This is a genomic window from Comamonas avium (assembly GCF_014836675.1).
In the GTDB taxonomy this organism is placed as follows: domain Bacteria; phylum Pseudomonadota; class Gammaproteobacteria; order Burkholderiales; family Burkholderiaceae_C; genus Comamonas; species Comamonas avium.
On record NZ_JACSQK010000004.1, the window covers coordinates 286,421 to 344,091 of the forward strand.

52 protein-coding genes (2 of these 52 running past the window's edge) are annotated in these 57,671 nt (G+C 57.6%); 31 read left to right on the top strand and 21 right to left on the bottom strand.

All coding sequences use genetic code 11. The features are described 5' to 3' along the window. The 5 genes from H9646_RS09085 to H9646_RS09105 form a co-directional block, all read right to left on the bottom strand. Window positions 1-101, bottom strand: the 5' portion of a protein-coding gene (locus H9646_RS09085; RefSeq protein ID WP_191723267.1) for a molybdopterin molybdotransferase MoeA. 1,129 nt of this gene lie to the left of the window's left edge; the window shows 101 of its 1,230 coding nt (coding positions 1-101); its start codon is at window positions 99-101; the stop codon falls past the left edge of the window. Between the two features lie 9 nt (window positions 102-110). Further along, window positions 111-668, bottom strand: coding sequence for a molybdopterin-guanine dinucleotide biosynthesis protein B (gene mobB, locus H9646_RS09090; RefSeq protein ID WP_191723044.1), 558 nt, complete (start codon window positions 666-668; stop codon window positions 111-113). 85 nt (window positions 669-753) lie between these two features. After that, window positions 754-2,178 (bottom strand): threonine synthase, encoded by a 1,425-nt coding sequence (gene thrC, locus H9646_RS09095; RefSeq protein WP_191723045.1) that lies wholly within the window; start codon window positions 2,176-2,178, stop codon window positions 754-756. Window positions 2,179-2,333: 155 nt separating this feature from the next. Then, a complete protein-coding gene (locus H9646_RS09100) occupies window positions 2,334-3,668 on the bottom strand; it encodes a homoserine dehydrogenase (RefSeq protein ID WP_191723046.1) in 1,335 nt (444 codons plus the stop codon). Between the two features lie 73 nt (window positions 3,669-3,741). Beyond that, window positions 3,742-5,034, bottom strand: coding sequence for a pyridoxal phosphate-dependent aminotransferase (locus H9646_RS09105; protein ID WP_191723047.1), 1,293 nt, complete (start codon window positions 5,032-5,034; stop codon window positions 3,742-3,744). 170 nt (window positions 5,035-5,204) lie between these two features. Between H9646_RS09105 and H9646_RS09110 the strand changes: the two genes are divergently transcribed. The 4 genes from H9646_RS09110 to H9646_RS09125 all read left to right on the top strand — a co-directional run bounded on the left by H9646_RS09110 (window position 5,205) and on the right by H9646_RS09125 (window position 8,636). Further along, on the top strand, window positions 5,205-5,573 hold the full coding sequence (locus tag H9646_RS09110) for an Mth938-like domain-containing protein (RefSeq protein WP_191723048.1): 369 nt from the start codon (window positions 5,205-5,207) through the stop codon (window positions 5,571-5,573). Window positions 5,574-5,708: 135 nt separating this feature from the next. Beyond that, window positions 5,709-6,197: a peroxiredoxin gene (locus tag H9646_RS09115; RefSeq protein WP_191723049.1), complete on the top strand. Its 489-nt coding sequence runs from the start codon at window positions 5,709-5,711 to the stop codon at window positions 6,195-6,197. A 171-nt stretch (window positions 6,198-6,368) separates the two neighbouring features. Next, window positions 6,369-8,234, top strand: coding sequence for a PhoH family protein (locus tag H9646_RS09120; RefSeq protein WP_191723050.1), 1,866 nt, complete (start codon window positions 6,369-6,371; stop codon window positions 8,232-8,234). Continuing rightward, a complete protein-coding gene (locus tag H9646_RS09125; protein WP_191723051.1) occupies window positions 8,235-8,636 on the top strand; it encodes a hypothetical protein in 402 nt (133 codons plus the stop codon). A 285-nt stretch (window positions 8,637-8,921) separates the two neighbouring features. Here the strand turns inward: H9646_RS09125 and dnaB are convergent, their stop codons facing one another. The 5 genes from dnaB to rpsF all read right to left on the bottom strand — a co-directional run bounded on the left by dnaB (window position 8,922) and on the right by rpsF (window position 12,021). Then, a complete protein-coding gene (gene dnaB, locus H9646_RS09130; RefSeq protein WP_191723052.1) occupies window positions 8,922-10,343 on the bottom strand; it encodes a replicative DNA helicase in 1,422 nt (473 codons plus the stop codon). 240 nt (window positions 10,344-10,583) lie between these two features. Beyond that, window positions 10,584-11,036 (bottom strand): 50S ribosomal protein L9, encoded by a 453-nt coding sequence (gene rplI, locus H9646_RS09135; protein ID WP_191723053.1) that lies wholly within the window; start codon window positions 11,034-11,036, stop codon window positions 10,584-10,586. A gap of 12 nt (window positions 11,037-11,048) precedes the next feature. Beyond that, the gene (gene rpsR, locus H9646_RS09140) at window positions 11,049-11,330 is read right to left on the bottom strand and encodes a 30S ribosomal protein S18 (protein WP_191723054.1); all 282 of its coding nucleotides are present in this window, start codon (window positions 11,328-11,330) and stop codon (window positions 11,049-11,051) included. An 18-nt stretch (window positions 11,331-11,348) separates the two neighbouring features. Continuing rightward, window positions 11,349-11,639, bottom strand: a complete 291-nt coding sequence (priB, locus tag H9646_RS09145; RefSeq protein WP_191723055.1) for a primosomal replication protein N — start codon at window positions 11,637-11,639, stop codon at window positions 11,349-11,351. 19 nt (window positions 11,640-11,658) lie between these two features. Then, complete coding sequence (gene rpsF / locus H9646_RS09150) at window positions 11,659-12,021, bottom strand: 30S ribosomal protein S6 (RefSeq protein ID WP_191723056.1); 363 nt, start codon at window positions 12,019-12,021, stop codon at window positions 11,659-11,661. Window positions 12,022-12,233: 212 nt separating this feature from the next. Between rpsF and grpE the strand changes: the two genes are divergently transcribed. From grpE to accD, 18 genes are all read left to right on the top strand, one after another. Then, the gene (grpE, locus tag H9646_RS09155; RefSeq protein ID WP_370551199.1) at window positions 12,234-12,770 is read left to right on the top strand and encodes a nucleotide exchange factor GrpE; all 537 of its coding nucleotides are present in this window, start codon (window positions 12,234-12,236) and stop codon (window positions 12,768-12,770) included. 89 nt (window positions 12,771-12,859) lie between these two features. Further along, window positions 12,860-14,812 (top strand): molecular chaperone DnaK, encoded by a 1,953-nt coding sequence (gene dnaK / locus H9646_RS09160; protein WP_191723058.1) that lies wholly within the window; start codon window positions 12,860-12,862, stop codon window positions 14,810-14,812. Window positions 14,813-14,909: 97 nt separating this feature from the next. Beyond that, a complete protein-coding gene (gene dnaJ / locus H9646_RS09165; protein ID WP_191723059.1) occupies window positions 14,910-16,046 on the top strand; it encodes a molecular chaperone DnaJ in 1,137 nt (378 codons plus the stop codon). Between the two features lie 312 nt (window positions 16,047-16,358). Beyond that, window positions 16,359-18,767, top strand: coding sequence for a membrane-bound PQQ-dependent dehydrogenase, glucose/quinate/shikimate family (locus H9646_RS09170; RefSeq protein ID WP_191723060.1), 2,409 nt, complete (start codon window positions 16,359-16,361; stop codon window positions 18,765-18,767). Between the two features lie 168 nt (window positions 18,768-18,935). Further along, window positions 18,936-21,041 carry a TonB-dependent receptor family protein gene (locus H9646_RS09175; RefSeq protein WP_191723061.1) on the top strand — a complete coding sequence of 702 codons (2,106 nt, stop codon included), beginning with the start codon at window positions 18,936-18,938 and terminating at the stop codon, window positions 21,039-21,041. A gap of 293 nt (window positions 21,042-21,334) precedes the next feature. Next, window positions 21,335-22,276 (top strand): LysR family transcriptional regulator, encoded by a 942-nt coding sequence (locus H9646_RS09180; protein WP_191723062.1) that lies wholly within the window; start codon window positions 21,335-21,337, stop codon window positions 22,274-22,276. A gap of 43 nt (window positions 22,277-22,319) precedes the next feature. Beyond that, window positions 22,320-23,741 carry a 3-isopropylmalate dehydratase large subunit gene (gene leuC / locus H9646_RS09185; protein WP_191723063.1) on the top strand — a complete coding sequence of 474 codons (1,422 nt, stop codon included), beginning with the start codon at window positions 22,320-22,322 and terminating at the stop codon, window positions 23,739-23,741. Window positions 23,742-23,774: 33 nt separating this feature from the next. Next, window positions 23,775-23,900, top strand: a complete 126-nt coding sequence (locus tag H9646_RS09190; protein WP_191723064.1) for an entericidin A/B family lipoprotein — start codon at window positions 23,775-23,777, stop codon at window positions 23,898-23,900. A gap of 34 nt (window positions 23,901-23,934) precedes the next feature. After that, entirely contained in the window at window positions 23,935-24,321 is a 387-nt protein-coding gene (locus tag H9646_RS09195) for a VOC family protein (RefSeq protein WP_191723065.1), read from the top strand. Window positions 24,322-24,339: 18 nt separating this feature from the next. After that, the gene (gene leuD, locus H9646_RS09200; RefSeq protein WP_191723066.1) at window positions 24,340-24,996 is read left to right on the top strand and encodes a 3-isopropylmalate dehydratase small subunit; all 657 of its coding nucleotides are present in this window, start codon (window positions 24,340-24,342) and stop codon (window positions 24,994-24,996) included. Between the two features lie 125 nt (window positions 24,997-25,121). Next, a complete protein-coding gene (gene leuB, locus H9646_RS09205) occupies window positions 25,122-26,198 on the top strand; it encodes a 3-isopropylmalate dehydrogenase (protein ID WP_191723067.1) in 1,077 nt (358 codons plus the stop codon). 386 nt (window positions 26,199-26,584) lie between these two features. Next, window positions 26,585-27,697: an aspartate-semialdehyde dehydrogenase gene (asd, locus tag H9646_RS09210; protein ID WP_191723068.1), complete on the top strand. Its 1,113-nt coding sequence runs from the start codon at window positions 26,585-26,587 to the stop codon at window positions 27,695-27,697. A gap of 396 nt (window positions 27,698-28,093) precedes the next feature. Then, entirely contained in the window at window positions 28,094-30,793 is a 2,700-nt protein-coding gene (locus H9646_RS09215) for a FimV/HubP family polar landmark protein (protein WP_191723069.1), read from the top strand. Between the two features lie 49 nt (window positions 30,794-30,842). Continuing rightward, the gene (gene truA, locus H9646_RS09220) at window positions 30,843-31,658 is read left to right on the top strand and encodes a tRNA pseudouridine(38-40) synthase TruA (RefSeq protein WP_191723070.1); all 816 of its coding nucleotides are present in this window, start codon (window positions 30,843-30,845) and stop codon (window positions 31,656-31,658) included. Between the two features lie 23 nt (window positions 31,659-31,681). Continuing rightward, the gene (locus H9646_RS09225) at window positions 31,682-32,401 is read left to right on the top strand and encodes a phosphoribosylanthranilate isomerase (protein ID WP_191723071.1); all 720 of its coding nucleotides are present in this window, start codon (window positions 31,682-31,684) and stop codon (window positions 32,399-32,401) included. A 5-nt stretch (window positions 32,402-32,406) separates the two neighbouring features. Further along, window positions 32,407-33,675, top strand: coding sequence for a tryptophan synthase subunit beta (gene trpB, locus H9646_RS09230; protein WP_191723072.1), 1,269 nt, complete (start codon window positions 32,407-32,409; stop codon window positions 33,673-33,675). After that, on the top strand, window positions 33,672-34,493 hold the full coding sequence (trpA, locus tag H9646_RS09235) for a tryptophan synthase subunit alpha (RefSeq protein WP_191723073.1): 822 nt from the start codon (window positions 33,672-33,674) through the stop codon (window positions 34,491-34,493). The genes trpB and trpA overlap by 4 nt, the downstream gene beginning before the upstream one ends. 61 nt (window positions 34,494-34,554) lie before the next feature. Further along, window positions 34,555-35,436, top strand: a complete 882-nt coding sequence (gene accD / locus H9646_RS09240; protein ID WP_191723074.1) for an acetyl-CoA carboxylase, carboxyltransferase subunit beta — start codon at window positions 34,555-34,557, stop codon at window positions 35,434-35,436. 89 nt (window positions 35,437-35,525) lie between these two features. Here accD and H9646_RS09245 read toward each other — a convergent pair whose 3' ends face one another. Beyond that, a complete protein-coding gene (locus H9646_RS09245; RefSeq protein ID WP_191723075.1) occupies window positions 35,526-36,089 on the bottom strand; it encodes a YggT family protein in 564 nt (187 codons plus the stop codon). A gap of 126 nt (window positions 36,090-36,215) precedes the next feature. On the opposite strand from H9646_RS09245, the gene H9646_RS09250 reads away from it, so the two are divergent. The 9 genes from H9646_RS09250 to H9646_RS09290 all read left to right on the top strand — a co-directional run bounded on the left by H9646_RS09250 (window position 36,216) and on the right by H9646_RS09290 (window position 45,874). Further along, window positions 36,216-36,839: an LON peptidase substrate-binding domain-containing protein gene (locus H9646_RS09250; RefSeq protein WP_191723076.1), complete on the top strand. Its 624-nt coding sequence runs from the start codon at window positions 36,216-36,218 to the stop codon at window positions 36,837-36,839. Between the two features lie 234 nt (window positions 36,840-37,073). Then, window positions 37,074-38,621: a lysine--tRNA ligase gene (gene lysS, locus H9646_RS09255; RefSeq protein WP_191723077.1), complete on the top strand. Its 1,548-nt coding sequence runs from the start codon at window positions 37,074-37,076 to the stop codon at window positions 38,619-38,621. A gap of 115 nt (window positions 38,622-38,736) precedes the next feature. After that, window positions 38,737-39,804 (top strand): GGDEF domain-containing response regulator, encoded by a 1,068-nt coding sequence (locus tag H9646_RS09260; RefSeq protein ID WP_191723078.1) that lies wholly within the window; start codon window positions 38,737-38,739, stop codon window positions 39,802-39,804. A 123-nt stretch (window positions 39,805-39,927) separates the two neighbouring features. Beyond that, on the top strand, window positions 39,928-40,548 hold the full coding sequence (locus H9646_RS09265; protein ID WP_191723268.1) for a mechanosensitive ion channel family protein: 621 nt from the start codon (window positions 39,928-39,930) through the stop codon (window positions 40,546-40,548). A 372-nt stretch (window positions 40,549-40,920) separates the two neighbouring features. Continuing rightward, window positions 40,921-41,406, top strand: coding sequence for a rhodanese-like domain-containing protein (locus H9646_RS09270; protein ID WP_191723079.1), 486 nt, complete (start codon window positions 40,921-40,923; stop codon window positions 41,404-41,406). A 26-nt stretch (window positions 41,407-41,432) separates the two neighbouring features. Beyond that, complete coding sequence (gene epsC, locus H9646_RS09275) at window positions 41,433-42,371, top strand: serine O-acetyltransferase EpsC (RefSeq protein ID WP_191723080.1); 939 nt, start codon at window positions 41,433-41,435, stop codon at window positions 42,369-42,371. 2 nt (window positions 42,372-42,373) lie between these two features. Then, window positions 42,374-42,649 carry a helix-turn-helix domain-containing protein gene (locus H9646_RS09280; protein WP_191723081.1) on the top strand — a complete coding sequence of 92 codons (276 nt, stop codon included), beginning with the start codon at window positions 42,374-42,376 and terminating at the stop codon, window positions 42,647-42,649. 66 nt (window positions 42,650-42,715) lie between these two features. Continuing rightward, window positions 42,716-43,654 (top strand): family 2A encapsulin nanocompartment shell protein, encoded by a 939-nt coding sequence (locus H9646_RS09285; RefSeq protein ID WP_191723082.1) that lies wholly within the window; start codon window positions 42,716-42,718, stop codon window positions 43,652-43,654. 231 nt (window positions 43,655-43,885) lie between these two features. Beyond that, window positions 43,886-45,874 carry a family 2A encapsulin nanocompartment cargo protein cysteine desulfurase gene (locus tag H9646_RS09290; protein WP_404813093.1) on the top strand — a complete coding sequence of 663 codons (1,989 nt, stop codon included), beginning with the start codon at window positions 43,886-43,888 and terminating at the stop codon, window positions 45,872-45,874. Between the two features lie 107 nt (window positions 45,875-45,981). On the opposite strand, the gene purT is transcribed toward H9646_RS09290, so the two are convergent. From purT to acpS, 10 genes are all read right to left on the bottom strand, one after another. Next, on the bottom strand, window positions 45,982-47,199 hold the full coding sequence (gene purT, locus H9646_RS09295; RefSeq protein ID WP_191723084.1) for a formate-dependent phosphoribosylglycinamide formyltransferase: 1,218 nt from the start codon (window positions 47,197-47,199) through the stop codon (window positions 45,982-45,984). A gap of 311 nt (window positions 47,200-47,510) precedes the next feature. Continuing rightward, a complete protein-coding gene (locus H9646_RS09300; protein WP_191723085.1) occupies window positions 47,511-47,840 on the bottom strand; it encodes a DHCW motif cupin fold protein in 330 nt (109 codons plus the stop codon). Between the two features lie 58 nt (window positions 47,841-47,898). Further along, window positions 47,899-48,351 carry a hypothetical protein gene (locus H9646_RS09305; protein ID WP_225214079.1) on the bottom strand — a complete coding sequence of 151 codons (453 nt, stop codon included), beginning with the start codon at window positions 48,349-48,351 and terminating at the stop codon, window positions 47,899-47,901. Between the two features lie 141 nt (window positions 48,352-48,492). Beyond that, window positions 48,493-50,286 carry a methyl-accepting chemotaxis protein gene (locus H9646_RS09310; RefSeq protein ID WP_191723087.1) on the bottom strand — a complete coding sequence of 598 codons (1,794 nt, stop codon included), beginning with the start codon at window positions 50,284-50,286 and terminating at the stop codon, window positions 48,493-48,495. A 202-nt stretch (window positions 50,287-50,488) separates the two neighbouring features. After that, window positions 50,489-51,553: a 6-phosphofructokinase gene (locus H9646_RS09315; protein ID WP_191723088.1), complete on the bottom strand. Its 1,065-nt coding sequence runs from the start codon at window positions 51,551-51,553 to the stop codon at window positions 50,489-50,491. A gap of 184 nt (window positions 51,554-51,737) precedes the next feature. Beyond that, complete coding sequence (locus tag H9646_RS09320) at window positions 51,738-53,105, bottom strand: c-type cytochrome (RefSeq protein ID WP_191723089.1); 1,368 nt, start codon at window positions 53,103-53,105, stop codon at window positions 51,738-51,740. A 13-nt stretch (window positions 53,106-53,118) separates the two neighbouring features. Then, window positions 53,119-54,888 carry a GMC family oxidoreductase gene (locus H9646_RS09325; RefSeq protein ID WP_191723090.1) on the bottom strand — a complete coding sequence of 590 codons (1,770 nt, stop codon included), beginning with the start codon at window positions 54,886-54,888 and terminating at the stop codon, window positions 53,119-53,121. A gap of 3 nt (window positions 54,889-54,891) precedes the next feature. After that, window positions 54,892-55,590, bottom strand: a complete 699-nt coding sequence (locus H9646_RS09330) for a gluconate 2-dehydrogenase subunit 3 family protein (RefSeq protein ID WP_191723091.1) — start codon at window positions 55,588-55,590, stop codon at window positions 54,892-54,894. A 717-nt stretch (window positions 55,591-56,307) separates the two neighbouring features. After that, on the bottom strand, window positions 56,308-57,402 hold the full coding sequence (nagZ, locus tag H9646_RS09335; protein ID WP_191723092.1) for a beta-N-acetylhexosaminidase: 1,095 nt from the start codon (window positions 57,400-57,402) through the stop codon (window positions 56,308-56,310). A gap of 141 nt (window positions 57,403-57,543) precedes the next feature. Then, window positions 57,544-57,671: the end of a holo-ACP synthase gene (gene acpS / locus H9646_RS09340; RefSeq protein WP_191723093.1), read on the bottom strand. 271 nt of this gene lie beyond the right edge of the window; 128 of the gene's 399 nt are visible here — the last part of the coding sequence; the start codon falls outside the window, past its right edge — the gene reads right to left on this strand; the stop codon is at window positions 57,544-57,546.

A 57,671-nucleotide genomic window follows, 5' to 3' on the forward strand; every position in this document is an offset into this window, starting at 1 on the left:
CGCAGCACACGGCCATCCGCATTGAACAGATCTACGTGCTCTACACCCAAGGGCTGGGCCTGGGCCAGCACGTGCTGCAGGGCTTCATCCAAAGAGGTCATCATCAGGTGTTACTCCTCGTGGCCCTGTGGGCCTTGGTATTCAAAACGTGCGGCGTTCGCCAGCATCCAGTGCGCAATCTGCGCGGGCTGATTCAAGTTAAGCAACTGCACATGGGCAGGCAGCGCCTCGGGCAGGCCACCGGCATCGTCAGTGGCCAGTGCTACGACATGGCTGTCTGTCATAAAGCGCAGGGGCCTGGCCGTCTGGCCTGATGCAGGCTGGCGCCAGATTTCTACCTTGGGCAGGTCTTCGTGCTTGAAGCCTTCCACCAGCACCCAGTCCACGCGCGCATCCAGCTCAGACAGCATGGCATGTACATCCAGCTCTTGCTCGCACGCGAACTCGCGCACCAGTGCCAGACGTTTGTCGCACACCAGCAGTACCTCTGAAGCGCCTGCCTGGCGATGGCGCCAGCTGTCTTTGCCCGGAATGTCGATGTCCACATCGTGGTGGGCGTGCTTGACAGTAGACACACGCTGACCCTGCGCGCGCAAAGCGGCAATCAATTGCTCCAGCAACGTGGTCTTACCCGCGCCGGAGTAAGCGACAAAGCCCAAAACCTTCATGCGTTTTACTCTCTTGCAAATAGCAATCGGCGCTTGGTAGACAAGCGCCGATTGCCAATTTCACCCATCAACCAGAGGCGGCGCGTTAGTCGCAGTGCTTTTGAATATAGGCCTTGACCTGCTCTACATCCGATGCCATTACGACCACACGCTTGGGCAAATCTTCAATGCCTTCAAACTTGGCCGGGCGCTCGGGCTGGCGGTTCAGCGCTTCTTCAATCGTGGCCGCAAACTTGATGGGCAAGGCGGTTTCCAGCACGATCATGGGCTCTGCACGCAAGTGCTCGCGCGCCACCTTCACGCCGTCGGCGGTGTGCGTGTCGATCATCTGGCCAAAGCGTTCAAACGTGTCTTTGATGGTTGCCAGACGGTCTGCGTGTGTGCTTTTTCCGCTGACAAAGCCGTACTTGGTGGCCGCGTCCTGAAAGCAGACGTCCGCGCTTAAATCAAACTTGCCTTGCTGGCCCACACCTTGCGTAAACAGCAGCTTGGTGCGCTGGCCATCGCGGCCCACCAGATCAAATACAAAGCGCTCAAAGTTGCTCGCCTTGGAGATGTCCATCGAAGGGCTGGACGTCTCGTAGGTATGGGCTGCGCCACGCACCTGGTAGACGCCTGTGCGGAAGAACTCGTCCAGCACATCATTTTCATTGGTGGCCACCACCAGCTTGGCAATTGGCAGGCCCATCTGGCGCGCCACATGGCCTGCGCAGATATTGCCAAAGTTACCGCTGGGCACGGTAAAGCTCACCTTTTCTTCGTTGCGCGAGGTGGCTTGCAGATAGCCGGCGAAGTAATACACCACCTGGGCCAGCAGCCGCGCCCAGTTGATGGAGTTGACGGTACCAATCTTATACTCGGCCTTGAAAGCGTGGTCGTTGCTCACCGCCTTGACGATGTCCTGGCAGTCATCAAACACGCCTTCAATAGCGATGTTGTGGATGTTTTCATCCTGCAGACTGAACATTTGTGCCTGCTGGAAGGGGCTCATGCGCCCGTTCGGGCTGGTCATGAACACGCGTACACCCTTTTTGCCGCGCATGGCGTATTCCGCCGCGCTGCCGGTGTCACCGCTGGTGGCACCCAGAATGTTCAGTTCTGCGCCACGGCGAGCCAGCTCGTATTCAAACAGGTTGCCCAGCAGTTGCATCGCCATGTCCTTGAAGGCCAGCGTGGGGCCATTGGACAGGGCTTCAATCAGCAAATTACCGTCGAGCGTGCGCACAGGCACGATGGCTTTCGTGCCAAACACTTCTTCGGTGTACGTCTTGGCGCACAGCGCACGCAGATCATCAGCGGGAATATCGTCGATGTACAGCGACAGAATTTCAAACGCCAGCGCAGCGTAGCCTTGAGAGGCCAGAACTTCGCGCAACTGGGTCAGTTTGGCATCGTTGATCTGGGGGTACTCGACAGGCAGGTACAGGCCACCATCAGGGGCCAGTCCTTCGAGCAAGATGTCGCAAAAGCGTTTGCGGTCTGCATGACCACGGGTGGACAAATACAACATAAAAATTCCTTGTCAGTTGCCACAAAGCGCTGCACATGAAACCGGCGCGCTGCAACTCAAAGACACCGCGCAAGGGCTGCCCCACAGCGCTGATGTCGTCCCCCTCGCGCACAGCGAGAGAGGGGTGAAGCGGCAAAGCCGCTCAGGGGGTGCAATCAGTTCAACTCTTCTTTGCGAATCCGCGTGATGGGTGTCAGCACCGTGGACAACGCCTGGATCTCCGCCAGTGCCTTGTCCATATCGCCTTCACGGGTGTCATGCGTCAAGATGATCAGATCCGTCTGGGTTGAGCCCTCACCACCGACTTCATCGGCTTCGCGCTGAATCACAGCATCAATGCTGATACCGGCATTTGCCAGCAGCGTTGTGATTTTGGCCAGTACACCGGCCTCGTCCGCCACGCGGATACGCAGGTAATAGCTGGTCACCACATCGGCCATTGCCAGCACAGGCAGTTCGTGGCCAGCAGCGGCCAAGGTATGGCTCTGGAAAGCCAGTGCAGGCACGCTGTAGGCTGGATCAGCACCGTGCAGGCGGGCAATATCCACCAAGTCCGCAATCACGGCCGAGGCCGTGGGCTCGGAGCCCGCGCCCTTGCCGTAGTACAGCGTGGTGCCCACAGCATCACCATTGACCACCACAGCGTTCATCGCGCCTTCAACATTGGCGATCAGGCGCTTGGCTGGAATCAGCGAAGGGTGAACACGCAGCTCAACCCCCTTGTCGGTGCGCTTGGTGATGCCCAGCAGCTTGATGCGATAGCCCAGTTGCTCGGCGTACTTGATGTCTGCACCAGCCAGCTTGGTGATGCCTTCCACGTAAGCCTTGTCAAACTGCACCGGAATGCCAAAGGCAATGGCGCTCATCAGCGTGACCTTGTGCGCTGCATCGACCCCTTCGATGTCGAAGGTGGGGTCCGCTTCGGCGTAGCCCAGACGCTGTGCTTCCTTGAGCACCACGTCAAAGTCCAGACCCTTGTCACGCATTTCGGACAGGATGAAGTTGGTTGTGCCGTTGATGATGCCAGCCACCCACTGGATGGAATTGGCAGTCAAGCCTTCGCGCAGCGCCTTGATGATCGGAATGCCACCGGCCACAGCCGCTTCGTAGGCCACGATCACACCCTTGTCGGCCGCAGCCTTGAAAATTTCTGTGCCGTGTACGGCCAGCAGCGCCTTGTTGGCCGTTACCACGTGCTTGCCAGCGGCAATTGCTTCCAGCACCAGTGCCTTGGCAATGCCATAGCCACCAATGAGCTCCACTACCACGTCAATTTCAGGGTTGGCAATGACTTCACGGGCGTCGCCCACCACTTTGACAGCATCACCCACGACTTGCTTGGCGCGCGTCGTGTCCAAGTCGGCCACCATGGCAATCTCAATGCCGCGACCCGCACGGCGGCGGATCTCTTCCTGGTTGCGCTGCAGCACGTTGAAAGTGCCACTGCCTACGGTGCCAATGCCCAGAAGGCCTACTTGGATCGGTTTCATAAGTCTCTTACGCTTGTACGTCAAAAAGGGCTGTAGCGCTTATGGAGTCTGCGCTTACAGCTATCAGAAAAATTTAGGCAGCCACTTGCAGTTTGGCTTTGCCTTTGCTTGCCGCTGCTGTTGCACTGACCACCAGCTTGTCGGTGTCGTGACGCTGGCGGTATTTGGCCAAGAAGGCGGCCAGGCGATTGATCGCCTCGCGCAGATCGGCCTCATGCGGCAGGAACACAATGCGAAAGTGGTCTGGATTGGGCCAGTTAAAGCCGGTGCCCTGCACCAGCATGACCTTGGTTTCCTGCAGTACTTCCAGGAAAAACTCCTGGTCGTTCTTGATCGGATAAATCTCAGGGTCCAGCCGCGGGAACATGTACAGCGCGCCCTGTGGCTTCACGCAGCTCACCCCGGGAATCGCGTTGATCAACTCCCACGCCAGGTCACGCTGCACGCGCAGGCGGCCGCCTTCGCACACCAAGTCGTCAATACTCTGGTGACCGCCCAGTGCCGTCTGCACAGCCCACTGACCGGGCACGTTGGCGCACAGACGCATGTTGGAGAGCATGTTCAGGCCCTCGATGTAGTCCTTGGCAGGCTTCTTGTCACCCGAGACCACCATCCAGCCTGCACGGTAGCCGCAGCTGCGGTAGGCCTTGGACAGGGAGTTGAAGGTCAGCGTCAGCACGTCTTGCGACAAGCTGGCCAGCGGGGTGTGCTTGGCGCCGTCATACAAAACCTTGTCATAGACCTCGTCGGCAAAAATCACCAGCCCGTGCTCACGCGCCAGCGCCACAATCTCAAGCAGCAACTCGGTGGAATACAGCGCACCCGTGGGGTTATTGGGGTTGATCACCACAATGCCCTTGGTGCGGGGTGTGATCTTGGCGCGGATATCTGCCATGCTGGGCATCCAGCCATTGGCTTCATCGCACATGTAATGCACAGGAGTGCCGCCCGACAGGCTGGTAGCCGCCGTCCACAGTGGGTAATCGGGTGCAGGCAGCAGCATTTCATCGCCGTTGTCCAGCAAGGCATTGGTGGCCATGCTGATCAGCTCAGAGGCCCCATTGCCCAGGTAAATATCATCCAGCGTCACGCCTTTGATGCCCTGGTGCTGGGTTTCATGCATGACAGCCTTGCGTGCGGCAAAAATACCTTTGCTGTCCGTATAACCGGCCGAGTTGGGCAGGTTGCGAATCATGTCCTGCTGGATTTCTTCTGGCGCATCAAAACCGAACACGGCCAAATTACCAATGTTCAGCTTGATAATTTTGTGCCCGTCTTCTTCCATCTGTTTGGCCGCATCCATGATCGGCCCTCGAATGTCATAACAAACGTTTGCCAGCTTTGCAGATTTTTGGACAGTCTTCATGGAAATATGCCACCTATATGCTTTAACAGCGCCAAGGCACGCCCGCGCCTCGGTGAAACCTATAATTTGACCACACTTCGGGCCCACGCCCTCCCCGCATAATACGGTGCCATGCTGCTGGTATTCAGAGCCATCGCTGCGGGGTAGTTCAAGCACAAGGAACAAGCCCCATGAAACTCCACGCTGATCCCTCTGACGTTCAAATGGTGACCGCTTATGGCCCGGGCTGGATAACGATCAACAAGCAAGAGCACAAAGGCAATCTGCTGGTGGGCTCCACCGGCTTTCTGCGCCCCTGGAACTGTGCCAATTTCGAGTCGCTCACGGCCGAGCACTTTGCAGAGCTTGCGCAGTTGAATGCAGAGCTCATCATCTTTGGCAGCGGCAGCAAATTGCGCTTTGTTCACCCCTCATGGCTGCAGCCCCTGATGCAAAAGCGCATAGGCCTGGAAACCATGGATACCCATGCAGCCTGCCGCACTTACAACGTTTTGGCAGGAGAAGGCCGCATCGTGATAGCCGCACTCATGTTGGAGTAATATCCGCATGGGGGTCGTCAAATTTTACGTTTCAGGGTAAAATCTCAGGTTGCGGTCGGGGGCGTACTTATCCATAAAAGCAATACTCCTACACCCCTCGGCATTCCAACGACTACTCCCGAGAGATAAAAGCGCATGGCGATCGTTGTCAATAAAGCCCTTCCCGAATTTGAAGCCAATGCTACAGGTGGCGTGAAGGTATCCAACACCTCGCATACAGGCCAGATTCTGATCTTGTACTTCTACCCGAAGGACAACACCCCTGGATGCACTACCGAAGCCATGCAGTTCCGTGACAAGTTCAAGGACTTCGAAAAGGCAGGCGCTGTGGTGTTCGGCGTTTCTCGCGACAACATGAACTCGCACAACGACTTCAAGACCAAGCTCGAGTTGCCGTTTGAGCTGATCGCAGACACCGAAGAAAAGATGTGCCACATGTTTGGCGTAGTCAAGAACAAGATCATGTACGGCAAGAAGGTCAAGGGCATTGAGCGCTCAACTTTCCTGGTCGACACCAATGGTCTTTTGGCCCAGGAGTGGCGTGGTCTGAAAGTACCCGGTCACGTGGACGAAGTACTCAAGGCCGTCAAGGGCCTGAAGGCTGCAGCCAAGAAGGCAGCTTAAACCCCACACACTTGGTGCCGCCTCCTTGGCGCGCACCAAGACATGCATAATGGGCCGCATGCCTTTGCGCGTTTTCACCCAGCATTGCAATTCTTATCTCCAAAGCCGCTCGGGCCTGTGCCCAGCGGCTTTGTGTTTTTTACAGCCCTAAAAACAAGGACTGAATCACGTATGCCACTGCCTCCAGCCCCCACCAAGCGTGCTGCACGCGTTGCCAAAGAAGCTTTTGATGTGACCGCCCGCGCCAGCAAGCGCGCCGCCGCAGCCAAGCCACCTGTGATTGAGCTGGACGATGAGCCCGTTGCAATCAGCAGCGCCTCCATGGTCGATACCAGCACCCCAAAAGCCTCACGCAGCAACAAGAAGACAAGCGCTGCACCGTTGGCCAGTGCCGCAACCACGGCAGCAGCCCAAAGTCTGGCCCGTCAACGCGCTGCGGTTCAGGCCAGCGCACCCCAGCCTCTGCCCAAAACCGCACGCCAGCAACCAGCAGCACCCGCTCCTGTTGCGGCTGTCGCAGCAACTCAGTTGCCTGCAGCCACAGCACCTGCAGCGCCTAAACACGCGCGCAAAGCATCTGCCGCCACCACTCCTGCCGCAACACCAACAGCGGCGCCAGTGCGCAGCAGTAAAAAACGCAGCGCCCAGTCGTGCCTGTTTGTGCTGGACACCAATGTGCTGCTGCACGACCCCACCAGCATCTTCCGCTTTCAAGAGCACGACATCTTCCTGCCTATGGTGGTTCTGGAAGAGTTGGATGCTCACAAGCGCGGCATGACCGAAGTGGCCCGCAATGGCCGTCAAGTCAGCCGCACGCTGGATGCCCTGGTTGATGCCCAGCAAGAAGCTGATCTGGCTGCAGGTTTGCGCTTGGATGCCAGTGGACACAAGGGCGCGACGGGTCATTTGTTTTTCCAGACCGTGCCACTGGACTACAAATTGCCCTCCAGCTTGCCGCAAGGCAAGGCTGACAACCAGATTCTGGGCGTGGTGCAGGCGCTGCGCGAAGCCAAGAAAAACCAGCAAGAAGTGATTTTGGTGTCCAAAGACATCAATATGCGCGTCAAGGCGCGCGCTCTGGGTTTGCCTGCCGAGGACTACCGCAACGACAAGACGCTGGACGATGGCGACCTGCTGTACACCGGCAGCCTGGCATTGCCCGCAGATTTTTGGCGCAAGGCCAAGAATGTTGAAAGCTGGCAAGAGGCTGGCCGCAGCTTCTACCGCTTGAGCGGCGCCATCACCAACCAGATGCTGGTGAACCAGTATGTCTATTTTGAAGCGCCCAGCGAGACCAGCCTGCACGCACGTGTTGCCGAAATCCGCGATACCACCGTGGTACTGGAGACGCTGCGCGACTACAGCAGCAGCAAGCACAGCGTGTGGGGGGTGAGTGCACGCAACCGCGAACAGAACTTTGCCCTGAACCTGCTGATGGACCCTGATGTGGACTTTGTCACGCTGACAGGCACCGCCGGCACTGGCAAGACCTTGATGGCCCTGGCTGCCGGTCTGTCTCAGGTACTGGACGAGCGCCGCTACACCGAAATCATCATGACCCGGGCCACCGTCAGTGTGGGCGAAGACATCGGCTTTCTGCCCGGCACGGAAGAAGAGAAGATGGGGCCCTGGATGGGCGCGCTGGATGACAACCTGGAGTTTCTGGCCAAGGGCGACGGCGGCAACCCCGGTGAATGGGGCCGCTCAGCCACCAATGAGCTGATTCGCAGCCGCATCAAAATCAAGAGCATGAACTTCATGCGAGGCCGTACGTTCTTGAACAAGTACGTCATCATCGATGAAGCGCAGAACTTGACACCCAAACAGATGAAGACACTCATCACACGCGCGGGCCCGGGCACCAAGATCATCTGCATGGGCAACCTGGCACAGATCGATACGCCGTATCTGACGGAAGGCAGCTCAGGTTTGACGTTTGCGGTGGACCGCTTCAAGGGCTGGCAGCATGGCGGCCATATCCAGCTGGCACGCGGCGAGCGTTCGCGTCTGGCTGACTTTGCCAGCGAGGTGCTGTAAATGGCGATCAGCTGGGTTACTGCCCTCAAACTGGTGCCCTGGGGGGATGTCATTCAAGCGGCACCCTCAGTGCTCAAGGCCGCCAAGGGCCTGATGAAAAAGAGCCCTGAAGAGGAAGCCGCCTACATTCACGCCACAACGCCTGCACCGAACGCACAAGCCCTGCCGGGCAGCGCCGGTGAGCTGGCGCTGCAGCAGGTAGCACAGCTGGAGGCACGCATCCAGCAGCTGGAGAATGCGCAACGCGCCTCTGCCCTGGTGCTGGAAAAGATGGCCGAGCAGCAGGCGCAAATCGTCAAGACCGTGGGCTTGCTGCGCACGGGTGCCACACGCCTGGCATGGGCCTGCGGCATTCTCAGCGTTTTGGTGGTGGGTTTGCTGATTGCCGTTATTCGCATGTAAATAAAAAAAGAAGCTACCAACGCAAGTGCAGCAACGATTTCAGATACAAAATTATCTGAAATCTATGAACAGCAAGCGTTAGCAGCTCACTTTAAAATCACTAAACAAAAAAGGCCTTGTCATGCAGACAAGGCCTTTTTTCTTTTTCGCACTCAGATCTGTGCGCAGCAAACACCACCGACCTGCCCCCCCACAGGAACACCTTGGCGACTAGACACGAAGCCCACCCCTGGGCAACGGTGCAACAAAGCCCGGCACGGCATATCCACCGCCGCCTGGGCAGTGTTAGTAATCGTCGCCCGCGCCCATGGCCAGGTTTTCAAAGCGTGTCTGGTTCTTCTGGAAGTACAGCTTGACCGAGCCTGTGGGGCCATTACGCTGCTTGCCGATGATGACTTCGGCCACATTGGGCTCTTTGGAGTCTTTGTTGTAGTAGTCGTCGCGATAGATGAACATGATGATGTCGGCATCCTGCTCGATAGCGCCTGATTCGCGCAAGTCGGACATCATGGGTCGCTTGTCGGTGCGCTGCTCCACCGAGCGATTGAGCTGCGACAGTGCAATCACTGGGCACTGCAGCTCCTTGGCCAGCATCTTCAAGCCCCGGGAAATTTCACCCAGTTCGGTGGCACGGTTGTCACCGCCACCGCCGCTGGAGCCACTCATCAACTGCAAGTAGTCGACCACAATCAAGCCTAGCTTGCCGCAGGTGCGCGACAGACGGCGTGCATTGGCCCGCAGCTCTGACGGTGTCAGACCCGGGGTTTCATCAATGTGCAGCGAAATCTGGCTGAGCTTCTCCACAGCTTCGGTCAGGCGGGCCCACTCATCGTGCTCCAGCTTGCCGGTACGCAGGTTCGCCTGATTGACACGCCCGATCGAGCCCACGATACGAACCGCCAGCTGGGCGGCACCCATTTCCATCGAGAAGATGGCGACTGGCAGGCCTTCGTTGAGCGCCACGTGCTCGGCAATATTCACCGCAAACGAGGTCTTGCCCATGGAAGGTCGCGCCGCCAGCACCACCAGGTCACCCGCCTGCAGGCCCGATGTCATGCGATCCAGATCGGCAAAGCCAGTGGGCACGCCCGTCACATCCATGGGGTTGTCAGCCATCTCTTGCACGCGGTCCAGCAAGTCCCCCACCAGGGTGTCCATGCTCTGGAAACCCTGCTTCATGCGCGAGCCTTCTTCGCCAATGGCAAAGATTTTTTGCTCGGCCTCGTCCAGGATGCGCTCCACCGGGCGCCCCTGCGGGTTCAGCGCATTGGTGGCGATTTCATCGCTCACCGTCAGCAGCTTGCGCAAGATGCCCTTCTCGCGCACGATTTCCGCATACCGGCGAATGTTGGTCGCACTGGGTACGTACTGCGCCAGCTGATTCAGGTAAAGAATGCCCCCTACCTCGTCCGCCTTGCCCATGCCCTGCAAATGCTCAAACACCGTGATCACGTCAGCCGGCTTGCTTTCGTTGATCAGCTTGCCAATCGCGGTGTAGATCAACTGGTGTTCGTGGCGATAAAAATCCCGGTCAGTGAGCAAATCCCCCACACGGTCCCAGGCGTTGTTGTCCATCAACAACCCACCCAGCACGCTGGATTCCGACTCCATGGAGTACTGCGGCAAACGCAGATTGGCAACCTGCTGATCTTGCGCAGCGGGCATGCCAAAAACATCATCATCCAACGGAGGCATCACTGAAGACATGGTCGACCTACAAAAAGACAAGCCCATGATCGTAGCGTCGTCGCTGCACGCCGTCATCCATAGATGCACGCAGCCAGCCGCCAGCAAGGGCATCGCAACACAGGCTTGAGGCCTTATGTTGCTTCAATAAAAAGAGCTAAAAGCACAGACTCAAAGAACGATAGAGCCTGTTTTTATGCATAAAACACAAAAGCCGCCCTAAGGCGGCTTTTGGGGTGTCGGAAATTTTCCGAGAAGGGCTTAGGCAGCTTCGCCAGCCACTTCCACAGACACTTCGATCACAACGTCAGTGTGCAGAGCCACTTCCACGGTGGAAGCAGACACAGTCTTGATAGGACCGTTAGGCATGCGCACTTGTGCCTTGGACACTGTGAAGCCTTGAGCCTTCAGAGCTTCAGCGATGTCAGCATTGGTCACGGAACCAAACAGACGGCCATCCACACCAGCTTTTTGCGACAGCTTCAGGGTCAGACCGTTCAGCTTAGCGCCTTCAGCCTGGGCTTCTGCCAACTTGGCAGCAGCAGCCTTTTCCAGTTCAGCACGCTTGGCTTCGAACTCAGCCTTGGCAGTTGCAGTAGCACGACGTGCTTGACCCGAAGGGATCAAGAAGTTACGTGCGTAGCCGTCCTTAACCTTGACGATATCGCCCAGGTTACCCAGGTTCACAACCTTTTCGAGCAGGATAATTTGCATGGTTGTGGCTCCTTAGATCTTGTGCTGGTCGGTGTACGGCAGCATGGCCAGGAAGCGAGCACGCTTGATGGCAGTGTTCAGCTGACGCTGGTAAATGGCGCGCGTGCCGGTCAGGCGTGCGGGGATGATCTTGCCGTTTTCGGCGATGAAGTCACGCAGAGTGTCAACATCCTTGTAGTCGATTTCGACAACGTTAGCGACTGTGAAGCGGCAGAAACGCTTGCGCTTGAACAGCAGCGACTGGGTGTTGCGCTTTGGGCGCTTGTCTTTGTTGAATTTCTTGAACGTGGCCATTGCTGGACCTCTTGAAAATTAATTTTGTTGAACATCCTGGATGTGCAGCACCACGGTTTTGCTGTTACGCGGTGTGGCCAGAAAACCTTGGAACGTCCAAGTGCTTCCTGGTGCCTGGCGGGCTAAACGCTCAGCCAACGCACCAAATGCCACCGCTTTCACAGCTGCCGAGACTTTGCGTGAGCTACCTGCTTCCGTTTGGGAGGATTCGTGCACGAGGCGCAAATCCAAGGCAGGCAGTCCAGCGGGCGTGTATCTCAAGGGTTGAAGCTCTTCGATACAGGCAGTCAGGACAACGTGGTTTTCCACTCCAAGCGAAGTCTATGAATTAGGCTTCAGCAGCTTGGTTGGCCTTGCGGGCTTCTTCACGCTCGACAGTCTTCATCATGGAAGAAGGTGTAGTGTCAGCCTTCTTCTTTTGAACTGTCAGGTGACGCAGCACTGCATCGTTGAACTTGAACGCGTGTTCCAGTTCAGCCATCACAGCCTGGTCGGCTTCGATGTTCAGGCAGATGTAGTGAGCCTTGGCGAGCTTGTTGATCATGTAAGCCAGCTGACGACGGCCCCAGTCTTCTTCACGGTGCACTGCACCACCGCCGGCGGTGATCATGCCCTTGTAGCGCTCCAGCATGGCTGGAACTTGCTCGCTTTGATCCGGATGGATCAACAAAATGATTTCGTAATGACGCATGAAAACTCCCTTTTGGGTTAGGCCCCCCGCTGCGCCTGTAGCGGTGGAGCAAGGCAAAACGCAAGATTATAGACACTCCCTCAGGCCCTGTACACTCTGGGCTCTGCAATAACCCTTATCAAGACAGCCCTTGAAAGGGGCCAAGCTGCCCCCATGTGAACTGGCAAGGTTCATTCTTTAGAGACGCTATCCACATGACAGAACAAACAAATATGCCCCACGCAGCCCCTATCGACGCTTCGCCCGAAGAAGTCGAAGCTGCAATGGCCGCTAATGTGGCCGACGAAATCTCTCGCTTGCAAAACGAGTTGAACGAGCTCAAGGCCAAGAACGCCGAGATGGCAGACCAGTATCTGCGCGCCAAGGCAGACACGGAAAACATGCGCCGTCGTGCGGAGGAAGAAGTCAGCAAGGCTCGCAAATTCGGCATCGAAAACTTTGCCGAAAGTCTGCTGCCCGTCTGCGACAGCCTGGACGCAGCCCTGGCCATCCAGAACGCCACTGCCGAGCAGTTGCGTGAAGGCTCTGACGCCACATTGCGCCAGCTGCAACATGCCCTGGAGCGCAACAAGGTGATCATCGTCAACCCTGCTGCCAACGACAAGTTCGATCCGCACCAGCACCAGGCCATTGCTGTGGTGCCTGCCGAGCAAGAGGCGAACACCATCGTTTCCGTGCTGCAAAAGGGTTACCTGATTGCTGACCGTGTATTGCGCCCGGCCCTGGTGACCGTTGCGGCACCAAAGTAAATCTAAAAAATATCGACCACTTGGCTTGAAACTCTAATAAACACCCTGACTTACAAGCCAATCAAACAAACATTATTCGGAGAATTCAAATGGGAAAAATCATTGGTATTGACTTGGGTACAACCAACAGCTGTGTCGCCATCATGGAAGGCAACACAACACGCGTGATTGAAAACAGCGAAGGTGCACGCACTACGCCTTCGATCATTGCGTACCAAGAAGATGGAGAAATCCTGGTGGGCGCTTCTGCCAAGCGCCAGGCTGTAACCAACCCCAAGAACACCATCTACGCGGCCAAGCGCCTGATCGGACGCAAGTTCGACGAAAAGGAAGTACAAAAAGACATCGACCTGATGCCTTTCACCATCACCAAGGCTGACAACGGCGACGCCTGGGTAGAAGTGCGCGGCCAAAAGCTGGCACCTCCTCAAATCTCCGCAGAAGTGCTGCGCAAGATGAAGAAGACCGCCGAAGACTTCCTGGGCGAAGAAGTGACCGAGGCCGTGATTACCGTGCCTGCGTACTTCAATGACGCTCAGCGCCAAGCCACCAAGGACGCTGGCCGTATTGCTGGCCTGGACGTCAAGCGCATCATCAACGAACCCACTGCTGCTGCACTGGCTTTTGGCCTGGACAAGGTTGAAAAGGGTCAGGACCGCAAGATTGCCGTGTATGACCTGGGTGGCGGTACGTTTGACGTATCCATCATCGACATTGCTGACGTGGACGGCGAAAAGCAGTTCGAAGTGCTGTCGACCAACGGTGACACGTTCCTGGGCGGCGAAGACTTCGACCAGCGCATCATCGACTACATCATTGCCGAGTTCAAGAAAGAGCAAGGCGTGGATCTGGGCAAAGACGTGCTGGCTCTGCAGCGCCTGAAGGAAGCGGCAGAAAAGGCCAAGATTGAACTGTCGAACTCTGCACAGACCGACATCAACTTGCCCTACATCACTGCTGACGCATCGGGCCCCAAGCACCTGAACATCAAGCTGACACGCTCCAAGCTGGAAGCTTTGGTGGAAGACCTGATCGAGCGCACGATTGCGCCTTGCCGCACGGCCATCAAGGACGCAGGCATCTCCGTGTCTGACATTCAGGACGTCATCTTGGTTGGCGGTATGAGCCGCATGCCCAAGGTGCAGGAAAAGGTCAAGGAATTCTTTGGCAAGGAACCCCGCAAGGACGTCAACCCTGACGAAGCCGTGGCCGTAGGCGCTGCCGTTCAAGGTCAGGTTCTGGGCGGTGACCGCACCGACGTGCTGCTGCTGGACGTGACACCGCTGTCTCTGGGCATTGAAACCCTGGGTGGCGTGATGACCAAGATGATCGCCAAGAACACGACCATCCCGACCAAGTTCGCACAGACCTACTCGACCGCTGAAGACAACCAGCCTGCCGTGACCATCAAGGTATTCCAGGGCGAGCGCGAGATGGCTTCTGGCAACAAGTTGCTCGGTGAGTTCAACCTGGAAGGCATTCCTGCCGCTCCTCGCGGTGTGCCTCAGATTGAAGTGGCCTTTGACATTGATGCCAACGGTATCTTGAATGTGTCGGCCAAGGACAAGGGCACCGGCAAGGAAAACAAGATCACCATCAAGGCGAACTCGGGTCTGTCGGAAGAGGAAATCCAGCAGATGGTCAAGGATGCGGAACTGAACGCAGCCGACGACAAGAAGAAGCTGGAACTGGTGCAAGCGCGCAACCAGGGTGAAGCCGCGGTGCACAGCGTCAAGAAGAGCCTGGGTGAGCACGGCGACAAGCTGGACGCTGCCGAGAAGGAAGCGATTGAAGCTGCCGCCAAAGACCTGGAAGAAGCGCTCAAGGGCGAGGACAAGGACGCCATCGAAGCCAAGACCACGGCTTTGATGACTGCCAGCCAGAAGCTGGGCGAGAAGGTGTATGCCGAATCGCAAGCTGCAGCGGCAGCCGCAGGCGGCGCTGCTGAAGGTGGTGCAGAGACTGCACAAACCCAGTCCAAGCCCGCAGGCTCCAGTGACGACGACATCGTTGACGCTGAAGTCAAGGAAGTGAAGAAGTAATTTGGGTGCAGCGGCATTCGTGACCGCTTGCCGCCGCGCTGCCCCCTGCAAAGGGGTCTTGCGCGGCGTTCCTGTTTATTACTGGCACTAAATACCAATGTCCAAACGCGACTTTTACGAAGTCCTCGGCGTCTCCAAGACAGCCTCGGACGATGAGATTAAAAAAGCCTACCGCAAGCTGGCTATGAAGCACCACCCTGACCGCAATCAGGGGGAAAAGTCCAAAGAAGCTGAAGAGAAATTCAAGGAGGCCAAAGAAGCCTACGAGATGCTCTCGGACAGCCAAAAACGCGCTGCCTATGACCAGTATGGCCATGCAGGTGTTGACCCCAATATGCGCGGCGGCATGGGTGGTGGCGATATGGGCGGCGGCTTTGCCGAAGCCTTTGGTGATATTTTTGGCGACATGTTTGGCGGCCAGCGTGGCGGCCAGCGCGGCGGTCGCCAGGTGTACCGTGGCAATGACCTGAGCTATTCCATGGAGATCACCCTGGAAGAAGCGGCCAAGGGCAAGGATGCGCAAATCCGCATCCCCAGCTGGGATGCGTGCGACACCTGCCACGGCAGTGGCGCCAAGCCTGGCACCAGCCCCAAAACATGTACCACCTGTGGTGGCCAGGGCTCGGTTCAGATGCGCCAAGGCTTTTTCAGTGTGCAGCAAACCTGCCCGCACTGCCGCGGCACAGGCAAGATCATTCCCGAACCCTGCACCACTTGCAGCGGCCAAGGCAAGATCAAGCGCCAAAAAACGCTGGAAGTAAAAATCCCTGCCGGTATCGACGACGGCATGCGCATTCGCTCTACCGGCAACGGTGAGCCCGGCATGAATGGTGGCCCTCCCGGCGACCTGTACATTGAAATTCGCATCAAAGAGCACGACATCTTTGAGCGCGAAGGCGATGACCTGCACTGTCAGGTGCCCGTGAGCTTCATCACTGCGGCGCTGGGTGGCGAAATTGAAGTTCCCACGCTGCAGGGCAAAGCGGCCATTGATATTCCTGAAGGCACACAAGCGGGCAAACAATTCCGCTTGCGAGGCAAAGGCATCAAGGGTGTGCGCTCCAGCTATCCTGGCGACTTGTACTGCCACATCGTGGTGGAAACACCCGTGAAGCTGACGGAGTACCAGCGCAAGCTGCTGCGTGAGCTGGAAGAATCGCTCAAAAAAGGTGGCGGCAAGCATTCGCCCAGCGGAGAAAGCTGGACCGACAAGCTCAAGCGCTTTTTCAGCTAAGCCGCCTTCGGCCTAAGCACCAAAGCCCTGCCATGCAGGGCTTTTTTTATGTCCTGACATGAAAAAACGGAAGCATCTTCAACCTTTTCTTTATAAGGTTTTAGCGCCTTTACTGAACATTCAGCCATTACAGAATAATGGATTAAATTTATAAAACAACAGCTTACAAGAATACATAAATGCATTCAAACGCAAAATAAGGACAGCAGCAAAAAAAGAATATTGCGTTCAACTCATACACAAGAGTCAAAAGTTGAAAAAAACGTTACAGCCTAAAATTTGACTTGCTTCAATCCGAATCTGTGTATGGATATGTCAACCTCTCACGCATCTACTCCCACGCCAGTGTGGACACGCATTTATGGCGTGATCCTGGCTCTGGTGGGCCTGGCCCTGCTCGTCGGCGGTATCCGCCTGGCTTCGCTGGGCGGCTCCTGGTATTACCTTTTGGCGGGCGCTGCAACGTTGGTCGCCGGTGCTTTGCTAGCCCGCGCCAAGATTCAGGGCGCGCAGCTGTATCTGGCCGTTGTCGTTGGCACCGTGATATGGGCGCTGGCTGAAGCTGGTACCAGCTTCTGGGCTCTGGTTCCCCGCCTGGCCCCTGTGCTGGTGCTGGGTCTGGTTGCAGCCTTGGCGATGCGCGCCCTGCGCCCTGCCTCCAAAAAGATTGCAATGCCTGCCGCGGCCATTCAAGCGCTTGTGTTGCTTGCAGGCGCGGCCTCCATCTTCACCCCCCACGGCGTGGTTGAGAACACGGCCAACAAGGGCACTGAGATCGTCAACGACATTGCCGTTGTCACCGATGCCAAAAGTGAAGCCAACAGCTGGACCCATTACGGCCGTGACGCTGACAGCACCCGCTTTGCCCCCTTTGACCAGATCAATGCAGGCAACGTCAACAAGCTGGAAGTGGCCTGGACTTACCGCACCGGCGCACAAACCGGTGGTGGCAACGAAGACCAGAACACCCCCATTCAGGTGGGTGACTCGGTCTACCTGTGCACTCCGCAAAACAAGGTCATTGCACTGAACGCTGAAACCGGCGAAGAAAAGTGGGTGTTTGATCCCAAAACCCGCGAAAACAAGTGGTGGAGCCGCTGCCGTGGCGTGGCTTACTACGAAGTGCCCGCATTCAAGGCTGCCAAGTCTGAAGGCAAGGCACCGGCCAAGTGCGAAGCTCGCATCATCACCACCGACAAAGACGCACGCCTGTGGGCGCTGGATGCGCAGACGGGTGAAGTCTGCGATGGTTTTGGCGATACCGGCAAAGGCTATACCGACCTGAGTGTGGGTATGGGCCAATATCAGGATTTCTACTACATGCCCACATCGCAGCCACTCGTGGCTGGCGAGCGTGTCGTCATCGGTGGCTGGGTCTGGGACGGCAAAAAGACTGAACAGCCTTCTGGCGTGGTTCGTGCCTACAGCCTCAAAGATGGTTCGCTGGACTGGGCATGGGATCTGGGCAACGCAGACATCACCAAGCTGCCACCTGAAGGCGAGACTTACACCAAGGGCACGCCCAACTTCTGGTCGCATGGGGCCTACGACGCCAAGCTGGATCTGATTTACCTGCCTTTGGGCAATGCCACGCCTGACTTCTGGGGTGCACACCGCACCGAAGCCATGAACAAGTACGCGACCACTGTCGTGGCCTTGAAGGGCGCAACTGGCCGTGAAGCCTGGAACTACCAGACGCTGCACATGGACACCTGGGACTACGACAACGGCACCCCTCCCACCTTGGTAGATGTGCCTGACGACAAGGGCGGGGTCACTCCAGGCCTGGTGCTGGCCACCAAAACACACCAGCTGTTCCTGCTGGACCGCACCAACGGCAAGCCTTTGGCCAGCGTACAAGAGCGTGCCGCGCCTCAGAACGTCATGCCTGGCGATGCCCCCGCATCTGCCACACAGCCTTGGTCGGTGGGCATGCCCCAAGTGGCCAAGATGGACATGACTGAAAAGGACATGTGGGGCGCCACCATGTTCGACCAGCTGTACTGCCGCATCAAGTTCAAGCAACTGGCGTATGACGGCCCGTTCACCAAGCTGACCGACAAGATGACCCTGATCTACCCCGGCTACTACGGTGGCTTTAACTGGGGTGGCCACACTTACGACAAGCGTACCGGCATGCTGATCGTCAACGACATGATCATGCCGCAGATCGGTTTCCTGCACCCCCAGGAAGGCGCAGCGCAAAAGCTGGCTGAACTCAAGGAAAACGACATCACCAACGCATCGTGGGCCACCCACCTGCAAGAAGGCACGGGCTACCAAGCCATCCGTGGTGCATTCAACTCTTTCCTGGGTCTGCCTTGCCACCAGCCATCATGGGGCAACCTGACTGCGATTGACCTGAACACCAAGACCATTGCCTGGCAAGTTCCGGTCGGCACCGTAGAAGACAGCAAGCTTAAGGGCATCCGCGCCAGCTTGCCTGTGCCTGTGGGCATGCCATCGCTGTCGGGCCCATTCTCGACTGCTGGCGGCTTGACGTTCTTTGCAGGTACACAGGATTACTACCTGCGTGCTTTTGACAACAAGTCCGGCAAGGAACTGTGGAAGGGCCGTCTGCCCGTGGGTGCACAAGCCACCCCCATGACGTACCTGTCACCAGAAACTGGTCGCCAGTTTGTCGTGGTGTCTGCCGGTGGTGCACGCATGACGGCTGACAAGGGCGACTACGTGATCGCCTACGCTTTACCTAAAAAGTAAAGCAGACCGACAAAAGGTGGCCCAGGCCACCTTTTTAGTTTGCTAGTCACAAAGCAACGGTCAGCGCATGGACTCTTTCTGTTGCTTTGTCATTGATCGCTTGCAAACACATAGCATTTAGCACTGATCAATTCTGAACCTTGTCGTATTTTGACTGCCGGATTTCGCATGCCTGTTTTTACCCATTCCGCCCAGAGCCAAGCCATTGCTGTACTGCTCAGCACCATCGTTTTTGCCGCACACGCCCAAACAGCCACTCCCACACTGAACACCATTGAAGTGCGCTCGGCCACCGGCTCGCCCAGCCTGCAGGCGCTGCCCGCCTCGGCCACCGTGCTGGATGGCGAGCAAGTGCGCGACCGTCAGATGCAGGTCAACCTGTCTGAGAGCCTGGGCGGCGTGCCCGGCCTGCAAATTAAAAACCGCCAGAACTACGCCCAGGATTTGCAGCTGTCCATCCGTGGCTACGGTGCACGCTCCACCTTCGGCCTGCGCGGCGTACGCCTGTATGTGGATGGCATTCCCGCCACCATGCCGGATGGACAGGGTTCCCTGTCACACATCGACATCAGCAGCATTGACCGCGTAGAAGTGCTGCGCGGACCTTACTCGGCCCTGCATGGCAACTCCGCTGGCGGCGTGGTCAGTGTATTTACAGAAACACCTGAGGGTCGCCCCTTTGCCGAAGGCGGCGTGTCATTCGGTAGCGATGGCCAGCAGCGTTTTGCGGCCAAAGCCGGCGGACAGACAGCGCAGGGCCTGAGCTACGTGGTCAGCGCCAGCCGCTTCCTGACCGATGGCTACCGCGACCACAGTGCAGCCGACCGCAACGTGGCCAATGCCAAGCTGAGCACGGCCATAGGAGAGGACGCGCGCCTGACCATCACCGCCAACACCATGAAGACGGATGCACAAGACCCCCAAGGGCTGACTTGGGCGCAATACCAGGCCAACCCACGGCAGTCTTCAGGCGTGGCAGAGCAGTACAACACCCGCAAATCACTAGAGCAGACGCAGGTTGGCGCTACGTACGAGCGCCGCCTGAACGCCAACCACAGCGTGGCGTTGACGGCCTATGCAGGCCACCGCTCGATGGAGCAGTACCAGTCCATTCCCCCCGGCCCGCAAGCAGCGGCCAGCCACGCGGGTGGTGTGATTGATATGTCGCGCGATTACGCAGGCCTGGATGCACGCTGGACCGGCAAGTTTGACGGTGCGGCGGTTCCCGTCACCGTCACTGCGGGTCTGGCGCTGGACACCGTGCAAGAAGATCGCAAAGGGTACAAAAACTTTATTGGCAGCCAGCTGGGAGTCAAAGGTAGTTTGACCCGCGATGAAAAAAACACCATCACCAACACCGATCCCTATGTGCAAGCCACCTGGAAACTGGCCCCCACATGGACGCTGGACACTGGCCTGCGCTACAGCCGCGTGAAGTTCAAGGTGGAAGATGACTTCATCAAGGGCCCCACCAACCCTGATGACTCCGGCACGGCAACGCACCACCAGTTTTTGCCCGTTGTTGCACTGTCACACCAGCTGACCAGCAATGACACGGTGTACGCCAGCGCAGGCCGTGGCTTTGAAACCCCCACCCTGGCTGAAATGTCTTACCGCGCAGATGGTGGCAGCGGCATGAACACGGCACTGCAACCCAGCGTCAGCACCCAGTACGAGCTGGGCTACCGCCAGCGCCTGACCGGCGACATCAAGGGCATGTGGAGCGCAGCGGTGTTCCATTCGAGCACCGACGACGAAATCGTCAGCGACACCAGCGGTGGTGGCCGCACCACCTACCGCAACGCAGGCAAAACCCGCCGCTACGGCGCAGAGCTGCAAGCCGACATCCAGCTGTCGCGACAGTGGGATGTACAGGCTGCCTACACCTACCTGAATGCCACATTCCGGCAGGAATCGGGCAAGGCAACGGCAGGCAATATGCTGCCCGGCCTGTCCAAGCAAAACCTGTTTGTGGGCGTGAACTACCGCCCCACCGCTGCATGGCGTTTGGGCATATCGGCCCAGCACGCAGGCAAGGTCTATGTCAACGATGCCAACAGCGAAGCTGCACCGTCTTTTGCCATTGCCTCGGCCAGCGTCGGTTACACCAAAAATCTGGGTGACTGGACGCTCAACGCCTTTGCCCGCGTGGACAACCTGTTTGACCGCCAGTACGTCGGCTCTGTCATCGTCAACGATGGCAACAACCGCTATTACGAAAGTGCCCCCGGCCGCAACTGGAGCACAGGCGTCAACCTGCGCTACAACTTCTAAAGCAGCGTTCACCCGTTCAGCTTTACGCAAAAGCGGCACCCGCTTCTATAAAAGGAGCTGGTGCCGCTTTTGCTATCTGGCTTTACAAGTTAAAAGCATTGCAAATGCCTTAAAAAATGGGCGACATGCACTCATATTTTCTTTAAATCCACCCGAACCATCGTGAAAAACGATGGCTGGGTTGGTGCTTAGATACCCTGAGACTTCGCATTGCACGATGACAAGCAGGTGAACATGGTGGGAAAATCCATTTAACTTCTCAAAACGAGAAGACTGAAAAACGATCCCCCGCCATGAAGAATTCCGAGCGCAGTTTTGCACGCCGTATCGATTTAACCTCTTTGCAGCTGTTTGTAGCTGTGTGCGAGCTGGGTAGCATTGGCCGCGCTGCCGAGCGTGAGTACATTGCCGCCTCTGCAGTGAGCAAACGCTTGTCCGATCTGGAAGCTGCAGTAGACACCGCCCTGCTGTACCGCCACAGCCGCGGCGTCACGCTGACGCCCGCCGGCGAGAGCCTGCTGCACCACGCACGCAACGTGCTGTACGGACTGGAGCGCATGCAGGGCGAGCTGTCGGAATACGCAGACGGGGTGCGCGGACATGTGCGTGTACACGCCACCATCTCTGCCATCGTGCAGTTTCTGCCTGAAGACCTGGGCGCTTTCAGCAAGGAACACCCGCAAATCAAGATTGACCTGCAAGAGCACCTGTCTGCCGACGTGCTGCAGGCCGTGCAGGAAGGCACGGCAGATATCGGTATTTGCAACATGGGCCAAGCCAGCTCCAACGGCTTGCAGATTCGCCCCTACCGCACCGACAACCTGGTGCTGGTCGTGCCACAAGAGCACCCGCTGGCCACACGCGAATCGATTGCGTTTGAAGAGGTGCTGGAGTGGGACATCGTGGGCCTGCACGGCGGCAGCTCCATCAGCCTGGCCATGCGCGGTGCAGCAGCACGCTCAGGCCACCCCTTACATCAGCGCATTCAGGTCACAAGCCTGGATGCCATGTGCCGCATGATCGACAACGGCCTGGGCGTTGGCCTGATCCCCGATCGTGCGTTTGAGCTCATGCACGGCGTGGGCAATTTGAAGAGTGTGCCTTTAACAGACGCCTGGGCGCAGCGTTCGCTCAGTCTGGTTGCCCGTGACTTTGACGCGCTGCCCGTGACATCGCGGTTGCTTGTGGAACACCTCGGCAAAGGCTGGGAGCAGACCCCCAAGGCGTCTGCCTAAAATTTCAAGAGACAACTTCCCACCCCACAAAGAAGAGAACACCATGGGACGCACCCTTTACGACAAGATTTTTGATGAGCACGTCATCCACACCGAGGAAGACGGCACCTCCATTTTGTACATTGACCGCCACCTCGTGCATGAGGTGACCAGCCCACAGGCCTTTGAAGGTCTGCGGGCGGCGGGCCGCAAGCTGTGGCGCATCAGCTCTGTGGTGGCCACTGCCGACCACAACACGCCCACCACCGGCTGGGAACATGGCTACGACGGCATTGCCGACCCCATCAGCAAAGAGCAGATCGTCACGCTCAACACCAACATTGCCGAGTTTGGTGCCGCGGCCTTCTTTCCCTTCATGGACAAGGGCCAGGGCATTGTTCATGTGATGGGCCCTGAGCAAGGCGCCACTCTGCCCGGCATGACGGTGGTGTGCGGCGACAGCCACACCTCTACCCACGGAGCATTCGGTGCGCTGGCGCACGGTATTGGCACCTCCGAGGTCGAACACGTCATGGCAACGCAAACGCTGCTGGCCAAAAAGGCCAAGAACATGCTGGTGCAAGTCAATGGCAAAGTGGCACCCGGTGTAACCGCCAAAGACATTGTGCTGGCCATCATTGGCAAGATTGGCACCGCTGGCGGCACGGGCTACACCATTGAGTTTGCTGGGCAGGCCATCCGTGACCTGAGCATTGAAGGCCGCATGACCGTGTGCAACATGGCCATCGAAGGCGGTGCGCGTGCTGGCCTTGTGGCTGTGGACGACAAAACCATCAACTACGTCAAGGGTCGCCCTCTGGCACCCACGGGTGCTGAGTGGGATGCCGCCGTCGCCTACTGGAAGACGCTGCACTCAGACGCAGGCGCCAAGTTTGACGCCGTGGTTGAGCTCAACGCTGCCGACATCGTGCCGCAAGTGACATGGGGCACCTCCCCCGAAATGGTGCTGGGCGTGGATGACAGCGTGCCCGATCCCGACAAGGAAAAAGACAGCAACAAGCGCGGAGCCATCGAGCGCGCGCTGACCTATATGGCGCTGGAGCCGGGCAAACCTTTGAGCGATATTTTTGTCGACAAGGTGTTCATTGGCTCATGCACCAACAGCCGCATTGAAGACATGCGCGAAGCCGCAGCCGTGGTGAAAAAGCTGGGCCAGAAAGTGGCCAAGAACATCAAGCTGGCCATGGTCGTGCCCGGTTCTGGCCTCGTAAAAGAGCAGGCCGAGCGCGAAGGCCTGGACGTCATCTTCAAGGCCGCAGGCTTCGAGTGGCGCGAACCGGGCTGCTCCATGTGCCTGGCCATGAACGCTGACCGGCTGGAGCCCGGCGAGCGCTGCGCCTCCACCTCCAACCGCAACTTCGAAGGCCGTCAGGGCGCGGGTGGCCGCACGCACTTGGTCAGCCCCGCCATGGCAGCGGCTGCCGCCATCCACGGCCACTTTGTGGACATCCGCAAGTTCACTTAACCCACCATTGACGCAACAGACCGAGAGACCCTCATGAAGCCTTCCTTCTCGATTCTTTTGATTGGCCTGGCCTTTACCCTGGGCGCTTGCAACACTGTCCAGGGCATTGGCCAGGACGTGCAAAAAGCCGGCAACGCCATTGAACGCGCCGCGCGATGACTTGCTCGTCTAACCGTTAAAAAAGGACTGCGCCATGATCGACCACCTGGGTATTTCTGTAAGCCACTTCGCAAACAGCAAAGCCTTCTACCAAAAGGCTTTGGCGCCGATTGGTTATGAACTCGTCATGGTTCTGTCTGCCGCCGAAACCGGCCACACCGATACGGCAGGCTTTGGCCCAGCGCCCAAACCGTACTTCTGGATCTCCGCGGGCACACCCAACGTGCCACCGATTCACGTGGCCTTTGCTGTGGATAGCCGCCAAAAAGTGGATGACTTCTACGCGGCAGCCATCGCCGCAGGTGGGCGCGACAACGGAGCCCCCGGCCTGCGCCCGCACTACCACCCCAACTATTACGGCGCGTTCGTGCTGGATTTAGACGGCCACAATATTGAAGCCGTTTGCCATGCTGCCGCCTAACTTTTGAACACGCCTGCCATGCAAAAATTCACCATACACAAGGGCCTCGTGGCCCCCATGGACCGCGAAAACGTCGACACCGACGCCATCATTCCCAAGCAGTTTCTGAAGTCGATCAAAAAGACCGGCTTTGGCGCCAACGCCTTTGATGAATGGCGCTATCTGGACCAGCCCGGTGAGCCCGGCGTGCCCGAGTCCGCACGCAAGCCCAACCCTAACTTTGTGCTGAACCAGCCACGCTACAAAGGCGCCAGCATTTTGCTCACGCGCAAGAACTTTGGCTGCGGCTCCAGCCGCGAGCATGCGCCATGGGCACTGGACCAATACGGCTTTCGCGCCATTTTGGCCCCCAGCTTTGCTGACATCTTCTTTAACAACAGCTTCAAGAACGGCCTGCTGCCCATCGTGCTGCCCGAGGCCACGATCGAGCAGCTGTTCCACGAAGTTCAAGCCTTCCCCGGTTACGAGTTGACGATTGACCTGGAGCGCCAGGTCATCGTGCGCCCACAAGGCCAAGAAATACCTTTTGACGTCATTGCGTTTCGCAAGTACTGCCTGCTCAACGGTTTTGACGACATTGGCCTGACCATGCGCCACGCCGACAAGATCAAGGCCTTTGAAGCCGAGCGTCTGACACAAAAGCCCTGGCTGTCACGTTCGCTGGTGCAAGCCTGAGTCATTTACACAAATCTATAAATAAATGAGCTACTAGCGCTTACTGCACATACATTTCAAATAGTTTTCTATCTGAAACGTAAGCACAGCAAGCGTTGATAGCTATTAAAAAGTCTAGGAACAACATGAAAATCGCAGTCTTGCCCGGCGACGGCATTGGCCCAGAAATCGTTGCAGAAGCCGTCAAAGTGCTCAACGCACTGGAGCTGAACTTTGAGATGGAAACCGCTCCCGTAGGCGGCGCCGCCTACGAAGCAGACGGCCACCCCTTGCCCGAGTCCACCTTGAAGCTGGCGATGGAATCCGACGCCGTACTGTTTGGCGCAGTGGGCGACTGGAAGTACGACACACTGGATCGCCCTCTGCGCCCCGAGCAGGCTATTCTTGGCCTGCGCAAGCACATGGGCCTGTTCGCCAACTTCCGCCCAGCCATTTGCTACAAAGAGCTGGTAGATGCCTCCAGCCTCAAGCCCGAGTTGATCTCGGGTCTGGACATTCTGATCATCCGCGAGCTGACTGGCGACATCTATTTTGGCCAGCCCCGTGGCCGCCGCGTGGCCACTGACGGCCACTTTCCCGGTGCAGAAGAAGCGTTTGACACCATGCGCTACTCCAAGCCCGAGATCGAGCGCATTGCCCACGTAGCCTTTCAGGCTGCGCAAAAACGCAGCAAGCGCGTGACCAGCGTTGACAAGGCCAACGTGCTGGAAACCTTCCAGTTCTGGAAAGACGTCGTCACCGAAGTGGGCAAGCAGTACCCTGATGTGGCGCTGGACCACATGTACGTGGACAACGCCGCCATGCAACTGGTCAAAGAGCCCAAGCGCTTTGACGTGGTGGTCACCGGTAATATGTTTGGCGACATTCTGTCCGACGAAGCCTCCATGCTGACCGGCTCCATTGGCATGCTGCCTTCGGCATCGCTCAACAGCAAGGGCCAGGGCCTGTATGAGCCCAGCCACGGCTCGGCCCCTGACATTGCTGGCAAAGGCATTGCCAACCCACTGGCCACCATTTTGTCGGCCGCCATGATGCTGCGCTTCTCGCTCAACCAGGAAGCCGCCGCACAGAAAATTGAAGCTGCCGTGCAAAAAGTGCTGGCCGATGGCCTGCGCACCGCCGACATCTACAGCGCTGGCACCACCAAGGTCACCACCCGTGAAATGGGTGATGCCGTCGTGGCCGCACTGGCTGCGGTGTAAACCAGCTTCAGCCGCGTGTGCCTCAGCGCCACGCGGCTGGCATCAAGCTGGCTGAAGCCAGCCAAGCAACTTTCATGTGCAACGTCGCGCATTCAGCGCCACAATGCAACTTTGCAATCCATGTGGTGATTGGAGATTAGATTCTCTAACGCCGCATTAGTTAAGCTACAATCCATCTCCATGTTTGCCGCCCGCCCCCACACCGTCCCCATGACAACTGCCTTGCCGGCAGCCGTGGCCGCGTGCGCGACAACCATTACGACGATTAAAGGCTGACCCAGCCCGGTTCGTCGCGCGCCCTTTCCCGGCCAGACGAGCCGGGTGCAAGAAGCCAGATTGAGCACATTCACATCTGTTTTTCGCAACTTCGTTAAGGGCGTTTCAAAATGAGCAAGCAATTGGTAGGTTTGGTTGGCTGGCGCGGTATGGTCGGCTCGGTGCTGATGGACCGCATGCAGGCCGAAGGTGACTTCGCACTGATCGAGCCCGTGTTCTTCTCCACCTCCAACGCAGGCGGCAAAGCCCCCGCAATGGCCACCGTGCACACCACCCTCAAAGACGCCAACGACGTTGCCGAGCTGTCCAAGTGCGACATCATCATCACCTGCCAAGGCGGCGACTACACCAAGGAAGTGTTCCCCAAGCTGCGCGCAGCAGGCTGGAGCGGCCACTGGATTGATGCCGCATCCTCGCTGCGCATGGAAGACGACGCCGTCATCGTGCTGGACCCTGTCAACAACGACCTGATCCAGACCAAGCTGGCCGCCGGCGGCAAGAACTGGATTGGCGGCAACTGCACCAACTCCATCTTGCTGATGGGCCTGGGCGGCTTGTTCAAGGCTGGCCTGGTGGAGTGGGTGTCTTCCATGACTTACCAGGCGGCATCGGGCGGTGGTGCCAACCACATGCGCGAACTGCTCAAGGGCATGGGCGTAGTGCACGCAGCCGTGGCTGACGAGCTGGCCACCCCCGCATCGGCTATTTTGGAAATCGACCGCAAAGTGGCCCAGACCATTCGCACCGATGTGCCCACCGAATTCTTCGGTGCGCCGCTGGCTGGCGGCCTGATCCCCTGGATCGATGCGCAGCTGCCCAACGGCCAGTCCAAGGAAGAGTGGAAGGGCCAGGCTGAAGTCAACAAGATCCTTGGCACCGAAGCCACCATTCCAGTCGACGGCCTGTGCGTGCGCATTGGCGCCATGCGCTGCCACTCACTGGCTTTGACTTTGAAGCTCAAGAAAGATCTGCCGCTTGCTGAAATCGAAGCACTGATCAAGGGCGGCAACAACTGGGTCAAGTTCGTAGCCAATGACCGCGCAGAAACCGTCAAGGAACTGACCCCTGCAGCCACCACCGGCGGTCTGCAAGTGGCCGTGGGACGCGTGCGCAAGCTGAACATGGGCCCCGAGTACCTGTCGGCCTTCGTCATTGGTGACCAGTTGCTGTGGGGCGCAGCCGAGCCACTGCGCCGCATGCTGCGCATCTTGCTGGCCAAGTAAGCACTCATTCTTCGCTCAAAGGAGGAAGCTTAGGCTTCCTCTTTTTTTTTGGCCGGGTCTGCACCGCAGCAGGCTTGTCGTTCAGCGGCAACGCCGCAGCCCCACTGTGCGCAAAGAACTATCACACTCCTGTACAGCTAGAAATTTCCCCCTGCGTAGTCAATGGATGCGCTCAGTTGCAAGTTCAGCACTTTGGCTTGTCATAATCTCCCCCATCCAGCTCCCAGCACGGCACAACACGTCCTTTTCGTGTTTTAAGCTTGCTTGTCACCCCCTGGCAATGCTGCTATGGTCTTTATCAGTGCCTTGCCAGCGGGAGAGACTGGTCTTGCCATACCGAAAAGACACTCACCGCAAGCTATGCGGTGCAACATTATTTTGAACGTGACCGCAAACATGCATCGTTGGAAACTTTCAGCTCTGGCCGCAGCCGCCTTCGTCTCTGCTGCACTGACACCCACCGATGCCGCCGCCTTGGCACTAGGCTCTATCCGGGTGCAATCTGCCTTGGGTGAAACACTGCGTGCCGAGATTGCCATTCCACAAGCCACCACCGCTGAGCTCAATAGCTTGGCGGCTCAGATTGCATCGCCTGAAATTTTCCGTGCACAAGGCATGGACTACAGCAACGCTGCACGCTCCATCCAGGTACAGCTGCACCGTAACGCCGATGGCACTGCCAGCCTGCGCCTGAGCAGCAACACACCGCTTCAGGATCCGTTTATTGATCTGGTGCTTGAGACACAGTGGAGTACCGGGCACTTGGTGCGCAGCTACACCGTACTGCTCGACCCGCCTTCCAGCCAGCGTACCGCCGCTGCCCCTGCGCAGGCTGCGCAGATCGCGGCCCCGGCACCTGCTTCAGTTGCGGGCCGCAGCTATGCATCCAGCAGCACAGCCCCTCAGCGGGCCACACGCCCTGCACCCGCCCCAGCGGTCAGCGCGCCAGCAGCAGAGCCCGCTGAAAAATCAACGCGCGTGCGCTCTGGCGATACCGCAGGCCAGATTGCCAACGCCAACCGCCCCACAGGGGTTTCGCTGGACCAGATGCTGGTGGCCATGCTGCAAAGCAACCCCAATGCCTTTATCAATGGCAACGTGAACCGCATCCGTGCAGGCGCTGTGGTGCAAATGCCCAGCCGCGAGCAGGCGCTGCAAACGTCTGCAACAGAAGCACGCAAGATCGTCGCTGCACAAAGCCGTGACTTCAATGCCTACCGCCGCAGCCTGGCCTCCAAGGCTCCACAGGCCGCCGTCCAGGCCGCCGATCGCAGCTCTGGTGGGCAGGTCCAGACCCATGTCGAAGATGCCAGCCCCGCAGCCGGCACACCTGACAAGCTGACTTTATCCAAGAGTTCCGTACAAAGCGCTGCAGCTTCAGACGAAAAACTGGCCGCGCAAAAGCAAGCCAATGACCAGAGCAATCGTCTCAATGAATTGCAGCGCAATTTGGCAGAACTCAATGAACTGACACAAAACACCAGCACCACGGCTGCCAGCACGCCACCGACCTCTGCTGCAGACAGTGCACCAGCACCTGCCACACCCCCAGCACAAGCAGACGCTGCCGATTCTGCGTCTGCTGCGCCCACCATCGAAGTGGCCACCCCTTCGGTCACTGAGCCATCCAGCTCGGCAACTGATAGAACTGATAGCCCCACAGAGGCCACAGCGCAAGCTGAGCCTCAAGCTCCAGTGGCAGCCGCTGACAGCGCAGCAAAGCCTGCTGTGCAAAAGAAACCCGCTCCGGCCATCACTCCCGCACCGGCTGCACCGTCTTTCGTTGACGATTTGCTGGACAACCCGCTGATCCCCGCAGGCGGTGGCCTGATCGCCTTGTTGCTGGGCTTTTTGGGCTACAGCGCCTGGAAGCGCCGTCGTGCTGCGCAAGCTGCTGCAGACCCAAGCATGGGCGATAGCCAGTTGCACCCGGATTCTTTTTTCGGTAGCAGCGGTGGACAGCAGGTAGACACCAACAATGCCGACACAGGCGCCTCTACCATGGCCTACGCCCCGAGCCAGCTGGATGGCGGCGGAGATGTTGATGCCGTGGCTGAAGCGGATGTTTATTTGGCTTATGGCCGCGACGTTCAAGCAGAAGAAATTCTGAAAGAGGCCTTGCGCAACCAGCCTGAACGCTTGTCTATCCATGTCAAGCTGGCAGAAATCTACGTCAAACGCAACGACATCAAAGCACTGGAAAGCATCGCGCAGACCATGCAGCATGTCAGCCAGAGCCACGATCCAGAGTGGCAACGCGTGGTTGAGATGGGCCGCAACATGGACCCGACCAACCCATTCTTTGCAGCCGCCAGCTCTGCTGCGGGCACTGCGGCCAGCAAGCCAACGTCTGCATTCGCGGCTGCCTTGAACACCATCAAGCCAGATACCGCAGGCAGCGCAGTTGCCACCACTGCGGTGGCCGCTGCCGCTGCAAACACGATCCCTGATATTGATCTGAATCTGGACCTGCCTGATGACGGTTTGACCAGCCAGACCAGCGCAGCAGACATACCTGCTGCCGCGCCTTTGCCCTCTGATGATGACTTTGCTGCGCTGGATCGTCCAAACACCTTGGACAGCCAGCTGGATGTAACTGATCTCACCGATTTGGAGCCGCCCACCCTGGTGCAAGATACCCTGATGGCTGAGGACAATACGGCGCAAGAGCTGGGTGATCTGGATCTGGACTTGTCCGGCTTCGAAATACCTCCTGCATCCACCACCACCCCTGCAGCAGATACGCACCAGGACGACGGCCTGGATTTTGATCTTGACAGCCCTGCTGCCGCCAAAGACCCCCAGGCTCCTGCCACACCAGTGGCTGAAGTACCTGCCGCTGCCGCTGTCGCAGGCGATGAATTTGACCTTGGCTCTCTGGATCTGGACCTGGGTGCAACCCCTGAATCTGCAGCACAAGCCGAGCCGGTGCACAATCTCGCCGATGACCCCCTGTCCACCAAGCTCGACTTGGCTCAGGAATTCAACGCTATCGGCGACAGCGAAGGTGCGAGATCTCTGATTGAGGAAGTTCTGGCAGAAGCCAGCAGCCCGCTCAAGGAACGCGCACAGAAGATGCTGTCTGAAATTGATTGAACTACTGTATTTTTTCTGAAGCGGCACAGCCGCTTGCCCAGGAGCCGCCATGCGCATAGCCCTAGGGGTAAGCTACAACGGCCAGACCTACAACGGCTGGCAAAGCCAAACGAACGGCAAAACCGTTCAAGACAAACTCGAAGCGGCCCTAGGCCGCTTTGCTACGCATGCTGTGTCTACTTTGTGCGCAGGGCGCACGGACTCAGGGGTGCACGGACTTATGCAAGTCGTGCACTTTGATACGGAGCTACAGCGCCCTGAAAGCTCGTGGGTGCGCGGCACCAACACCTTTTTGCCACCTGACATTGCCGTGCAGTGGGCGCGCGAGGTGCCTGCAGCTTTCCACAGCCGCGCATGCGCTACCTCTCGCCGCTACGCCTATGTGCTGCTGCAGTCGCCTGTTCGCCCCAGCGTAGAAGCGGGCCGCGTGGGCTGGGTGTTCAATGAGCTCAATGGCGATGCCATGCGCCAAGCCGCCTCTTACTTGATCGGCGAGCACGATTTTTCTTCCTTCCGTGCCGCAGCCTGTCAGGCCTTAACGCCCGTCAAAACCCTCCACCGTATTGATATCACGCGCCGTTCCGTGGTGTCATCCCTGCACCGCGAGATGGAATGCTGCTATTGGCATTTTGAGTTTGAGGGCACAGCGTTCTTGCATCACATGGTGCGCAACATCATGGGCTGCCTGATTGCTGTGGGCGAGGGCTCTTATCGGCCTGAATGGATGTTAGAAGTACTGGCAGCCCGCTCACGTGATGCGGCAGCACCCACCTTCTCGCCCCATGGCCTTTATTTCATGGGCCCCGTGTACGATTCGAAGTGGAATCTGCCTGACCGCGTCCCCGGCTTTGACTGGCTACCTTAAGCAAAAAACTGCCCCAATCGCATATGCATCAAGCGCTAAACGCTCCTATTTCTCGCACGCGCATCAAAATCTGCGGTCTCACCCGCGCATGCGATGTGGATGCAGCAGTTGCCGCTGGCGCAGATGCTGTGGGTTTTGTGCTGTATGCACCCAGCCCTAGGGCCGTCAATCTGCAGCAGGCTGTCCAATTGGCACAGCGGTTGCCACCGTTCGTCACCCCTGTGCTGCTTTTTGTCAACGCAGCCATCACCGAAGTTAATGCCGCGTTAAACGCTATTCCCCATGCTTTACTGCAATTTCACGGGGACGAAACGCCACAAAGCTGCGCCACAGCCACACAAAATGGACGCCATCGCTTTGTGCGCGCAGCACGCATTCCCCTAGGCGACGACGCCAAGGGCTTTGACCTCGTAAAATACGCAGATCAATACTCTCAGGCCCAGGCCATTTTGTTAGACGCCCATGTGGACGGCTACGGTGGTGCAGGCAAAGCATTCAATTGGTCACTGCTTCCAACAAGCGTCAACGCTCACCTCGTTTTGTCTGGTGGGCTTACGCCTGCAAACGTGACCGATGGCATCCGTCAAGTACGACCCCGCTGCCTGTCTTTGGCAGTTGATGTCAGCTCCGGCGTAGAAGCCACCAGCCCTGACGGACTACCGCTCAAGGGCATCAAGGATGCTGAAAAAATCCAACGCTTCGTTGCTGCCGTACGTGCCGCCGATGCTCAAATTGCCCCCTAATCCTGATGTTCGAATATTCCTACCCCGATGCCAACGGCCATTTCGGCTCCTATGGCGGCAGCTTTGCCAGCGAAACACTGACCCATGCTCTGGTCGAGTTGCGCCAAGCCTATGCCAAGTACCAAAACGATCCTGAATTCGTTGCTGAATTCAAATCAGAGCTGGCCCACTTTGTGGGTCGCCCATCACCGGTCTATCACGCAGCCCGCATGTCCCGTGAGATGGGCGGTGCGCAGATCTACCTCAAGCGCGAAGACCTCAACCACACCGGCGCGCACAAGATCAATAACGTAATTGGTCAGGCCATGCTAGCCAAGCGCATGGGCAAGCCCCGCATCATTGCGGAGACAGGCGCTGGCCAGCACGGAGTTGCAACAGCCACCATCTGCGCCCGCTACGGCCTGGAATGCGTGGTGTACATGGGAGCCGAAGACGTCAAGCGCCAAAGCCCCAATGTCTACCGCATGAAGTTGCTGGGAGCCACCGTGATTCCTGTGGAATCCGGCTCCAAGACACTCAAAGACGCACTCAACGAAGCCATGCGCGACTGGGTGGCCAACGTGGACAGCACTTTCTACATCATCGGCACGGTGGCTGGCCCTGCGCCCTACCCGGCCATGGTGCGAGATTTTCAAAGCGTGATTGGCACCGAGTGCCTCACGCAGATGCCTGAAATCTTCCAGGAATTGAAGATGGCCAACGAGCAGCCTGACGTCGTGGTCGCCTGCGTCGGTGGTGGCTCTAACGCCATGGGCATCTTCTACCCCTACATTCCGTTTGAAAACACCCAGCTCATTGGTGTGGAAGCGGCAGGCGAGGGGCTGGACACCGGCAAGCATTCGGCCTCCTTGCAAAAAGGCAGCTCTGGCGTGCTGCACGGCAACCGCACGTTCATCATGCAAGATGACAATGGGCAGATTCTGGAGACACACTCCATCAGTGCTGGTCTGGACTACCCCGGCGTAGGCCCCGAGCATGCATGGCTGCAAGAACTTGGTCGCGCCACCTATGTGGGCATTACCGACCAGGAAGCGCTGGAAGCGTTCCACTACCTGTGCCGCGCTGAAGGCATCATTCCTGCGCTGGAATCGAGCCACGCAGTGGCTTATGCCATGAAGCTGGCAAAAACCATGAAGCCCGAGCAGTCCATCCTGGTCAACCTGTCTGGTCGTGGTGACAAGGACATTGGCACCGTGGCAGACCTGTCAGGTGAAGATTTTTATGACCGCCCCTCCATGCGCGGTCTGACCGTGAAGGGAGGGCCAACAGCATGAGCCCGAACACAGGCCGTATTGCCGCCACCTTTGAAAAACTGAATGAAGAAGGCCGCAAGGCATTGATTCCTTTTGTGACTGCGGGCTTTCCGTTTGCAGCCATTACCCCTTCCCTCATGCACGGCATGGTGGAAGCTGGCTCAGACATCATTGAGCTGGGCGTTCCCTTTTCCGACCCCATGGCTGACGGCCCTGTCATCCAAAAGGCCGGAGATCGTGCAATTGCCAATGGCGTAGGTCTCAAGCACGTACTGGGTTATGTGCGTGAGTTCCGTCAAAAGAACCACACCACACCTGTGGTGCTGATGGGCTACGCCAACCCTATCGAGCGCTACGACCAGGTACACGGAGATGAAGCTTTCATCAACGATGCATCTGAAGCTGGCGTAGATGGCATCTTGGTGGTGGACTACCCCCCCGAAGAAAGCGAAGTATTTGCAGCCAAACTGCGTGCCAAGCAGATGGATCAAATCTTCTTGCTGGCTCCAACCAGCACGGATGAGCGCATCCAGCAAGTGGCGCGTATTGCCAGCGGCTATGTTTATTACGTCTCGCTCAAAGGCGTAACAGGCTCTAATGCTCTGGACATTGAGGCTGTGGCTGAAATGATGCCTCGCATCAAAAAGCATGTGGCTTTGCCTGTTGGTGTTGGCTTTGGCATCCGTGATGCCCAGACAGCCCATGCAGTGGCCCAAATCGCCGATGCTGCCATCATTGGCAGCAAGATCATCCAGTTGCTGGAAGATCAACCCCACGAAAAAATTGTCCCGCTTGCCATTGATTTCTTGCGCGGTGTGCGCAAAACGATGGACGCATAATGCGACCCTTGGCTGCGCGTGCCCTTCTCGCGCAGTCTGATCGCCTTGAAGAGGAAACCGTATGTCCTGGCTCGAAAAACTTCTGCCTGCCAAAATTCAGCAAACCGAACCCAAGGATCGCATCCAGCAGATCCCTGAAGGCCTGTGGGTCAAGTGCCCCAGCTGTGAGTCGGTGCTCTACAAGACCGATCTGGAAAGCAACCAGAACGTATGCCCCACCTGTGGCCATCACCACCGCATTGGTGCGCGCGCCCGCTTGAACCATTTCCTGGACGGCGAAGGCCGCTATGAAATTGGTCAAGAAGTCATTCCCGTTGACCCATTGAAGTTTCAAGACAGCCGCAAGTACCCCCAGCGCCTGAAAGAAGCGCTGGAAAACACAGGCGAAACCGATGCTCTGATCGTCATGGGTGGCGCAGTCAAGGGCATTGAAGTGGTTGCAGCCTGCTTTGAGTTCGACTTCATGGGCGGCTCTATGGGTTCTGTCGTTGGCGAGCGTTTTGTGCGCGGTGTAGAGACTGCCATTGAGCAAAAAGTGCCTTTCCTGTGCTTTACCGCCACCGGTGGTGCGCGCATGCAGGAAGGCCTGTTGTCGCTGATGCAAATGGCCAAAACCAATGCAGCGCTGACACGTCTGGCCAAAAAGGGCCTGCCCTATATCTCCGTGCTGACCGACCCCACCATGGGTGGTGTGTCTGCCGGTTTTGCGTTTGTTGGTGACATCGTGATTGCAGAGCCCAAAGCACTGATCGGCTTTGCAGGCCCTCGTGTGATTGAAACCACCGTACGCGTCAAGCTGCCCGAAGGCTTCCAGCGCTCAGAATTCCTCAAGGACAAGGGTGCCGTGGACATGATCGTGGATCGCCGCGAGCTGCGCAGTACCATTGCCAGCAGCCTGGCCATGCTGCAACGTCTGCCTGCCGATGCAGTCGTGCAAGACTAAATAGTTCCTCTACAAAAAAAGGCTCCTTGTCAGGAGCCTTTTTTATTGCCTGCTTTCAGGCTCGCGCCTGCACTGCAGGCGCATGGAGCTTAAAAAGCGCTCAGACCCGCCAGCGCGCTGAACTGCAGATTACCGAGAATCATCAACAGCACCTGCAGCGCGATGATGGCCACCAGTGCCGAAAGGTCAACGCCTCCCAGCAAAGGAATCACTTTGCGCAATGGTCGCAGCAAAGGCTCGCTCAGACGGTGCAACACACCTGCAATGGGCGAATGCGGCTGCACCCACGACAAGATGGCGTACACAATCAAAATCACGATCAGACCGGTCAGCACCATGCGCAGCAAGCCAAACAAGGCCAGCAATGGCACCACAGCAACATTGCCGCCAGCTCCCATCAGCAACCACAGCAGCACGTATTGCACCAGCACGACCACCACAGCAGCGATCAGGCTGGACAGATCGTATCTACTGCGATTGGGTATGACTTTGCGCAACGGCATCACGATCCAGTCGGACAGCGCAAAAACCAGCTGTCCCACGGGGTTGTTAAATGGTATGCGCTGTGCCTGCATATACACCCGCAACAGGCATGCACCTGCAATCAAACCGCTGATGACTTCCAGCAAAAATTGAAGAATTTGAACAATCATGTAGATCGATAAGGTTGAAGAACTACGTGGATAAAAACACCCCACATGCAAGTGCGCGCGGCGTCAACCTACGCAACCCCATGTGCACTGCAAGTCATCATAGCCAGCGTACAGGTATCTGAAACCATGACCTCTTCGCTCACACTCGTTTCTCTGCCACTTTTTCCGCTGCATACGGTGTTGTTTCCTGGTGGCTATCTGCCGTTGCGAGTGTTTGAGCTACGTTACCGCATGATGGTGCGCTGCTGTCGTGAGCAAGGTGCGCCATTTGGTGTCGTCACACTGCGCAGTGGCCATGAAACGCGCCTGCACGATCAGCCGCTGGAGACATTTCACGCTGTGGGCACCATTGCCCATATTGATTCGGTAACACACCTCAGCAGCGGTCTGGAGCTGATTGAATGCTCTGGCAAAGACCGGTTTCGCCTGACCCAGGCCCGTCCCCTGCCCAGTGGCCTGTGGGTGGCAGATGTGCAGCTGCTGGCCGCCGATGTCCCCGTGCCCATTCCAGCAGACCTGCGCCACGCAGCCACGGCGCTTGAGCAAGTGCTGCACAAGCTGGAGCAACCCCATTTAGACAATGTGAGCGAACAGCATTTTCTCGATTGCGGGTGGGTGGCCAACCGCTGGTGTGAGTTGCTGCCCATGAATGACCATTTACAGCTGCAGATGCTGGAGCTTGACAGCCCGCTGTTGCGGCTGGAGCTGGTGACAGATGCACTGGAGCGGGCTGGCATTGCCTCTCAATGACTTATTAAAAATATAGCTACCAGCGCATACACAGCAGCACTTATAGATACATTTATTGCTAAAACCTTTTAAATACAAGCGCTTACAGCTATACATTTAATAAACAACACCATGTCACAACGTGCTTTCACAAAGAAAGTGCCGAGATTGTGGCAACGGCATGCTGAAACAGCGCAAAAAAACTAAAATCATTGGTTTTGGCTTGCCTCCTCAGCCTTAGCGCTGCGCTCATCCATGTCTGAACATCCAAACACTCCCGAGGCAGAAGTTACTGCCCCCCAAGACGAAAACAAACTGATCGCTGAGCGCCGCGAAAAACTCAAAGCCTTGCGCGAGTCTTCCAAGGCCAGCGGTAGCGTGGCGTTCCCCAACGATTTCAAGCCTGCCAACCGCGCACTGCCTTTGGTTCAAACCTATGGCGACAAAGATGCTCAAGCGCTGGACGCCGAAGCGGTCACCGTCTCCGTAGGCGGGCGCATGATGCTCAAGCGCGTCATGGGTAAAGCCAGTTTTGCCACCGTGCAAGATGCCACAGGCCGTATTCAGGCCTACATCACCCGCGATGCCGTAGGTGAAGACATATACGCCGACTTCAAGAAGTGGGATCTGGGCGACATCATTGCCGTTGAAGGCGTGCTGATGAAAACCAAGACCGGCGAGCTGTCGATCAAGGCCACCAAGATTCGCATGCTCACCAAGAGCCTGCGCCCCATGCCCGACAAGTTCCACGGCATGGCAGACCCCGAGCAAAAGGTGCGCCAGCGCTACGTGGATTTGATGATGAACGAAGAAGCGCGCAACCGCTTCATGGCCCGCAGCAAGGCGGTGGCCGGTATTCGTGACTTCATGGTGCAGCACGGTTTCCTGGAAGTGGAAACCCCCATGCTGCACCCTATCCCCGGCGGCGCCAATGCCAAGCCCTTCGTCACGCACCACAATGCGCTGGACCAGGAGATGTACCTGCGCATTGCGCCCGAGCTGTACTTGAAGCGCCTGATCGTTGGTGGCTTTGAGCGCGTGTTCGAGATCAACCGCAACTTCCGTAACGAAGGTATCTCGGTGCGTCACAACCCCGAGTTCACCATGATGGAGTTCTATGCGGCCTACTGGAACTATCAGGACCTGATGGACTACACCGAGCAACTGGTACGCGACGCAGCCATGAAGGCAGTGGGCACACTGGAATGCACGTACGGCGGCAAGCCTGTCGATCTGGCCAAGCCTTTCGAGCGCTTGACCATCCCTGAAGCCATCGTCAAGTTCACCGAAGCCGGCGACAACGTCACCAGTCGCGAATGGCTGACCAATGCCCTCAAGAAGCTGGGCATGAGCGAAGACAAGGACAAGCTATCGACCCGATCGCTGGCCAGCCTGCAGGTGTTTTACTTCGAAGAAGTGGTCGAAGAGAAGCTGTGGAACCCCACCTTCATCATGGAGCACCCCACAGAAATTTCACCACTGGCCCGCGCCAACGATGAGCGCCCCGAAGTGACCGAACGCTTTGAGCTATACATCACAGGCCGTGAATTTGGTAATGGCTTCTCGGAGCTGAATGACGCCGAAGATCAGGCTGCCCGTTTCAACGCCCAGGTGGAAGCCAAGGACAGCGGTGACGACGAAGCCATGTATTTCGACCACGACTTTGTGCGCGCCTTGGAATATGGCATGCCCCCTACCGGCGGCTGCGGTATCGGTATTGACCGCCTGCTGATGCTGCTGACCGACAGCGCCAGCATCCGTGATGTCATCCTGTTTCCCGCACTGCGCCGCGAGCAAGTCTGACGCTGACGCGGTACAAGATGTAACGGTATACCCGGCCTCGGCTGGGTATACTTTTTTTTACACCTTGTTTTTCAACGCAACCAGAGCGTGACAGGCCTTTTTCTCTGCGCAGCCCATGAATACCCCGACTATCCCTCCACCGGCAATCCTTGGTTCAAAAGGTCTGGCTCCTGGAACTATCCACATTGCCGGGCAAGGAATATCCAACATTCGTGTGCTGGTGGTAGATGATCAAAACTCTGTGCGCCAACTGATTGCGTACGAGCTCAAGCGCAGCGGTGCCACCGAGGTCTACCAGGCCAACGATGCAGACAGCGCTTTGGAGTTGTTTCAAAAACACCGTCCCGATCTGGTGTTGCTGGATATACGTCTGCCAGGCAAAGATGGCTACTGGGTGGCAAGGCGACTGCGTGAAAGCGAGAACGGGGACTGGACACCTATCATCTTTCTGTCAGGTCTGGACAGTGATCTGGACGTCTGGCAAGGCATTGAATCCGGTGGCGACGATTACCTCGTCAAACCTGTCAAACCGATTGTCTTGATGGCCAAACTGCGTGCCATGCAGCGGCTGCTGGATATGCGCCGCCGCCTGGTCAGCATGTCTGCCGAGCTGCGCCAGGCCAACCAGCGCCTGAATCACATGGTGGAGATAGATCCGCTCACCGGTCTGGTCAACCGCCGGGGACTGGAGCGCATCTTGCACTCTGAAATTGATGCAGCGCGCCGGGAGCAGCAACCCATGACGTTGATGCTGTGTGATCTGGATTTTTTCAAAACCTACAACGACAGTCTGGGCCACCTGAAGGGTGATGACTGCCTGCGTGAAGTGGGCCGTTTGCTGCAGGACGTCTGTGTGCGCCCGCGCGATGTGGCGTTTCGCTATGGCGGGGAAGAGTTTGCTCTGCTACTGCCCAGTACCCCGCGCTCTGGTGCGATGACTTTTGCCCGGGCTCTGGGCAACGTCTTGCGCAAACGGACCATTCCGCATCCGGCCAGTTCGGTTTCGGAGTTCCTGACGATCTCCGGTGGTATCACCACCTGCATCCCAGACAGCAACACCGACCAGGAAAGCCTGATCATGCGCGCAGACCAGGCGCTCTACACCGCTAAAGCCCAAGGCAGAGACCGGTTTTTTAGCTTTGAAATGCAGATGGATACCATTGAGCAATTGCGTACGCGCTAGCCTCAGGCGCATGCTGTCCACCCAGGGCACCCCAAGGTGCCCTTTGCTTTTATTGAATTTGGAATTTTTGTTGTGACTTTGATTGATCGTTTTGCCACTTTGCGTGCCCACCTTCCGGTATGGATGCAAGACTGGCTGGAGGTTGCCATCCCCGTGCTGCAAATGCTGCTGATCATTGTTGTGGCCTGGGTATTGCATCGCCTGTTCAGGCGTGTGATCAAGCGTGCCAGTGACCACTATGAATTCCCGCATGAGCTGCTCATGCCCATCAACACCGTGGTGCGCTGGCTCATTATTGCCGGCTCGGTGCTGTTGATCTTGGAGCGACTGGGCGTTTCGGCCAGTGTGCTGTGGTCAGCCTTTACGGGGTTTGCCACTGTTGGTGCCGTTGCCTTCTTCGCCGCATGGAGCGTGCTGTCCAACCTGTTTTGCGCTTTCCTGATTTTTACGGTGGGGCCTTTTCGCGTCGGCGACCACATTGAAGTGCTGGACACAGCAGAAAAACCGGGGGCACTGGGCCGCGTGGTAGACATCAATCTGCTCTACACCACGCTGGAAGACGCGACGGTGGCCGACCCCGGCACACTGATTCAAATCCCCAATTCGCTGATCTTCCAGCGCGTGGTGCGACGCTGGCGCATGGGCACTCCCGTGCCAGCCGACAAACTGCATCAACCAGCACCTGCGGCGAACAATGCGGCTTCTGAACCTTCACCCGCCCCAAAAAGCGCCACCTTTCCTTAAGAACTAACAATCGGTCATCCACACCCAAGGCCCTGTTGCACTACGACAGGGCCTTTTTGCATGCTGCCGTGAATGCTCGTATGCATGCGCGCGTCCATGTGCGCATGCACTCATCTGTTTGGCAATCTGAAAAACAAGCCAGAAGACACCTCTCTTGGCTTGGCTTGGCTTGGCTTGGCTTGGCTTGGCCTGGTCTGTTTCACCAGCAAACGCTGCACACACAAGGTGGTCTTGAGCGCCCACCAGAGCCTTTTGACTTAACTGTTTTTTGCAGAAGCTCATCTGTTTTCCTTCGTTGGAAAGCCGTTGCACCTGGCTCACCATGACTGCTATCGCCATCAATCTTTGAAGCAAAGACTGGAACCTAGCAGCATGACTGACACCGCAATCCCAACGCTGCCCCCCGCCCTGCAGCAAGCCCAAGCACTGGCACAGCAACACAACCTGCCGTATGCAGGTTCAGTCCCTCCCCAGCAGGCCTGGCAACTGGTGCAGCAAGGTCTGGCCCTGCTGGTTGATGTGCGCACCACCGAAGAGCGTCAATTCGTAGGCCGTGTGCCTGATAGCTTGCACGTGGCATGGGCTACCGGCACCGCGCTGAATCGCAACCCCCGGTTTGCACGTGAACTGGCGGCTTTGCAGTTGCGTCAGGCGGCTGCGCCCGATCAGTTACCTGCCGTGCTCTTGCTGTGCCGCAGCGGTAAACGCTCTGCCCTTGCTGCGCAAGAGGCGGCTAAAGCCGGCATTGCCCACATCTTCAATGTCAGCGAAGGGTTCGAAGGCGATCTCGACGATGTGCAACAGCGCGGCCACTTCAATGGCTGGCGTTTTTACGGACTGCCCTGGGTGCAGGACTGAGCCCCTCAATCCTTGAAGACCCCATCATGAGCACTTACAACATTTCTGAAATCGTTCAGCAACTGCGCCAGGTTCGGGATCAATGGCGTGAACAGCAAAACCGCACGGACCAAAGCCACCGCGAGTTTCCCTCGCGCGATGCCATAGCTCACGCTGTCGATGCCCTCAAGGGCGCCCTTTACCCGCTACGTCTGGGGCCACCCGATCTGCGCCACGCGGGGGAAGACTTTTATGTCGGCCACACACTGGACACCGCCTTGCAGGCTTTGCAGACGCAGGCGCTGACCGAGCTGCAATATCGCCAGCGCGGCGAAGGCCAGCCCGCCCATGAGATTGCGGCACAGGCCCAGCAAGCTGTGCTCACCTTTGCGCGCAACTTACCCAGTCTGCGCCGCTTGCTGGATACCGACGTGCTGGCTGCATTCCAGGGTGACCCGGCAGCACGCAGTGTGGATGAAGTGGTGCTCAGCTACCCCGGCGTGCTGGCTTTGATTCACCACCGCATTGCCCATGTTTTCTACCAGCTCCAGCTGCCGCTGCTGGCACGCATCATCTCTGAGCTGGCACATGGGCAAACGGGCATCGACATTCACCCCGGTGCACAGATTGATGCAGGCTTTTTTATCGACCACGGCACCGGCGTTGTGATTGGGGAGACCACTGTCATTGGCCGCAATGTGCGTCTGTATCAGGCCGTGACGCTGGGGGCCAAACGTTTTCCCAAAGATGCACAAGGCCACCTGCAAAAGGGCTGGGCACGCCATCCCATCGTGCAGGACGACGTGGTGATCTACGCCGGAGCCACCATTTTGGGCCGGGTCACTATTGGCCAAGGCGCAGTGATTGGCGGCAATGTCTGGGTCACGGACGATGTGCCTGCCGGTGCCCACGTCAGCCAGGCCAGCTTGCAGCAGGCCCACCATGTGGCCCATGTGCAAACGGCCACTGCCCACGCAGTGGTGTAAGCATGCTGTCCCAGCACTTTGTCCAAGACTTTGGCATGGCGGTGCGCCAGTTGCGCGAGGTGCGCAACTGGTCGCAGGAGCAGCTGGCCGGGCACTCCGACCTCAACCGCTCTTACCTGGGCGAGATTGAACGTGGCCAGGTCAGCCCCTCCCTGATCACCCTGCACAAATTGGCGCAAGCCTTTCAGATGAGCGCCACCGAACTGATTGTGCAGACCGAGCGCATCAGCCTGTTGCGCGAAAGCCAACGCTTGCGCTTGGCGGCTATAGCAGGTTGAGGCCACGCGCCACCCATTGAAAACTCTGGCTTTCTCCCCGACATCCATCCCTCAGGAGCTTCGTTCATGACAGCAACCGTTGGCGGTACTACCGCTTTGGGCGACAACGCCGCCCGTCAGCTAGCCAATGCCACCAAGACGGCCCCCCAGCTGTCCACCATCACTCCCCGTTGGCTCACTCACCTGCTGCAATGGGTACCTGTGGAGGCGGGCATCTATCGCGTCAACCAGGTCAAGAACCCGGAGGACATCAAAGTCACCTGCACCGCCAAGCAGCATGAAAACCAGCTGCCACGCACCTATGTTGACTATGACGCCAAGCCACGCGAGTACTTTCTGAACGCTGTCTCTACGGTACTGGATGTGCACACCCGCATCTCTGACCTGTACAGCAGCCCGCACGACCAGATCAAAGAGCAGCTGCGCCTGACGATTGAGACCATCAAGGAAAACCAGGAAAGCGAGCTAATCAACAACCCCGACTACGGCCTGCTGGCTCAGGTGGGTGACGAGCAGCGTATTTTCCCCTTGACCGGAGCGCCCACACCCGACGATCTGGACGAATTGCTGACCAAAGTCTGGAAAGAGCCCGCCTTCTTTCTGGCCCACCCGTTGACCATTGCCGCTTTTGGCCGCGAAGCTACGCGCCGTGGCACACCGCCGCCTACGGTGAGCCTGTTTGGCAGCCAGTTCATTACCTGGCGCGGTGTGCCGCTCATTCCGTCTGACAAAGTGCCAGTGGCCGATGGAAAAAGCAAAATTTTGCTGCTGCGCGTGGGCGACCGCCGACAGGGCGTGGTCGGCCTGTTCCAGCCCGGTTTGCCCGGTGAGCAAAGCCCCGGTCTGTCGGTGCGCTTCATGGGCATCAATAACCACGCCATTGCGTCCTACCTGATCTCGCTGTACTGCTCGCTGGCCGTCCTGACACCCGATGCAGTGGCCGTGCTGGACGATGTAGAGATCAATAAGTACCACGACTATTCGGCGCTGGATACCTACAAATAAGCCACAGGCAGCAGTCATTAATAGAGCCGCTCACACCAACAGCCTTAATACGTCGTCGCCTTGCCTTGTCGTACCTCTGTACTGCCAGCGGCTTTGCGCTTCGCATCCCGTGCACATCTTCGGTTGGCAGGGCCACTCGAGCAGCTCTTTCAAACAATGACCGCTGATGCAGATAAAACTGCGCAGTCAGCTACTTACTCAATAGCTGCACGCACAACAGGAGATGGGGTTTTGAGCACCACTACCGCGCAAGCGCATACCCAACCGGCAGCCTTGCCCGCCGGCCCACCACCACCGCTGGACACGGGGGCGCTGGCACGCATTGCCAGTGAGCTGTTTCGCAGCCTGCCTGGCGCAACCGCACCCGCTTTTGGTGCACAACCGCCTGTCAGCTTGGCACCGGGTGGCTCGCCACTGGCCGGCCCTTCCGGCCTGTCGCCCAATGTTCCAGGCACACCGATTGCGCAAGGGCAGATTCCGGGTGCCAACTTCACTCCCAGCAGCCCCAGCTATGTGCTGTCGCTGGGCAACCGTGTGGGCGTCGTCATTCCGCACGCCAGTGCCGGCAACGGCGTGCCCGACAAGGCATTCACTGCACTGCCCGCCTATGAACCGCGTCTGGCAGGCGCAACTGACGGTGCCCCACAAGCCCCCGCAGCGGTGGCTGTTCCTGCATTCATTGACCAGCCACCATCCAGCACATCTGGCGCAGTCCCCATCCGCACGGGCGAAGGTCTGGATGCCTTGAGCCATCAGGCACTGGTAGCTCTGGGCACCCCGCAATCAGGAGCAGCTGCCTTTCCTGATGTACCGCCCCGCCTTGGCGCTGCGCCTGTCACCGGTACTGTCCCAGACGCAACGATCACAGCTGACGCCCCAGCAGCCCCCCAGTTTTATTTTGTGGATTCCGTCACGCTGCCCAGCGGTTTTGTCACCCCGGCCAAACCGCATCCACACGGTACCCATGCTGCCCCCACAGCGGGCCAGCAAGACCGCCATCCCGGATTTGACGTACAGGCCGTGCGTCGTGATTTCCCCATCCTGCAAGAGCGCATCAACGGCAAACAACTGGTGTGGCTGGACAACGCCGCCACAACCCACAAGCCACGCCAGGTGATTGAGCGCATCAGCCACTTCTACCAGCACGAGAACTCCAACATCCACCGTGCGGCGCATGAACTGGCTGCCCGCGCCACCGATGCCTACGAGCATGCGCGCGAGGTGGTGCGCCGCTTTATCAACGCACCCGATGTGCGCGAAGTGATCTTTGTGCGCGGCACCACCGAAGCCATCAATCTGGTGGCCAAAAGCTGGGGCGGCAAGCATGTGGGCGAAGGAGACGAAATCATCGTCAGCCACCTGGAGCACCATGCCAACATCGTGCCGTGGCAGCAGCTGGCTGCGGCCAAGGGCGCTAAGCTGCGCGTGATTCCGGTTGATGACCAGGGACAGATTCGCCTGGATGCCTACGAACAACTCATCAACGACCGCACCAAGATTGTCGCGATTGGCCATGTCTCCAACGTGCTGGGCACGGTCGTGCCTGTCAAGCAGGTGGTGGAGATTGCCAGACGCCGCGGCATCACCACGCTGGTAGATGGCGCGCAGTCGATTGCGCACACTCCCGTAGATGTGCAAGACATTGGCGCAGACTTTTTTGTCTTCTCGGGCCACAAGATTTTTGCCCCCACCGGCATCGGTGCGCTGTGGGGCCGCCGCCAAGTGCTCGAAGACATGCCGCCCTGGCAAGGTGGCGGCAACATGATTGCCGATGTGACGTTTGAGAAAACCGTGTTCCAGCCGCTGCCCAACACCTTTGAGGCTGGCACCGGCAATATTGCCGATGCCGTGGGCCTGGGTGCGGCGCTGGAGTATGTAGAGCACTTGGGCATTGCCAACATCAGCCGCTATGAGCATGCCTTGGTGGACTACGGCATGCAGCAACTGGCGAGCATCCCCGGTTTGCGCCTGATTGGCACCGTACCGGGCAAGGCCAGCGTGCTGTCTTTCACTCTGGAGGGTTACACCACCGAAGAGGTAGGCAAGGCACTGAATGCCGAAGGCATTGCCGTGCGCACCGGCCACCACTGCGCCCAGCCTATCTTGCGCCGATTTGGCGTGGAAACCGCCGTGCGCCCTTCGCTGGCGTTCTACAACACGTTCGAAGAAATCGACCAACTGGTGACAGTGGTGCGCAGACTGGCCGGGCAGCGACGCTGAGCACACCCGTTCAAAAAAAGCGACGCCCATGAGCACATGGCCGTCGCTTTTTTATAGTCTTTTCGGCCTCCAGCGCTTACTGGCTCAGCGCTGTCAGCTATTTTTTATCAAGGCTTGCGCGGTTTGACCTTGCTGGCGGCCAGCTTGGCGGTGGTACGGGCTTGCTGCACATCGGCAGCACGTGCAAGTGCCACACCCATGCGGCGTTTCACAAAACTCTCAGGCTTGCCAAACAAACGCAGGTCTGTACCGGGCAGAGCCAGCGCTTCGTCCACGCCGTCAAAAACCAAGCCTTCAGCATCTTGGCCGCCATAGATCACCGCGCTGGCACCGGGATTGCGCAGGCTGGCATCCACCGGCAACCCCAGAATGGCGCGGGCGTGCAGCTCAAACTCGCTTTGCCACTGTGTGGCCAGCGTGACCAGACCCGTGTCGTGCGGGCGTGGCGAGACTTCACTGAACCACACCTGCTCGCCCTTGACAAACAGCTCCACGCCAAACAGGCCCAGTCCGCCCAGATCATCGGTCACGGCCTTGGAGATTTGGCGGGCTTTGTCCAGCGCAGCGGGATGCATGGGATGGGGCTGCCAGCTTTCCACATAATCACCCGCTTGCTGGATGTGGCCGATGGGGTCACAAAAATGGGTTTCAAACTGACCGTCCTTGCCCTTGGCACGCACGGTCAGCTGGGTGATTTCGTAGTCAAAATCAATAAAACCTTCAACAATCACACGGCCCTTTGCCACACGACCCCCAGCCATGGCGTAGTCCCACGCGGAGGCCACATCAGTGGCACCATCGATCTTGCTCTGGCCTTTTCCCGAGCTGCTCATTACCGGCTTGACCACGCAGGGGTAGCCAATGGCCGCTTGGCCATCTGTGCCATCAATGGCGGCCTGCAGCTCTTGCAGCGAATCACAAAAACGGTAGGGACTGGTGGGCAAACCCAAGGTTTCGGCAGCCAGCCGGCGGATGCCTTCGCGATCCATGGTCAGCCGCGTGGCACGCGCTGTAGGCACCACCGTGACAACACCTGCGGCCTCCAGCTCTTCAAGCATGGGGGTAGCGATGGCTTCAATCTCAGGCACCACCAGATCAGGCTGCATCTTCTCAATCAAGGCCTTGAGCTGGGCCGGATCGCTCATGGTGATGGTGTGCGCATGGTGTGCCACCTGGTGGCCCGGTGCGTTGTCGTAGCGGTCAACGGCTATGGTTTCAACGCCCAAGCGCTGCAGCGCAATCAAGACCTCTTTACCCAGCTCGCCACTGCCCAGCAGCATGACTTTGGTGGCGTGGGGGGTCAGAGGTGTTCCTAAGGTGGTCATACAAGCATCCAGAAAATGTGGCATCCGCACCTAGGCAGCAGCCATAAAAACGGGTTGCCATTGGTGCCGGGGTGTTGATCATAGGCCAGTGGTGGCACCCAAATGGCGCTGAAACAAGCGCCAGCGCCCTGCTTTTTTAATTCATAACCGCTATCAAGCGCCTGAGGCAACGCGCTCTTCACGCCTAGTACATCGCATGCAGCGTTTGTTGATTCAGTGTGCTCAACTGATGAAATCCATACTCACGCTGGCCATCACCCAAGCGCACAAAGGGATGCAACACCTGACAGCCCAGCAGCACGTGCTACATCTCAATCGACAATGAACAATTTAGCGCCCACGGTGGTACTTGAGCGGTGTGCCTCGGCCTGATCGGCAACCTGATAGCTCATGCCCGGGTGCAAGGTGAAAGTGCGCCCATCGTCCAGTTCCGTCTGCAGCTCTCCAGCCAGGCACAGCAGAATGTGCCCCTTGCTGCACCAGTGATCGGCCAGATAGTCCGGGCTGTACTCCACCATGCGCACACGGATAGTGCCAAACTGGCAAGTGCGCCACCACGCAACACCTGTTTCACCTCGGTGTTCTGTGGGCGCGATGCTGGCCCAATCCGTGGTGCCAAAGGGGATGTCTGTCATCTGCATGGGAATGTGCCTTGTGATTGCCAAAAATGATACGCACCATGCACAGCTTGGGCTGTGCTTAATGTGTAAGTGCAGGGCCTGACGTTGCCTCATCTTTGCGAGGAATTGCGCCTGCAGCAAAGTCTACGTCTTCGGTCCATACGCTGCTGTGCCACGTCCAGGGGCTGCTGGCTGTTTCTAGACTGAGCACATGCACCCCAGACCAGTCTTTCACACGGCCCTTGAGCCATTCGACCTGGTCGTTACGCACAAAAATCAGCAAGCCAATGCTCCAGTCGCCTTGCACCACCTTCAGTCGCTGCAATTGCTCCAGCAAGGGGGCATACCACTTTTCAATGCGCTGATTGATCCTGTCAACCAGACCCAGCGGGTAGCCAGAGGCTGAGACCTCGGCCACCCATATTTGCTTTCTGGCGGGGCGCAGCGCCACCAAGCTGGGGCACACCCATCCTGCAGCCACTTCATAGTGGGGAGCAATGAACGTGTCGCCATTGGCGGTCAAAAATTGCATCACTGCTTCTTCATGTCGATCCATGTTGAGCCTTTTAAAGATTTTTATAGCTATCTGCGCTTGCCGCATGAACGCCAGCACTTATTTTGCTGATAAAAAAAGGAGCCGCAATGGCTCCTTGGTATCTGCCCGTCACAGGGGTCAGAAAGATTCCCAGTCGTCCTCATGGCTGCTGGCAGGGGCTTTGCTGTTCAAAGGCGCGGGCTTGAGCAGCTTAGGTGCTGGTGCGGGCTGAACTGCAGGTTTGTTCACAGCAGGCTTTCTGGCCGTACTGGTGCTGACAGCCGCTACTTTGCGCACTGCTGCCGTATGAGTTGCTGCAGGTACAGCAGGTACAGCAGGTGCAGTAGCTACGGCCACCGGGCGACGCAGTGGTGATGTCAGCGCTGCAGACTGCTGACCTACATTGAACACCGCCACCACTTCAGCCAGACGCTGTGCCTGGTCATGCATGGAAGTGGCGGCTGCGCTGGACTCTTCCACCAACGCTGCGTTTTGCTGGGTCATCTGATCGAGATTACTGATGGCTTGGTTGACTTGTGCAATGCCATCGCTTTGCTCATTGGCCGATGCGGAAATCTCACCAATCAAATCAGTCACGCGGCGCACGCTGGCTACAATTTCCTGCATGCTCTCGCCGGCCTGTGCCACTTGCTCTGCTCCCAGGTCCACGTTGTTTACGCTGGTGTTGATCAAGGCTTTGATCTCTTTGGCAGCCTCGGCACTGCGCCCCGCCAAGCTGCGAACTTCTCCAGCAACTACGGCAAAACCACGGCCTTGCTCACCAGCACGCGCTGCTTCAACTGCGGCGTTCAGTGCCAGGATATTGGTCTGAAAAGCAATGCCATCAATCACCCCGATGATGTCGCTGATCTTGCGGCTGGAGGTATTGATCTGGTCCATGCTCATCACTACCTGGCTGACCACTTCACCACCACGCTCGGCAGCCTGCACCGCTGTTGCAGCCAATTGATTGGCCTGCCGGGCAGTGTCTGCGGACTGTGTCACGGTGGCGGTCAACTCTTCGATGCTGGCCGCAGTTTCTTCCAGGTTGGCCGCAGTTTGCTCGGTGCGTGCAGACAGATCCTGATTGCCCGTGGCAATCTGTGACGCAGCCGAAGAAACAGAATCTACGCCGTTGCGCACTTCACCCACCACAGTGCTGAGCTTTTGCGTCATGGCATTGAGACTGCGCAGCAACTGGCCCAGTTCATCCTTGCGATCGTCATGCACATTGCGTGTCAGGTCACCCGAGGCAATGGCATTGGCCAGATCGACAGCACGCGCCAATGGCGCTGTGAGCTGACGCACCAGCCACATAGCCAGTAGCAGACCCGCCAGCACAACCACGGCCAGCACAGTCAAGCCAACCACAAAACCTGCGGTGCGCTCAGTGCTGGCATCTTCCAAAGCTTCCGTGCGCATTTGCTCTTGCAGACGGACCAAGGCATTCAAGTCCTCCATGAAGTCATCCACGGCAGGTGCCAAATCTGCACGTACCAAACGTACGACATCACCATCGTTGCGACGCTCCATTGCGACCTGCTCAGCCAAAGCATTGAGCTTGCTACGCTTTCCCACAATCTGGTTAAACAAGGCACGTCCTGCCTCGCTTTTCAATCGAGCCTCGGTTTCGTTCATCAACGCCGTCATACGGGCTGAGCCTTGCTTATATTTGCTCTCAAAGAACTGCATTGAATCGCTGTCTTGCGCCAAATTTCCAGCAATCAAATACCCAGCGGTGGCTTCCACGCTGCCGCGCAACTCAACAACCAGCCGGATATGCTCCTCTGTGTCTCGAACCTTGTCCCGTAAATGAGATTCCAAGCTCTTCATATGGTTAGTCATGCCTAACCCCGCGAGCAACATAGCGGTCATCACCACCAGCATCAACAGCCAAATCTTTTTGGCAACCGACAAATTCTTGAACTGCATATCCACCCTGAAAAGCGAAAAGCCGCGATGAAAACATCGCGGCACCAGAATTCTACAAACAGCAACAATTACACCGGGTTTACCCGAAAAAACCAACACTACCTAACAAACAGTTACATTGAAGTTACATGCTGTCTACGGACACAAAAAAGGCCGCACAGTGCCTGCATCTGTACGGCCTTGTTTGCAACGACGCAGCGTTTTAAGCGGAACGCTCGCCCAGACAAATGCCGATATCACGCGCCATGGTCAGCAATGGGTGGTCTGGCGCAATTTTTCGCTGAGTATTGGCAACCGTGGCAATTTCTACGCTGCCAATCTGCCCGTTCTGTAGCGTTACCATTCGGCCAAACTGCCCGGCCAGCACCAATTGCGCAGCATGGTGCCCAAACTGGGTGGCCAACACCCGGTCAAATGGCGTAGGGTCTCCACCACGCTGCACATGACCAAGGACGGTGGTGCGCACTTCGCTTTTCAAATGTGGCTGCAACCGCTCTCGCAGCACATGGCCTACGCCGCCCAGGCGCACGGGGTCAGGGCTGTGTGCAATGGTTTCCCGTACTGTCAGGCTTTGCCCGCTTTCCTTGGCACCCTCACCAATGCAGATGATGGTGTAACGCTGGCGCTGCTCACGGGCCTTGCATACGTCAATGATGGCTTGCAGGTCATAGTCGATTTCAGGCAGCAAGATGATGTCGGCCGCACCGGCCACACCAGCTTCCAGAGCCAGCCACCCCGCATTGCGGCCCATGGTCTCCACAATCATCACGCGGTGGTGGCTGTTGGCCGTACTCTCGATGCGGCGCAGGGCTTCGGTAGCGGTGGCCACAGCTGTGTCAAAACCAAAGCTGCGCTCGCAGTTGGCAATGTCGTTGTCAATGGTCTTTGGCACGCCGACGCACTGCATGCCCACCGCATTCGCCAGCCCGTAGGCCAGGCTCATGGTGCCGTCGCCCCCGATAGCGACCACCACATCCAGACCCAGCGACTGCACATTGCGCTTGACCTGTGCCAGCGTCTCTGTGCTTTTGAGTGGATTGGCGCTGTTGCTGGTACCCAAAATGGTGCCGCCAATGTGCAAGATGCCAGAGACTTCATCCCAAGACAGAGGCTTTACACGGGGTGTTTCCCCCATCAGACCTTCAAAACCGTCTGCAATGCCAATAACGGCACATTGACCTTGGCTGATCAGTGATTTGGTGACCGCACGGATCACCGCATTCAAACCGGGGCAATCGCCCCCCCCAGTCAGCACACCAACGCGCATGAGCTTCTCCTCGTTCTTGCAGACTTGACCTTCAGGCTGTTTGCCTGAAACCAAAAAATCGGATCATCCCACGTTCCCTCGGGCAGATAGTTCCCCATCCATAAAAAAAGGCCAGACTCGATGTCTGGCCTTTATGAGTGGCAGCGTTACCGCTGAAGCTCATCTATCACGCGCTTGCAACAACTCAATGTGCAGCAAGCGATTGCACTTTTTGGCGCACCTTAGCCACATCGCGGGCACTGACCTGCGACGCCTGGTTGCCCCAGCCCTTGCGCAGGAAGCTTGCCAACTGAGCCACTTCGTCGTCGGTGAGACGATCGGCGTAGCCTTGCATGACCAGATGCATGGGGCGGCGATCCGTTGCAGGAGAAGAAGCACCCTTCAAAATCACCGAGATCAGCGGGCTGGCATCTTTGCCCAGCACCATGGCATTGCCTTGCAGCTCAGGAAAAATCTCAGCGGCACCCTTACCGCTGACAAAGTGGCAGGCAGCGCAATTGTCCAGATACAGGCGGGCACCCAGAGACATATCTGGTGATGCAGAGGTCAGTAGTTTGGCGGTAGCTTGACCAGCTTCGTCCGCAGGCAGTGGCGGCATGCTGTGAGGCCCGGGTGTAGCCACTTGTGCGGATACTGCTTGCACGGACTGGCCATCCATGCTCTTGAGGAACACGGCCATGGCATTCAAGTCCGCATCGCTCATGTACTGCATCGAATGTTCGACAACCAAAGCCATCTCACCATTGGCCACAGCGTGCGCATTGCGACCTGCGCCCAGATAGGCTGCAATTTCTGACGCTGGCCATGTCTGGACCCGGGCATCTTTGCCACGCAGCGCTGGGGCATTCCAGCCATCCACCATGCCGCCTGTCAGGAAGTTGGCGTCAGACACAGTAGTACCGTTTTGCGCCATGAGCGGCGTGCGTGGACTGTGGCAGGCCGCGCAGTGACCCGCACCTTCCACCAGGTACTGACCACGGATCTGCTGATCATCCCCTGCCATGGGCTTGAAGTCAGCTTGGCCAGACAGCGCCAGCCAGTTCCATGCACGGATACCAAAGCGCATGTTGAAAGGAAAGCTGAGGCTGGTGGCCTGTACTTCGTTCTTCACCGGAGCCACTTCGGTCTGCAGGTAGTCGAACAACGCTCGGATGTCGCCTTCCTTCATGAAGCGGTAGTTCTCATACGGCATGGCTGGGTACAGCTGCTGACCGTGGCCACCCACGCCATCCACCATCGCAGTGCGGAACTGCTCCAGTGTCCAGTTGCCGATACCAGTTTCTTTGTCTGGCGTGATGTTGGAAGCCCAGATGGTTCCCATGGGGCTTTCAATGCCACGCCCTCCTGCAAAAGGCTCACCGCCTTTGGCTGTGTGACAGGCAAAGCAGTCACCGGCGCGCATGACGTACTCACCGCGGCCGGCCTCTGCCTTCCAGTCAGCGGGCAAAACTTCGTTCGCGCCCGAGGGCTTGAACGGGGCATAGGCCAGCGCTAGCGCCGCGATGATGCCAAGAACAATCAATGCAATCAGAATGCTGAGGTATTTTTTCATCGTGTGCTCCCCCTCAGACCAGCGGACGTGGGTTTTTCAGATACATCGTGCGGATGGCGTGCAGCGTCCAGTACGCCAGGCCACCCACCATGCCGGTGGGGTTGTACTGGGTGTTCTGTACAAAGTTACCGGCACCAAAGACAAACACGTTGTGCTTGTCCCAGGCCTGGCAGTAACGGTTCACCACACCTTCGAGAGGGCTCTCAGACATGATGTGTCCACCAGTGTTGTGCGTGGTCTGGTAGGGGCGCACGTCAAACTTGGCACCAATGTTCTTGAAGCCCGACTGCAGCAGATCCGGCTTCATCGCATGACCGACTTCCTCGGCCTTGCTCTTTTGGTACTGGGTCATCTTCAGGTCGTTGTCCTGCCAGTTGAAGGTCATGCGCATCAGTGGACGGCCATGCGGATCCTTGTAGGTGGGGTCCAGATCCAGGTGATTGACGCGGTAGGACATGTGCGATCCGTGGGTACCGATCGACATCGAGTGGCCATACCACTCGCCAATGCCCTTCTTCCAGCCTGCACCCCAGCCCGGTGTGCCCTTGGGCAAAGGCATGGAACGGATAGGCTGACCATTCATCGCGCCAACGCGCCAGTAGGCGCCACCGATGAATCCCAGCTTGCCGAAGTCGTTCTGGTTGACACCGTAGTCATCGATGCACATACCGTTGGAGCCGTGCGCAATGAAGGGGTTGAAGTTGTCTTCCTTGAAGAACAGGGTCACACCACCATTCATCTGGTAGGCGTAATTCTTGCCAGTGACACCCTTGTTAGTCTTGGGATCGTAGGGTTCACCAATGCCGGACACCAGCATCAGGTGCACGTTGTTCAACTGGTAAGACGACAAAATCACCAGATCTGCAGGCTGGAACACTTCTTCTTGCTTGACAGCGTCAAAGTACGTCACACCGGTCGCCGTCTTGCCGTCGGCAGCGGTTTCCACACGCAGCACTTCGCAGTGCGTGCGGTAAGAAAAATTAGGCTTGCGCTTGAGGGCATCCAGCACCGCAGTCTGGGGCGATGACTTGGAGTACTGGTAGCAACCGTAGCGCTCGCAGAAACCACAAAAGTTGCAAGGCGCCATCTGCATGCCGTAAGGGTTCACATACGATGTGGATGCAATGCCTGCCGGTGCGGGAAATGGGTGCAGCCCCATGTTCTTGGCTGTGGCTGCAAACTTGCTGGAGTCATAAGTCGTACCCAGTGCAGGCATGGGGTACTCTTTGGAGCGCCAGCCTTCAAACGGATTACCGCCAGGCTGAAGCTGGCCCTTGAGATTACCTGCCGTGCCAGACACGCCTGCCACTTCGTCAAACTGGGTGAAGTAGGGCTCCAGTTCATCGTAGGTAACGGGGTAATCCATCAGATTCATACCTTCCGGAATGATGGACTCACCCCAGCGCTCCTTCACATAGGAACGCAGTCGAATCTCCTGAGGCTGCGGGCGCCACAGCAAACCGTTCCAGTGCGTACCCGCACCACCGACGCCGTTGGCAGGCAGGAAGGAGCCCATGGAACGGTAAGGCAAAGCAATTTCGCCATCGTTACGGCGCACCGTCACTGTCGCCTGACGGGGGTGCTGCATGTTCTTCAAGCGCACGCCATAGGTCAGCTCGTCAATCTGATTGGGGTACTTGAACTCAGGCACCGTGTTCTGATCGCCGCCGCGCTCCAGCGCCACGATTTCCAGGCCTTCAGCAGCCAGCTCCATCCCGGCAATCGAGCCGGTCCATCCGAGGCCAACAATGACCACGTCTTTCTTTTTTTCAATGCGTGCCATGGTTTAAGCCCTTTCGCCCTTGATCGATACCGGACCCAGTGGGTACTTTCTGTTGTGCTGATCCACCCATTCGGCATAGCTGGCGCGTGCGCCGGGAAAACCGATGTACTTCCATGACTGCATGCGGAAATTTCCGCCATGCTGCGGGTCGGCGAAATAGCCTTCCTTGGTATTGGCCAGCAGGGTGGTGAAGAAGATGCTGAGCTCTGGCTCCAGCTTGATCTCGCCCTTTTGCAGAGCAGTCAAGGCTTCGTCCTGCTGCTCAGGTGCCAGGCTCTTGAACTCCTTGCCAAAGCGCTCTTTGCATGCAGCGTTGAACGCAGGGATCGCCTTGCGATACAGCTGCGCAGGGTTGAGCGGTGTTTGCCAGCCACGATCGGCGGTGGCTTGCGGATCGTGCGGACCTTGCATGTACCAGATGTCAGCATTCCCGTAGTAACCCACCAACTGGCGGTCAATGAACACTGGCACATGGGTTTCCAGGGCACCGGGGCCATCACCTTCAGACGGAATCAGGCGCGCGGTAGCCGCAAGCACGAAGTTCCACTCCTCGGGGGTAAAAAATTCAGGCTGGTACTTGTCCAGCTGAATCGGAGCTTCTTTGGAGTTGGCGTGAAAGGTCATCGCCATGCCAGTGAGTGCCACTCCTGCACCAGACGCCATCAAGAAAGTTCTACGACTTGGTGGGGAAAAGTTAGACATTTTTCTATTCCTACATCACGTAAATATCGATCCAGCACGCCCATGTGTTTGAGGACTTCAAAATAAAAATCCCTCTTTAATTCAGTGCATTGCATCGAATCAAAAAGGGAAATACTTTAAAAAACGGACATGCATCAACACAAAGTTCAAGCTTTTATTGAGCTATCTCACAATGTCTTAATGTTTCGATGCTATGGATTTAGGTAAAGATTTGTTGGTCATCCCACACGCAACTGCAAGTGAGCCATGGTCTTTTATTGGAGCAAAAACATAGGGTTTACCATTAGATATAAGACCTAAGACTCCCGACTCCCAACTGCTTGAAAAACTTGGGAATTCAATGAACGAATAACAAAAAAAAATGCTCTATAGATTGCTACCAACCCACCACTTTTGTAGCTAGCGCTCTCTCAGATGGCTGTACAACGACACAACCTGCATGTCACACCTGTAGCAACGCAAACAAAATGCATATGCCTTGCGGACATGCACCCTTCAGTCACTGAGGCGGATTGAAACCACCCTGCCACCACGTGAGCCGCGAGCCCTGCGTACACAGAAGGGATGTAAGGCTTGCACCCACCTAGTCATGCAGACGAGCGACCAAAGTGTCCAGTCAAAGCTTTAAAAAAGCTGGGCAACATGACAAATCATAAAAAAATCCGCCAGCAAACAGTCGTTTGCGGCGGATCTTGAGGGGGCGTTTTATCCGGTGTATCAGGGCAGCATGTCCAGCGCCTGCAGGTATGCCGGCTGCAGCATCAAATCTTCCCAAGGCTGGGGGACTGTCTCAGGCAATAGCGAGACGCGGCGCGATTCAGAGTCCACATCCGGCACCCAGCGCCCAGAGCGCAGGGCGTCATCCATACCATCGAGCAATTCGTCCACATGCTCGCCAAGACCCAGGCTCTGATTGCACAGCAGCACCATATCGCAGCCAGCATCCAGCGCGCGCAAAGCGGCTTCCGTGTAGCTGATGACCTGGCCATCAATGCGGCGTGCAGCTTCCATGCTCAGGTCATCACTGAAGATAGCGCCGTCATAGCGCAGCTCGCCGCGCAAAATGTCTTGCAACCAGGTTTTAGAAAACCCCGCAGGCAAGGCATCCACCTTGGGGTAAATCACATGGGCAGGCATCACGGCGGTCAGAACGCTTGAGAGCCAGGGGTACGGCGCAGCATCTTCCGACAAAATCTTTTTGAGCTTGCGCTTGTCAACAGGCATGTCGACATGCGAGTCCGCTTTCACATGGCCATGCCCCGGAAAATGCTTGCCGCAATTTCCCATACCGGCTTGCAGCAGGCCATGCATCAGGCTTTTGGCCAAGGCCGCCACCACCCGCGGGTCACGGTGAAAACTGCGGTCACCAATGACGCTGCTTTCGCCATAGTCCAAATCCAGCACAGGAGTAAAGCTGAAATCCACGCCACAGGCGCGCAACTCGCTGCCCAGCACATAGCCAGCAGCAGTGGCAGTGTTCATGGCACGCATGGCACCACTGCCTTTACGGCGTTTTTTACCGCTGCCATCATTCATCCACGTCTCGCCAAATGCACGCATGGGTGGAATGTGTGTAAACCCATCGGTGCGAAAGCGCTGCACGCGGCCACCCTCGTGGTCCACACAGATCAGCAAGTCATCTTTGACTGCCTTGATGTCAGCACACAGCTGCACCAGTTGGCCACGATCTTCCCAGTTGCGTGCAAACAAGATGATGCCGCCGACCAATGGGTGTGCAAGGCGGCTACGGTCCACATCGGTCAGGGCCTTACCTGCGATGTCGATGATGAGAGGCGCATGAAGTGCGGTCATAGGTGCTTACCTTGTTGAAGGAGGCATTCCTGCCTCCTCAATGCTGCAAAACCACAAGTATGACCGCGATGCGTGACTCGCTATTTGTGCGATATGCACAAGCTGCCAATTTCACACACCTGCCATGTGATGCCGCGCCACTCAATCTGCCTTGCGCTCCACCACGCAAAAGCTGGCGGCATATTCGCTTTCATCGGTCATGGTGATGTGCACGCTCAAACCACGCGCTTCAAACCAGTCACGCATCGCACCGTAGAGCACGATGGTTG

Coding starts and splice junctions, on each gene's coding strand:
- mobB (WP_191723044.1), bottom strand. CDS start 668: ATGAAGGTTTTGGGCTTTGTCGCTTACTCCGGCGCGGGTAAGACCACG.
- thrC (WP_191723045.1), bottom strand. CDS start 2,178: ATGTTGTATTTGTCCACCCGTGGTCATGCAGACCGCAAACGCTTTTGC.
- H9646_RS09100 (WP_191723046.1), bottom strand. CDS start 3,668: ATGAAACCGATCCAAGTAGGCCTTCTGGGCATTGGCACCGTAGGCAGT.
- H9646_RS09105 (WP_191723047.1), bottom strand. CDS start 5,034: ATGAAGACTGTCCAAAAATCTGCAAAGCTGGCAAACGTTTGTTATGAC.
- H9646_RS09110 (WP_191723048.1), top strand. CDS start 5,205: ATGAAACTCCACGCTGATCCCTCTGACGTTCAAATGGTGACCGCTTAT.
- H9646_RS09115 (WP_191723049.1), top strand. CDS start 5,709: ATGGCGATCGTTGTCAATAAAGCCCTTCCCGAATTTGAAGCCAATGCT.
- H9646_RS09120 (WP_191723050.1), top strand. CDS start 6,369: ATGCCACTGCCTCCAGCCCCCACCAAGCGTGCTGCACGCGTTGCCAAA.
- H9646_RS09125 (WP_191723051.1), top strand. CDS start 8,235: ATGGCGATCAGCTGGGTTACTGCCCTCAAACTGGTGCCCTGGGGGGAT.
- dnaB (WP_191723052.1), bottom strand. CDS start 10,343: ATGTCTTCAGTGATGCCTCCGTTGGATGATGATGTTTTTGGCATGCCC.
- rplI (WP_191723053.1), bottom strand. CDS start 11,036: ATGCAAATTATCCTGCTCGAAAAGGTTGTGAACCTGGGTAACCTGGGC.
- rpsR (WP_191723054.1), bottom strand. CDS start 11,330: ATGGCCACGTTCAAGAAATTCAACAAAGACAAGCGCCCAAAGCGCAAC.
- rpsF (WP_191723056.1), bottom strand. CDS start 12,021: ATGCGTCATTACGAAATCATTTTGTTGATCCATCCGGATCAAAGCGAG.
- grpE (WP_370551199.1), top strand. CDS start 12,234: ATGCCCCACGCAGCCCCTATCGACGCTTCGCCCGAAGAAGTCGAAGCT.
- dnaK (WP_191723058.1), top strand. CDS start 12,860: ATGGGAAAAATCATTGGTATTGACTTGGGTACAACCAACAGCTGTGTC.
- dnaJ (WP_191723059.1), top strand. CDS start 14,910: ATGTCCAAACGCGACTTTTACGAAGTCCTCGGCGTCTCCAAGACAGCC.
- H9646_RS09170 (WP_191723060.1), top strand. CDS start 16,359: ATGTCAACCTCTCACGCATCTACTCCCACGCCAGTGTGGACACGCATT.
- H9646_RS09175 (WP_191723061.1), top strand. CDS start 18,936: ATGCCTGTTTTTACCCATTCCGCCCAGAGCCAAGCCATTGCTGTACTG.
- H9646_RS09180 (WP_191723062.1), top strand. CDS start 21,335: ATGAAGAATTCCGAGCGCAGTTTTGCACGCCGTATCGATTTAACCTCT.
- leuC (WP_191723063.1), top strand. CDS start 22,320: ATGGGACGCACCCTTTACGACAAGATTTTTGATGAGCACGTCATCCAC.
- H9646_RS09190 (WP_191723064.1), top strand. CDS start 23,775: ATGAAGCCTTCCTTCTCGATTCTTTTGATTGGCCTGGCCTTTACCCTG.
- H9646_RS09195 (WP_191723065.1), top strand. CDS start 23,935: ATGATCGACCACCTGGGTATTTCTGTAAGCCACTTCGCAAACAGCAAA.
- leuD (WP_191723066.1), top strand. CDS start 24,340: ATGCAAAAATTCACCATACACAAGGGCCTCGTGGCCCCCATGGACCGC.
- leuB (WP_191723067.1), top strand. CDS start 25,122: ATGAAAATCGCAGTCTTGCCCGGCGACGGCATTGGCCCAGAAATCGTT.
- asd (WP_191723068.1), top strand. CDS start 26,585: ATGAGCAAGCAATTGGTAGGTTTGGTTGGCTGGCGCGGTATGGTCGGC.
- H9646_RS09215 (WP_191723069.1), top strand. CDS start 28,094: ATGCATCGTTGGAAACTTTCAGCTCTGGCCGCAGCCGCCTTCGTCTCT.
- truA (WP_191723070.1), top strand. CDS start 30,843: ATGCGCATAGCCCTAGGGGTAAGCTACAACGGCCAGACCTACAACGGC.
- H9646_RS09225 (WP_191723071.1), top strand. CDS start 31,682: ATGCATCAAGCGCTAAACGCTCCTATTTCTCGCACGCGCATCAAAATC.
- trpB (WP_191723072.1), top strand. CDS start 32,407: ATGTTCGAATATTCCTACCCCGATGCCAACGGCCATTTCGGCTCCTAT.
- trpA (WP_191723073.1), top strand. CDS start 33,672: ATGAGCCCGAACACAGGCCGTATTGCCGCCACCTTTGAAAAACTGAAT.
- accD (WP_191723074.1), top strand. CDS start 34,555: ATGTCCTGGCTCGAAAAACTTCTGCCTGCCAAAATTCAGCAAACCGAA.
- H9646_RS09245 (WP_191723075.1), bottom strand. CDS start 36,089: ATGATTGTTCAAATTCTTCAATTTTTGCTGGAAGTCATCAGCGGTTTG.
- H9646_RS09250 (WP_191723076.1), top strand. CDS start 36,216: ATGACCTCTTCGCTCACACTCGTTTCTCTGCCACTTTTTCCGCTGCAT.
- lysS (WP_191723077.1), top strand. CDS start 37,074: ATGTCTGAACATCCAAACACTCCCGAGGCAGAAGTTACTGCCCCCCAA.
- H9646_RS09260 (WP_191723078.1), top strand. CDS start 38,737: ATGAATACCCCGACTATCCCTCCACCGGCAATCCTTGGTTCAAAAGGT.
- H9646_RS09265 (WP_191723268.1), top strand. CDS start 39,928: ATGCAAGACTGGCTGGAGGTTGCCATCCCCGTGCTGCAAATGCTGCTG.
- H9646_RS09270 (WP_191723079.1), top strand. CDS start 40,921: ATGACTGACACCGCAATCCCAACGCTGCCCCCCGCCCTGCAGCAAGCC.
- epsC (WP_191723080.1), top strand. CDS start 41,433: ATGAGCACTTACAACATTTCTGAAATCGTTCAGCAACTGCGCCAGGTT.
- H9646_RS09280 (WP_191723081.1), top strand. CDS start 42,374: ATGCTGTCCCAGCACTTTGTCCAAGACTTTGGCATGGCGGTGCGCCAG.
- H9646_RS09285 (WP_191723082.1), top strand. CDS start 42,716: ATGACAGCAACCGTTGGCGGTACTACCGCTTTGGGCGACAACGCCGCC.
- purT (WP_191723084.1), bottom strand. CDS start 47,199: ATGACCACCTTAGGAACACCTCTGACCCCCCACGCCACCAAAGTCATG.
- H9646_RS09300 (WP_191723085.1), bottom strand. CDS start 47,840: ATGCAGATGACAGACATCCCCTTTGGCACCACGGATTGGGCCAGCATC.
- H9646_RS09305 (WP_225214079.1), bottom strand. CDS start 48,351: ATGCAATTTTTGACCGCCAATGGCGACACGTTCATTGCTCCCCACTAT.
- H9646_RS09310 (WP_191723087.1), bottom strand. CDS start 50,286: ATGCAGTTCAAGAATTTGTCGGTTGCCAAAAAGATTTGGCTGTTGATG.
- H9646_RS09315 (WP_191723088.1), bottom strand. CDS start 51,553: ATGCGCGTTGGTGTGCTGACTGGGGGGGGCGATTGCCCCGGTTTGAAT.
- H9646_RS09320 (WP_191723089.1), bottom strand. CDS start 53,105: ATGAAAAAATACCTCAGCATTCTGATTGCATTGATTGTTCTTGGCATC.
- H9646_RS09325 (WP_191723090.1), bottom strand. CDS start 54,888: ATGGCACGCATTGAAAAAAAGAAAGACGTGGTCATTGTTGGCCTCGGA.
- H9646_RS09330 (WP_191723091.1), bottom strand. CDS start 55,590: ATGTCTAACTTTTCCCCACCAAGTCGTAGAACTTTCTTGATGGCGTCT.
- nagZ (WP_191723092.1), bottom strand. CDS start 57,402: ATGACCGCACTTCATGCGCCTCTCATCATCGACATCGCAGGTAAGGCC.